The 57,390-nt window shown below is 59.6% G+C and carries 51 protein-coding genes and 3 pseudogenes (2 of these 54 running past the window's edge); 36 read left to right on the forward strand and 18 right to left on the reverse strand.

The window, feature by feature from the left end; translation table 11 throughout:
• Positions 1-330, reverse strand: the 5' end (the start) of a protein-coding gene (locus BI327_RS14345; protein WP_089025482.1) for an SIR2 family NAD-dependent protein deacylase. Its footprint begins 630 nt before the window's first position; only the first 330 of its 960 coding nucleotides appear in the window; its start codon is at positions 328-330; its stop codon lies beyond the left edge, outside the window.
• A gap of 112 nt (positions 331-442) precedes the next feature.
• On the opposite strand from BI327_RS14345, the gene BI327_RS14350 reads away from it, so the two are divergent.
• The 5 genes from BI327_RS14350 to BI327_RS14370 all read left to right on the forward strand — a co-directional run bounded on the left by BI327_RS14350 (position 443) and on the right by BI327_RS14370 (position 8,795).
• Complete coding sequence (locus BI327_RS14350) at positions 443-3,982, forward strand: AAA domain-containing protein (protein ID WP_143271601.1); 3,540 nt, start codon at positions 443-445, stop codon at positions 3,980-3,982.
• Positions 3,979-5,745, forward strand: coding sequence for a phospholipase D-like domain-containing protein (locus BI327_RS14355; protein WP_076860962.1), 1,767 nt, complete (start codon positions 3,979-3,981; stop codon positions 5,743-5,745). Before BI327_RS14350 ends, BI327_RS14355 begins: the two co-directional genes overlap by 4 nt.
• 179 nt (positions 5,746-5,924) lie before the next feature.
• The gene (locus BI327_RS14360) at positions 5,925-6,872 is read left to right on the forward strand and encodes a S1/P1 nuclease (protein WP_076860964.1); all 948 of its coding nucleotides are present in this window, start codon (positions 5,925-5,927) and stop codon (positions 6,870-6,872) included.
• 44 nt (positions 6,873-6,916) lie between these two features.
• On the forward strand, positions 6,917-7,462 hold the full coding sequence (locus BI327_RS14365) for a hypothetical protein (protein WP_143271602.1): 546 nt from the start codon (positions 6,917-6,919) through the stop codon (positions 7,460-7,462).
• A gap of 367 nt (positions 7,463-7,829) precedes the next feature.
• A complete protein-coding gene (locus tag BI327_RS14370; protein WP_076860967.1) occupies positions 7,830-8,795 on the forward strand; it encodes a hypothetical protein in 966 nt (321 codons plus the stop codon).
• Between the two features lie 61 nt (positions 8,796-8,856).
• Here BI327_RS14370 and BI327_RS43110 read toward each other — a convergent pair.
• From BI327_RS43110 to BI327_RS43115, 4 genes and pseudogenes are all read right to left on the reverse strand, one after another.
• Positions 8,857-8,979: pseudogene (locus tag BI327_RS43110) on the reverse strand (Y-family DNA polymerase); the annotation flags it as partial.
• Between the two features lie 61 nt (positions 8,980-9,040).
• Positions 9,041-9,766, reverse strand: coding sequence for an SOS response-associated peptidase (locus BI327_RS14380; RefSeq protein ID WP_076860970.1), 726 nt, complete (start codon positions 9,764-9,766; stop codon positions 9,041-9,043).
• A gap of 3 nt (positions 9,767-9,769) precedes the next feature.
• Entirely contained in the window at positions 9,770-10,219 is a 450-nt protein-coding gene (locus BI327_RS14385; protein WP_076860972.1) for a hypothetical protein, read from the reverse strand.
• Between the two features lie 45 nt (positions 10,220-10,264).
• A complete protein-coding gene (locus BI327_RS43115) occupies positions 10,265-10,660 on the reverse strand; it encodes a hypothetical protein (protein ID WP_245334806.1) in 396 nt (131 codons plus the stop codon).
• Positions 10,661-10,804: 144 nt separating this feature from the next.
• Between BI327_RS43115 and ku the strand changes: the two genes are divergently transcribed.
• Positions 10,805-11,737, forward strand: coding sequence for a non-homologous end joining protein Ku (ku, locus tag BI327_RS14395; protein ID WP_076860974.1), 933 nt, complete (start codon positions 10,805-10,807; stop codon positions 11,735-11,737).
• A gap of 57 nt (positions 11,738-11,794) precedes the next feature.
• Here ku and BI327_RS14400 read toward each other — a convergent pair whose 3' ends face one another.
• A complete protein-coding gene (locus BI327_RS14400) occupies positions 11,795-12,187 on the reverse strand; it encodes a hypothetical protein (protein ID WP_076860976.1) in 393 nt (130 codons plus the stop codon).
• A gap of 136 nt (positions 12,188-12,323) precedes the next feature.
• Between BI327_RS14400 and BI327_RS14405 the strand changes: the two are divergent.
• From BI327_RS14405 to BI327_RS14435, 7 genes and pseudogenes are all read left to right on the forward strand, one after another.
• A pseudogene (locus BI327_RS14405) lies at positions 12,324-13,001 on the forward strand (replication initiator protein A); the annotation flags it as partial.
• 289 nt (positions 13,002-13,290) lie between these two features.
• A complete protein-coding gene (locus BI327_RS14410) occupies positions 13,291-13,755 on the forward strand; it encodes a DUF2840 domain-containing protein (protein WP_076860978.1) in 465 nt (154 codons plus the stop codon).
• Complete coding sequence (locus BI327_RS14415) at positions 13,752-14,264, forward strand: S26 family signal peptidase (protein WP_076860980.1); 513 nt, start codon at positions 13,752-13,754, stop codon at positions 14,262-14,264. The genes BI327_RS14410 and BI327_RS14415 overlap by 4 nt, the downstream gene beginning before the upstream one ends.
• Positions 14,265-14,629: 365 nt before the next feature.
• Positions 14,630-15,151, forward strand: a complete 522-nt coding sequence (locus BI327_RS43740; RefSeq protein ID WP_245334858.1) for a lytic transglycosylase domain-containing protein — start codon at positions 14,630-14,632, stop codon at positions 15,149-15,151.
• Positions 15,152-15,401: 250 nt separating this feature from the next.
• Positions 15,402-17,162, forward strand: a complete 1,761-nt coding sequence (locus BI327_RS14425) for a relaxase/mobilization nuclease domain-containing protein (protein ID WP_076860984.1) — start codon at positions 15,402-15,404, stop codon at positions 17,160-17,162.
• A 36-nt stretch (positions 17,163-17,198) separates the two neighbouring features.
• Complete coding sequence (locus tag BI327_RS14430; protein ID WP_076860985.1) at positions 17,199-19,184, forward strand: conjugal transfer protein TraG; 1,986 nt, start codon at positions 17,199-17,201, stop codon at positions 19,182-19,184.
• A gap of 6 nt (positions 19,185-19,190) precedes the next feature.
• Positions 19,191-19,616, forward strand: coding sequence for a CopG family transcriptional regulator (locus BI327_RS14435; RefSeq protein WP_076860988.1), 426 nt, complete (start codon positions 19,191-19,193; stop codon positions 19,614-19,616).
• 67 nt (positions 19,617-19,683) lie between these two features.
• On the opposite strand, the gene BI327_RS14440 is transcribed toward BI327_RS14435, so the two are convergent.
• Complete coding sequence (locus tag BI327_RS14440; protein WP_076860990.1) at positions 19,684-19,980, reverse strand: HU family DNA-binding protein; 297 nt, start codon at positions 19,978-19,980, stop codon at positions 19,684-19,686.
• A 465-nt stretch (positions 19,981-20,445) separates the two neighbouring features.
• On the opposite strand from BI327_RS14440, the gene trbB reads away from it, so the two are divergent.
• The 8 genes and pseudogenes from trbB (at position 20,446) to BI327_RS14480 (ending at position 25,821) form a co-directional block, all read left to right on the forward strand.
• Positions 20,446-21,360 (forward strand): P-type conjugative transfer ATPase TrbB, encoded by a 915-nt coding sequence (gene trbB, locus BI327_RS14445; RefSeq protein ID WP_174683045.1) that lies wholly within the window; start codon positions 20,446-20,448, stop codon positions 21,358-21,360.
• Between the two features lies 1 nt (position 21,361).
• Positions 21,362-21,685, forward strand: a complete 324-nt coding sequence (locus tag BI327_RS14450) for a TrbC/VirB2 family protein (protein ID WP_076860994.1) — start codon at positions 21,362-21,364, stop codon at positions 21,683-21,685.
• A complete protein-coding gene (locus BI327_RS14455; protein WP_076860996.1) occupies positions 21,685-21,948 on the forward strand; it encodes a VirB3 family type IV secretion system protein in 264 nt (87 codons plus the stop codon). Before BI327_RS14450 ends, BI327_RS14455 begins: the two co-directional genes overlap by 1 nt.
• Positions 21,949-21,958: 10 nt before the next feature.
• Positions 21,959-22,222 (forward strand): annotated as a pseudogene (locus tag BI327_RS43125) (conjugal transfer protein TrbE); the annotation flags it as partial.
• A gap of 420 nt (positions 22,223-22,642) precedes the next feature.
• The gene (gene trbF / locus BI327_RS14465; protein ID WP_076860998.1) at positions 22,643-23,326 is read left to right on the forward strand and encodes a conjugal transfer protein TrbF; all 684 of its coding nucleotides are present in this window, start codon (positions 22,643-22,645) and stop codon (positions 23,324-23,326) included.
• Positions 23,323-24,357, forward strand: coding sequence for a P-type conjugative transfer protein TrbG (gene trbG, locus BI327_RS14470; RefSeq protein WP_076861000.1), 1,035 nt, complete (start codon positions 23,323-23,325; stop codon positions 24,355-24,357). Before trbF ends, trbG begins: the two co-directional genes overlap by 4 nt.
• Entirely contained in the window at positions 24,354-25,571 is a 1,218-nt protein-coding gene (locus BI327_RS14475) for a TrbI/VirB10 family protein (protein ID WP_076861002.1), read from the forward strand. The genes trbG and BI327_RS14475 overlap by 4 nt, the downstream gene beginning before the upstream one ends.
• Positions 25,572-25,578: 7 nt before the next feature.
• Complete coding sequence (locus BI327_RS14480; protein ID WP_076861004.1) at positions 25,579-25,821, forward strand: DUF2274 domain-containing protein; 243 nt, start codon at positions 25,579-25,581, stop codon at positions 25,819-25,821.
• Here BI327_RS14480 and BI327_RS14485 read toward each other — a convergent pair.
• The 4 genes from BI327_RS14485 to BI327_RS14500 form a co-directional block, all read right to left on the reverse strand.
• Complete coding sequence (locus BI327_RS14485) at positions 25,794-26,753, reverse strand: LysR family transcriptional regulator (RefSeq protein ID WP_076861006.1); 960 nt, start codon at positions 26,751-26,753, stop codon at positions 25,794-25,796. The two genes, BI327_RS14480 and BI327_RS14485, sit on opposite strands and share 28 nt — an antisense overlap.
• A gap of 72 nt (positions 26,754-26,825) precedes the next feature.
• Positions 26,826-27,458 carry an acyl-homoserine-lactone synthase gene (locus BI327_RS14490; protein ID WP_076862129.1) on the reverse strand — a complete coding sequence of 211 codons (633 nt, stop codon included), beginning with the start codon at positions 27,456-27,458 and terminating at the stop codon, positions 26,826-26,828.
• An 84-nt stretch (positions 27,459-27,542) separates the two neighbouring features.
• Positions 27,543-28,271 carry a LuxR family transcriptional regulator gene (locus BI327_RS14495; RefSeq protein ID WP_076861008.1) on the reverse strand — a complete coding sequence of 243 codons (729 nt, stop codon included), beginning with the start codon at positions 28,269-28,271 and terminating at the stop codon, positions 27,543-27,545.
• 120 nt (positions 28,272-28,391) lie between these two features.
• Positions 28,392-28,727, reverse strand: coding sequence for a hypothetical protein (locus BI327_RS14500; protein WP_076861010.1), 336 nt, complete (start codon positions 28,725-28,727; stop codon positions 28,392-28,394).
• 1,167 nt (positions 28,728-29,894) lie between these two features.
• Here BI327_RS14500 and BI327_RS14505 point away from each other — a divergent pair.
• The 8 genes from BI327_RS14505 (at position 29,895) to BI327_RS14545 (ending at position 40,153) form a co-directional block, all read left to right on the forward strand.
• Positions 29,895-30,890, forward strand: a complete 996-nt coding sequence (locus BI327_RS14505) for an AraC family transcriptional regulator (RefSeq protein WP_083742076.1) — start codon at positions 29,895-29,897, stop codon at positions 30,888-30,890.
• A gap of 449 nt (positions 30,891-31,339) precedes the next feature.
• Positions 31,340-33,154: a GGDEF domain-containing protein gene (locus tag BI327_RS14510; RefSeq protein WP_076862131.1), complete on the forward strand. Its 1,815-nt coding sequence runs from the start codon at positions 31,340-31,342 to the stop codon at positions 33,152-33,154.
• 812 nt (positions 33,155-33,966) lie between these two features.
• A complete protein-coding gene (locus BI327_RS14520; protein WP_076861013.1) occupies positions 33,967-34,287 on the forward strand; it encodes a UxaA family hydrolase in 321 nt (106 codons plus the stop codon).
• Between the two features lie 75 nt (positions 34,288-34,362).
• Positions 34,363-35,571 (forward strand): UxaA family hydrolase, encoded by a 1,209-nt coding sequence (locus BI327_RS14525; protein ID WP_076862132.1) that lies wholly within the window; start codon positions 34,363-34,365, stop codon positions 35,569-35,571.
• A gap of 93 nt (positions 35,572-35,664) precedes the next feature.
• Positions 35,665-36,591 (forward strand): hydroxyacid dehydrogenase, encoded by a 927-nt coding sequence (locus BI327_RS14530; RefSeq protein WP_076861015.1) that lies wholly within the window; start codon positions 35,665-35,667, stop codon positions 36,589-36,591.
• Positions 36,588-37,577 carry an Ldh family oxidoreductase gene (locus BI327_RS14535; protein ID WP_076861016.1) on the forward strand — a complete coding sequence of 330 codons (990 nt, stop codon included), beginning with the start codon at positions 36,588-36,590 and terminating at the stop codon, positions 37,575-37,577. The genes BI327_RS14530 and BI327_RS14535 overlap by 4 nt, the downstream gene beginning before the upstream one ends.
• 48 nt (positions 37,578-37,625) lie before the next feature.
• Positions 37,626-38,969, forward strand: a complete 1,344-nt coding sequence (locus BI327_RS14540; protein ID WP_076861018.1) for a cation:dicarboxylate symporter family transporter — start codon at positions 37,626-37,628, stop codon at positions 38,967-38,969.
• Positions 38,970-39,397: 428 nt separating this feature from the next.
• Positions 39,398-40,153 carry a GntR family transcriptional regulator gene (locus tag BI327_RS14545; RefSeq protein WP_245334807.1) on the forward strand — a complete coding sequence of 252 codons (756 nt, stop codon included), beginning with the start codon at positions 39,398-39,400 and terminating at the stop codon, positions 40,151-40,153.
• A 100-nt stretch (positions 40,154-40,253) separates the two neighbouring features.
• Here the strand turns inward: BI327_RS14545 and BI327_RS14550 are convergent, their stop codons facing one another.
• The 4 genes from BI327_RS14550 to BI327_RS14565 all read right to left on the reverse strand — a co-directional run bounded on the left by BI327_RS14550 (position 40,254) and on the right by BI327_RS14565 (position 43,920).
• On the reverse strand, positions 40,254-41,012 hold the full coding sequence (locus BI327_RS14550) for an ABC transporter permease (RefSeq protein ID WP_210191203.1): 759 nt from the start codon (positions 41,010-41,012) through the stop codon (positions 40,254-40,256).
• Positions 41,009-41,836 (reverse strand): ABC transporter ATP-binding protein, encoded by an 828-nt coding sequence (locus tag BI327_RS14555; RefSeq protein WP_245334808.1) that lies wholly within the window; start codon positions 41,834-41,836, stop codon positions 41,009-41,011. Before BI327_RS14555 ends, BI327_RS14550 begins: the two co-directional genes overlap by 4 nt.
• Positions 41,837-41,862: 26 nt before the next feature.
• Positions 41,863-42,849, reverse strand: coding sequence for a tripartite tricarboxylate transporter substrate binding protein (locus tag BI327_RS14560; protein ID WP_076862135.1), 987 nt, complete (start codon positions 42,847-42,849; stop codon positions 41,863-41,865).
• Between the two features lie 69 nt (positions 42,850-42,918).
• On the reverse strand, positions 42,919-43,920 hold the full coding sequence (locus tag BI327_RS14565) for an ABC transporter substrate-binding protein (RefSeq protein ID WP_076861022.1): 1,002 nt from the start codon (positions 43,918-43,920) through the stop codon (positions 42,919-42,921).
• A 301-nt stretch (positions 43,921-44,221) separates the two neighbouring features.
• On the opposite strand from BI327_RS14565, the gene BI327_RS14570 reads away from it, so the two are divergent.
• From BI327_RS14570 to BI327_RS14585, 4 genes are all read left to right on the forward strand, one after another.
• Positions 44,222-45,124 (forward strand): IclR family transcriptional regulator, encoded by a 903-nt coding sequence (locus BI327_RS14570; protein ID WP_083742080.1) that lies wholly within the window; start codon positions 44,222-44,224, stop codon positions 45,122-45,124.
• Positions 45,121-46,281, forward strand: coding sequence for an acyl-CoA dehydrogenase family protein (locus BI327_RS14575; protein ID WP_076861026.1), 1,161 nt, complete (start codon positions 45,121-45,123; stop codon positions 46,279-46,281). Before BI327_RS14570 ends, BI327_RS14575 begins: the two co-directional genes overlap by 4 nt.
• On the forward strand, positions 46,278-47,474 hold the full coding sequence (locus tag BI327_RS14580; protein ID WP_076861027.1) for a CaiB/BaiF CoA transferase family protein: 1,197 nt from the start codon (positions 46,278-46,280) through the stop codon (positions 47,472-47,474). Before BI327_RS14575 ends, BI327_RS14580 begins: the two co-directional genes overlap by 4 nt.
• A 109-nt stretch (positions 47,475-47,583) precedes the next feature.
• Positions 47,584-49,485: an alkyl/aryl-sulfatase gene (locus tag BI327_RS14585; protein ID WP_076861029.1), complete on the forward strand. Its 1,902-nt coding sequence runs from the start codon at positions 47,584-47,586 to the stop codon at positions 49,483-49,485.
• A gap of 3 nt (positions 49,486-49,488) precedes the next feature.
• Here BI327_RS14585 and BI327_RS14590 read toward each other — a convergent pair whose 3' ends face one another.
• Positions 49,489-49,959: a MarR family winged helix-turn-helix transcriptional regulator gene (locus tag BI327_RS14590; protein WP_076861031.1), complete on the reverse strand. Its 471-nt coding sequence runs from the start codon at positions 49,957-49,959 to the stop codon at positions 49,489-49,491.
• A gap of 639 nt (positions 49,960-50,598) precedes the next feature.
• On the opposite strand from BI327_RS14590, the gene BI327_RS14595 reads away from it, so the two are divergent.
• From BI327_RS14595 to BI327_RS14605, 3 genes are all read left to right on the forward strand, one after another.
• Positions 50,599-52,275 carry a methyl-accepting chemotaxis protein gene (locus tag BI327_RS14595; protein WP_076861033.1) on the forward strand — a complete coding sequence of 559 codons (1,677 nt, stop codon included), beginning with the start codon at positions 50,599-50,601 and terminating at the stop codon, positions 52,273-52,275.
• A gap of 176 nt (positions 52,276-52,451) precedes the next feature.
• Positions 52,452-53,132, forward strand: coding sequence for a TetR/AcrR family transcriptional regulator (locus tag BI327_RS14600; RefSeq protein ID WP_210191204.1), 681 nt, complete (start codon positions 52,452-52,454; stop codon positions 53,130-53,132).
• A gap of 32 nt (positions 53,133-53,164) precedes the next feature.
• Entirely contained in the window at positions 53,165-55,090 is a 1,926-nt protein-coding gene (locus BI327_RS14605) for an alkyl/aryl-sulfatase (RefSeq protein ID WP_076861037.1), read from the forward strand.
• A 509-nt stretch (positions 55,091-55,599) separates the two neighbouring features.
• Here BI327_RS14605 and BI327_RS14610 read toward each other — a convergent pair.
• Positions 55,600-57,018: an aldehyde dehydrogenase family protein gene (locus BI327_RS14610; protein WP_076862136.1), complete on the reverse strand. Its 1,419-nt coding sequence runs from the start codon at positions 57,016-57,018 to the stop codon at positions 55,600-55,602.
• Between the two features lie 83 nt (positions 57,019-57,101).
• A protein-coding gene (locus BI327_RS14615) for a chloride channel protein (RefSeq protein ID WP_245334811.1) crosses the window boundary here: on the reverse strand, positions 57,102-57,390 show its 3' end. The gene runs 1,508 nt beyond the window's last position; the window shows 289 of its 1,797 coding nt (coding positions 1,509-1,797); its start codon lies beyond the right edge, outside the window; it ends in the stop codon at positions 57,102-57,104.

A 57,390-nucleotide genomic window follows, 5' to 3' on the forward strand; every position in this document is an offset into this window, starting at 1 on the left:
TATAGCCCCTCGTCCGGCCCGCGCTTCGGCCAAGGCCGCAGCGTGCTCGAGTGACATCATCCCGAGCGTTTTCGGCCCAAACGCTCTCCTCTCTTCATCGTTGCACATGAATTCCAGCCAGATCTCATCCCGCAGCCGCAGTGCAGAAGGCAAGAGTTGACCTGCGCGGTTTTTGGCGCCGACCGACGCCCCGGCGCCTAGGAAGATCGTCAGTCGGGAGCTTACGCGCCCCCAGTTGCTGACAAGGTTATCGAAATTCCCGTCGGGTGGCAGTAACTGCCGCTCGTACGGGTCGATATCGTCGGGCTTCGGTCCGTGGTCCTTGGTCATCGAAAAAGTCCCATTTCCGCTTGGATAAATCGTGGAAACAAGCATCGGCGATTGTTTCCTTTCGATATAAGTCTCTATTGTCTTGCAACTTATCGTTTATAGGGTCCGATTCGTGAGTTCACCACAATATCTTGGCGACAAGTACCGGATCGTTCGCACGATTATCCGCGGCGACAGGACGGGTCGTTTTCCATTTCTTTACGAGGTGAGCGATGCCGGCATGTTCTTGTTCGCGCGCACCTGGTCGCGGGCCGGCGAGTCCGCTGATCTGAGAGCGCTCTGGAATCACGAGATTCGAAGCCTTCTCCGACTCGGAGGATATCCGAGAGCAGGACAGTATTTCGTTCAGCTGCAGGACCTCGGCGTTGAAGAGAAGAGGTTCTATGTGGTTCTCGATGCAGGCGATCGCCAGCCGCTCGCGCAAATGCTCGCCGATCGAGGACGGCGCCCTTGGCTAAGAGATGTCTCGACGCCGGCGCGTCGGAGAAAGGTTTGGGAAGGGTTGCGCCGAATCGCAACTGCGGTAAGCATGCTGCACGAGGAAGGTACGATACACCGGGCCATATCGCCGGCAGGGGTGTTCAGCGACGACCGCGGCGACTGCGATTTTCGCTTGAGTGGCTTCGAGTGGTCGCTCCGTGTCACATCGGCAACTCCCGTGGGGCGCGATGGCACTAACAAGGTCGATCGGTTGCGAGCACCGGAACTCGAGAAATCGGATGCGCGATATTCATTTGCGACCGATTGGTTTGATTTTGGCGTGCTCTGCACGGAGATTTTCGGGCTGAAGCCATCCGGTAGAGGTATCAAGACGGTCGAGCAACTGCGCGAGATTGTTTTGAACCTTACCTATCTCGGACCTCCCGAGCGGGCTCTTATCCTCGGTCTGCTCGAGCCCGACCCGGAGCGGCGATTTACCGACAGTGCCACCATCCTGCAGGGGCTTTCGGAGGCCCATGCCTCGGTACGCAACCGCACGATCGTCATCGGAAAGCCTTTGTATGTCGGCTTCAATCTGGGGGCGGGCTCCCGCGTTTCCGAAGCCATCGCCGACATCACGGCGAACGCCGCCAAGGGCGCCATTCGAACCGCAGACGTCGAGGCGCAGCTTGACTTCATCCAAAGAGACTTGACCGGTGACTTGCAGGTCCTCGTCCGCCAGACGCCCTTTCAGCACTACGTGCTCAACGGCCGTCTGCTTCAATACCGCGTCCAGCGATGGGAGAGGGATAACCCGACCTGGGACGTCGGATTTTGCCAGTCCGCCGACCCGCCTTCGCTCGATCCAACGGAAAAAGTGGCTTTACTCGATGGGCGCAAGATCGAGGTGCGGGCGGCGCCGAAGCTGTCACGAGACCTGAACCGGGCGCGCAGCATCGGTGCGGCCTGGGATGCCGTCTTCCCGTTCGAGACGAGCACGACCGACCTGGACGATTCTCAGTATCAGGTTCTGGAGTTCTTCAGGATTACGAACCAACTGGATGCATTGTTGACGGCGGCCCAGATATGGCCAGTTCGCGTCGTCGACGTGGAAGAGCAGACAGAAGGCGCGGTCGTCGACGTAACCCCGGTTCCCGATGGACAGCGCGATGAACTCGCGTTGAACCTGAAGCTCTCTCGTTCGGCAGATCAGATGAGAGACTTTTTCACGCGCGACGCTGTCTCTCTGCCCTTGGCGGAAGAGTCCGATTTCACGCTCGGCTATGAAGGCGTTCTGGGGCGCGGCGAACAGGAGACCAACATCCGCTGGCGGTTCGACCGCATGGTTTATCATCCGGGCGGGATCAGGTATCGCTTTTATCACGAAGATGCGGGCGTGCCGGCGCCTGCGCTGGATTCCCGGATGTATTTGATGCCGTCTGGTCTTGGCGGCACGATCGCACAGCTCAAGCGGCGCCAGCGTGCGATCGACGGCATGCGAAGTCATGCGGGTCTATTGACCGCGATTGCCGATCCCGATCGGGCGCGGCGGGACACGACCGATAGTCCAGGGAGCAGTGATGCGATCGAGAGCATGGATGAGTCGAAGCAACTCGCGCTTACCAGAATCTGGAAGACACAGCCCCTGTTCGCGCTGCAGGGGCCGCCGGGGACTGGAAAGACGCGGCTTCTCGAGACGTTGACGACCCGCTTGCTCGAGGTCGATGTCTCGACGCAAGCCCTGATCACCGCACACTCGCATGAAGCGGTCCGGCATGTTCGGCGCAAGCTCGCCGAACGCATAGCCACCTTGCCGCAGACAACGCGTCCGATCGTCGTCCGTCTCGACGACAAGGCAGACACCGACTACGTCTCCCGCACCACGGCGCGTTTGGCCAGAGCGATTTCCGACAGCCCGCTGGCAGCCTCTGCCCCCGCCCACATCCTGGAGCGGGCAAAGTCGATCGCTGCGGATATGGAACAAGGCAAGCCGGCAACCCGAGACATCCGCAGCCTGGAATCCCTGGTTCGCCAGGCGGCCAATGTCGTGTTCGCAACGTCGAACTCGGGAGAGCTCGCCCAGTTGCTGGAGGACAACCGCCGCTTTGACTGGTCGATTGTCGAGGAGGCTGGAAAAGCGCATGGCTTCGACCTCGCGCTCGCGCTTCAGGCAAGCTACCGGGTGCTATTGATCGGTGATCAGGAGCAGCTTCCCCCTTTCAATTTCGCGGCGCTTGAGGGTTTGTTTCGTGAGCCTCCTCGCATTCTGAACGCGTGGAAGAACGGAGCCGGATTTGCGCCTGGCCTCGTCGGCCGTGAGTATGTCGGATTGGACGATGAGGATCAGCAGAGGTTTGCCGAAAGTTGCACCGTCTGGCTCGACATGGTGCAGTTCTTTGCGGAAATGTTTCGACGCTGCCAGAGAAGCGTGGTCGCGGAGGCACCGATTGCCATGCAACTCGAATTGCAGCATCGGATGCATCCGGACATCTGCGATATGATCTCGCATTGCTTCTACCAGGAGAGGCTGCGGACGCATGAAGACGCTATCGCGCGATTTGCGAACGAAGGTCCGCCGTTTGGCATCGTGGCCAACGGATGGATGCCGGAGCAGCGCATCGTCTTCGTCGACTTGCCCTGGATGCAGGAGGTCAAGCACGCGACAGGCGAGGTGGGAGGAGCCGACGGCAAGCGCCGATATACCAACGCCGCGGAGATCGATGCCGTCCTTCAGGTATTGACGCAGTTCGTTCCCAAGCCGGGGCAGGATTGCCATATTCAGATCCTGTCGCCTTACCGCGCGCAGGTTCGCGAGATCGCGTCGGCGGTTTCCGACAGGACAACTTCAGGAAAGCTGAAGAACCTGCTCCATTCTGAAATCGACATCCGCTCGGCGAAGCGGATGGGCGCCACGGTGGACGAATTCCAGGGAAGTGAAGCGGACGTCGTGGTTGCCTCGCTCGTGCGCAACAATGACGAGAAAGTCGGCAAGGGCCTGGGCTTCCTCGCCGATCGGCGCCGTTTCAATGTTCTGCTAAGCCGGGCAAGGCAAAAACTTGTGCTGGTGGGCAGCTGGAACTTTCTGGCGAGCCGGGTGGATGTCTCCTCCGAGCCGAATGAGGAGGACGAGCTTGCCCACATCACGCGGCTGATGCGCTGGTTGATCGCGGAGGAGAAGCGCGGCCGGGTGAAGCGAGTACAGCCCAAGGACTTCGGAGGAGTTACCAAGTGACGGCCCGGGTGACAGTCTACGTTCCGATCTACAAGGTCCGGGCGGATTATATCGTCAAGCAGGGCCGCACCTGGAGCGCATTCGAGCACATGGTGCTGTGGAAGCTCGCCCAGGAACGGGCAACTTCCGTCGAACTTGCTGAACTTTCCGGTGTCCCGCTCCGCCTCGTTGTGGAATGCCTGATCGAGCTGATCGGTGTCGGATGGGTCGACATTCACGCAAGCTCCGGCCGTGTCGCGTTTGAAGCGACGGCAAGCGGCAAGAAGGCAGCGGCGCTAAAAAAATTGCCCGAAGATACCCGCAACCTGCGCAGGCGCGATACCTTGTGCATGGAGCGGATCACGATGAGCTTTTTCCAGCCCGAGGATCTTACACTCATCCACAAGGACAAGCTTCCCGAGAATGCTTTCGTTCTAAGACCGAGGGTCTTCAAGTTGACGATGTCGCCGACAGGCAGTGTCGATCGATTGTACATGAAGGAAGACGAGACCTTCGAGGAGTGGGTCGACCACCGGATCACGGCTCAGCGTCTTTTCGCGTCAGTGCAGATCTCGGGTGACCAGGTCGAGGGACTGCCGCAATACACCTCTCCCGAATTCCGCCAGGCGATCGTGGAAGCAGTAATTGTCGCGCCGAATGCGGGCGACGATGCAGCAGCTGACGAAGTGATCGCTCGTGCCGAAACCCGACTGGAAACAGAGGACGGCTATAGCTATGCCGAGGTGACAACGGATGATCTCATCGTCGGCGGCCCTGCTCATCTGTCGGAGCTGAAACGTGTCCTGTCGGATGCGAAATCGTTTGTGGTGGTCCATACCTGCTTCGTCGGAACGGAAGCCGTGCGCCGCCTGCTGCCTGATCTCGAGGCCGCGGCAAAGCGCAAGGTGAGAGTTGATCTCCTGTGGGGGCAACGAAACGAGGAACTGAACGAGGAGGCGCTGAAGGATTTCCGAGCGGCGAAGGCCATGTTCGACAAGCTGTCTCCGCACACCAAGTCATATCTGCGTTTCGCCGAGACCGACACCGGATCTCACGCCAAGATCGTGCTCGCGGATTCGGGACCTCACGGATCCTATGAAGCTTACGTCGGCTCCTGCAATTGGCTTTCCTCTCTGTACAAATCCGTTGAAGTGTCGATCAGGCTGCGGGAACCGCATGTCGTGGCCACGCTTGCCTCCGCGCTGGCGTTTCTCCGGATCCCATCATCGACCAAATGGACAAAGGACGTCTATCGCCTGGCGGAGCTCCGCAATGAATGCCGCCGCGCGAACGCGCGAAGCGATGGGCCACATCGCGTGGCGGTGCTGCGAGATCATGAGCACCTGGCTGCCGTTCGCGAAGCTCGTGATGGCGCAAACGCCAGCATCGTCGCCGTCTGCGATCTGCTGGGGCCGGCAGGAGAGACCTCGGTCTTCGTGCCGATGCGTGCAACCGATAGAAATCAGGTCGCCGTTACGCTGATCCATAACAAGCTTGCCAAAAGCGTCTCACAAGAAGAGCGGGACCGCGCCGCGGCCGCGCTCGCCGAAGTCGGCATAAAGCTTTTTGCCGTCGATCAGGTCCACGGCAAGTTCATGACCTGGGACGATGACGCTTTGCTGATCACTAGCTTCAACTGGCTTGCGACAACCTCCAATCCATGGAAGCCGCGCGGGGCAGAAATTGGCGTCATCGTCAAGGGACCGGGATTGGTTGGCCATCTCAAGAATAAATTCAGCGAAATCGCCGGAATAGGCAGCGATATTCTCGGCTGCCAGGCTTGAGAGCTGGCGCGAGTTGCCGTGAGCCCGCCAGCTTCGGCGGGTTACCGAACGCATTCCTCTAAAGCCGGCGAGAAGCTGGTACGGAGCTCCACGTCGACCATCCATCGGCGCCTCACAGGGCTCTGGCAAAGTCAATCGAATTGGTGCAACCTCAGGTAACAATGGGCGGAGACTCCCATATGCGTCGTGTGGTTTCTATCAGCCTTTTGACCCTGACCCTTGGCATCGCGGCGTCCCCGGCCTGCACATGGTGGGACGAAGGGCACATGCAAATTGCCTATTTGGCGTACAAGCGCCTCTCAGATCCCGTCCGCGACAAGGCCGACTCCTTGCTGAAGCTTAACAAGGACTACGCCAAGTGGACCGCAGGCGCCACCGACGACAAAACCGCGAAGATGTACGCTTTCGTCCATGCCGCGACGTGGGCCGACGACATCAAGACCAAGGAGTACGGCTACACGCGTGATGCGGTCACCAGCCCGACGGCCGGCCAGAACGTCGGCTATTCGGATCACAACCAACATGCCTACTGGCATTTCAAGGACATCGACTTCACGCCCGACGGCACACCTCTGCCGGCCGCGGATCGGGTCGACTTCGTCACGCAGCTCAAACTGATGACCACTGCGCTGCCGGCATCTTCTGGCGCATCCGACGACGTTCGCTCGTACGACCTCGTCTGGATCCTTCATCTCGTCGGCGACGCGCATCAGCCGCTGCATGCCGCGGCCCGATACACGCTGCAGATTCCGGACGGGGATGCCGGTGGGAACGCGGAATCCGTGATACCAGCGAACGGATCGAACATGGCACTGCACGCCTACTGGGACGCGATCTTCGGCGGTTACTCCTCGCCCTATGGTGCCATCTTCGACGCCGACGATAAGGATGGGCTATCCAGTGTTGGCGTCAGCCCGGCCGAGGCACAGATCGCCGATCCAGCTATCTGGGCTCAGGAAGGCGCGGATCTCGCCAAGCAATACGCTTACGCATCGCCGATAAGCACGGGAAAGAATCCCGTCCTTCTGACGCGCGATTACGAAACAAGCGTCAAGAACGTGGCCCGCGCCCGCGCGGCGCTTGCCGCCGCCCGACTGGCCAACCTGATCGAGACGGCGCTTAAGTAGATTTTCGCCGGCTCCCGGCAGACGATGATTTGGAGGACCTGACCATGTTGAGACTGTTCGCGGCCATCGCCTTGTCCGTTGCGTCGCTCCTTTCCGCGCCTGCTTTCGCTGGATCCCCTTTGGCGCAGTTGACGCCGACTTCTGGCGCTCCCGTGTTCTTCGACGCCAAGCGAATCACGGCGGTCACTTCACTGCCGCCGATCAATGAATTCAGCGTGAATGCCGAGACGTTCCGCCTTTCGCCGCAGATATTCTTCCCGACGGCCGCTCAGATCGAATCGACTGCACCGAAGGCGCCGGTCACGCAGGTGCTAGGCGTCTTCGCGAACCTGATGGCGGTGAGGGAGTCCGTAGATGACGTTCTGAAGCTCGCCGGCCGCGACCAGTTCGCCCAGTTCACCCTGATGGACGGTTCGAAGGTGTGGATGCGGGCCTCCGCGATCGGGTGGGTTTCCCACGAATTCCCGGCCGCGGGGATCCCCAATGCTGGCAGCTTCGTCGGCCTCGGGCTCGCGCCCGGCCGGGCGACCGCATTGAAGGAAGACGTGGATACCGTACGCAAGGCCATCGAACAGATCCCCTCCAACTAGCGAATGATGTTTCGCGCTTTCGGTTACGAAGCGGGCGCTGTCATCGATTATCATGCGCGACGGGCATCGAGGCTGAAGCTAAGCCCGTCGTCCAATCGGTCGCTGAGAAAAAGGAGAAGCTGAAATCCATGGCCGATCGGCTCAACGCTCTCGCCTCGAGAATTGGTGCCCTGCAGCAGGCCGCCGCTGTCCCTGCCTCGGCTCCTCCGGCGCCACCAGTTGCCGCAGCGAGCCAGCCGCTGCCGACCGCAGCGCGGGTTCTTCCTAAGGTAAGAAGGCGCTGGCCGCAGGTTCTGAAGCCGGCCGGTCCCGCGTGCGTCGGCGGCACTGCATTGCGCGTGGCGCCGGGCACCGGAGACCGTTGACCATGGCGGCGCCGGACGCGAAAACGTTTGATTTCCTGACCGGTGCCGAGGGCGACTACATGGGAGTCGTCATGAGCCAACTCGCGGATGTTCCGTGGGCTAAGCCGCTGATTGGCGACATCGAAGCGGCCGGCGGCTTGAAGGGCGAAAACAAGGCTAAGCTATTCGAGCTGCGCTTTGGGAACGAACTCCACGCAGCGGGCATCCAACCGCAATACGAGGTCCCTGGCGAGGCGAAGTCCACGATCGATTACGGCTTCTCGGCCGGAGGCACCGACTTCCTGGTCGAGATGATGCGGCTCGAAGAGACCGACGCTGTCAAGGCGGCGACAACGACCGAAGAATTCGAGGACGGTGCCGTTATGTTTGCAAGGCATCTCCACTCGAACGCCGAAGATCCCCGCCAAACGCCCGAGGGTGAAACGCTCAAAGCCGTGGAGCGGATTTGTCAGAAGCTCGAGGATGGCGGCAAGCCTCATAAGTTTCCGCCTCCAGCGGGCAAGACCCACGTTCTCCTCGTCGATTTTCGAGCGTTCAAGAACGGCGGCGACATTTGGGACCGACTGCATGTCGCTCTTGCCGGAGACAAGGTGCCCCCGTTCTTCCGCCACTATTACAAGGGCCGCCTGATCACGGGCGTCTTCGATCCCAAGACTTCCTTGAAAGGCGCGGCTGAGGCCCGCGAACGGCTGCATTTCGTGGGTTTTGTGAATGAGAAGGCTTACCAAGATGGCTCCTTCGGACCCGCGATCCAGTTCGTGGCCAATCCCAATCTCTTCAAGACCGATGAAGAAGCTCAGGCGGCGTTGGCCGGATGGCCGCTCGGTACTCCCGACATCATCAATGCGAGGCCGAAGAAGACGCCCGAGCATCTTCAAGAGATAGCCGATGCGATGTCGGGCATGACCGTTGGGGAAGGAGCGGAGCTTTCCCAGATGCTCAAGCACAAATGGGGCCTCCGGTCGTGACGACGACGCGGCCGAAATAGCTGGCACCTCGCGTGCCGTTGATTCGAAAAGCCGCGAGGTTCTTGCGCGCTTCGTAGCTGGCTGTCGCCACGACGCCACGCTCCCGGACTCCGCCTACGGCGCCTGGCTTACCGCTGAGATCAGGATTGTCTCGTCACCCAACGGACGCGTAGATGGCGTCCATGTCGACGTGGATGATCTTGCGCTGCGGGGCGAGGGCTCAGCCTGGCCGTCGTCCTCGTCGGTCACGCTGTCTGCCCGGCTGGGTCTTCCTTGACGCCGCGAGCGACGACCCGGAGCGATCCGTCCCGTAGAGGCCGCTGCAGCTTCAAGGCGTCGTCCAGAGGGGCCGTCATCCAGGTCTCGACTTCCTCCGGCGTCGTCAGGATCACCGGCATGGCCTTCGGGTGGATGGCGGCGACTTCGGCGTTCGGCTCCGTCGTCAGGAATGCGTAGAGGTCGTTCGTGGTCTCGCCTTCCTTGATCTTCCGGACCGATGTCCAATTGGTCCAGATGCCGGCGAAGCAGGCGAGGGGACGAGCCTCATCGAGCGCGAACCAGATGTCGCCGCCCTCGGCCTTGTTGAACTCGCTGAACGAGTTGAACGGCACCACGCAGCGGTTTTCGGTCCCTAGCCATCGCGTCCAGTGTTTGCTCTTCACATTGCGGATGTTGGTCGTGCCGCTGTCCGGCTCCATTCTGAGCAATTCCTTGAAATCGACCGTCTTGCCCTTGGCTTGCAGCTTCTCGGCTCGCTTCTTGGTGGCGTCCATGAGTGCCTTCGATGAAGATGGCATCCCCCAGCGCGCCGTGGCGAGCTCGCGGCCCTCGGCTCCGTTGCGCACGATCGGTGCCTGGTAGTCCGGAAACACACCGGGCATGGGTGCCAGATTGCCCACGTATCGGTTCACGACGCGAAACAGCGCACTAATGGCAGCCTGGTTGGTCGTGATCGAGTAGAGATTGCACATCGGTCAAGGTTCGGTTCTGAGGTGGCGAGGCTGTGAGGCCAATTGTAACAGAGTTGCGGATGGACGCCGGCCCGCCTTGGCACATTTGCGACAGCGCAGCCGGCTGGCGAGATCGTGCACGAAGGTGGTCGGCGGATGCTTGATCGCCCCAAGGTCGACGTCGCTCGGCGTCTTGCAGCGCGCGCACATGATCTCGAGCCAGGGAAAGCCTCCATTCACAGCCTGATCGATGGTGGGGGACGGATCGATCGGTTCGCCGTCGCTCCACATGCGCTCGTTCCAGCTTTCGCAAAGCAGCCTGTCCGCTTGCTGGATCATGGCTTGGCCCTTGGCCCGCATCTCCGTTGACTGAGCAGCCAGGATGCTGGCCATCGCGCGTGCCTTGCCGAGCTCTTTCGCCAGAGCCTTGCGATCACCGCCCGACAGGGGCGTGGGGTGATATTTCGGGGCCATCCGGACATCCAGGCGCTAACAGATCGGATCGGCATCCGGAGCGGTTTACGCCGTCTCGAACGCCGGCCAACACCCGTCTTCTTCATGCCTGCCAGTGCGTTGCTGGCAGGTGTTGTCGAGCAAGCGCTGCGCCACGTCCTTCCAGACCGCGTTGCGGCCATACAGTCGGACGGCATCGGCGGTCTGGATTTCCACGATCCGCTCGCAGCGGCGGCAGGAAACGCGCAGCACGTGGCGTTGAATCTCGCAAAGACGTCGCTGCCGCCTCTCGGCTCCGGTATCGTCGGCGCGAGGGTCTTTCAGGATCGATTCCCAATATTCCGAGGGAAGTGGCGCATCCGGAGGCGCAGAGGAGGGGGCCAGCCTGCGGACGGTTTCAGCGGCCAGTTTTTCCATCTGCTTCGGGGGCGGCATGCGCCAGCTCGCGGGTCGATCGGTCATTCCGAATTAGAACATAACAAGAACAAATGTCGAGTCCGCGCGGACCCTCATCTTGAAAAAATCGTCCTTTCTGGAGGGGCGCGATGTCGGAACCAGGCCGCGCCGTTCGTCTTGAATCCAGCACAGTACTGGAGTTCCCCCGCGATGGCTCCCCGCGCCAACTGGAAAGGCTTCCTGCGTCTTTCCCTCGTCACCTGCCCGGTCGCGCTCTATCCGGCCACGTCGGAATCCGAAAAAGTCTCGTTCAATCAGGTCAACCGGAAGACCGGCCACCGCATCAAATACGCGAAGGTCGACGCCGATACCGGGGAAGAGGTTGCCAACGAGGACATCGTCAAAGGCTACAAGGTCGACACCGACACCTTCATCGAGGTGACCAAGGATGAGCTCGACAACGTCGCGCTGGAATCGACGCGAACCATCGAGATCGACGAGTTCGTCGACCGCCGCGAGATCGATCCGCGTTATCTGATCCGTCCCTATTACCTGAGTCCCGATGGCAAAGTCGGCCATGATGCCTTCGCCGTGATCCGCGAAACCATCCGCGAGATGAACATGGTCGCGATCGGCCGTGTCGTGCTCACCAATCGTGAGCACATCATCGCGCTGGAGCCGTTCGAGAAGGGGCTGATGGGAACGCTGCTGCGCTATCCCTACGAGGTCCGTTCCGCGGAGGAATATTTCGACGATATTCAGGACGTCAAAGTCACCAAGGACATGCTCGATCTGGCGAGGCACATCGTCAATCAGAAGTCGGGCCATTTCGAGCCGGACAAGTTCGAAGACCAGTACGAAACCGCCCTCATCGATTTGATCAACCAGAAGCGCGCCGGCAAGCCCATCACGGCGAAGGCGCGCCCTCGAGGCGAGAACGTCGTCGACCTGATGGACGCGCTGCGCAAGAGCATTGGAAGGGATGCGGCGGCCGCGCCGGAAGCACCCAGGAAGGCAGGCAAGAAGCCACGCAAGGCCGCGGCCGGGCAGAAGGAAATGCTGATGCCGATTGCAGGCAAGAAGCCGGCGAAGGAGGCAGCCGCGAAGAAGCCGGCGGCCAAACCGCAACGGAAGTCAGCTTAGGTCTCGTGACGCCACCGTCAGGTGGTGTCTCAAGTTCTGCGCAATCGCCAAGCCTGGCTAACCTTGAGGCCTCATCCCCAAGCGTTGGCCGCAGATGCTGCCGTACATGCCCACAACCCCACCGAGGCCATATCCTGCGTTCGAATCCTCAGTGTTGAGTTGCTGCACAACGCCGGTTGGCGAGGTGATCACGCTCACCTTGCAATAGCGTGTGCTCGCTGTGCCCCAGCCTCGATCAGTCTCAATGTCAGTCACAGCGGAGAGCTGCCAGACATAGGACGACTGCCCGCTGTTCATCTTGAACATGCTTGTCGGTGGACCGAACTTCACGACCAGGGTGTCTATGTTCTGACCGATGTACTGGTCTCCGAGGCGTGCGACTACTTCTTGCTTTGACGCCGCGCAGCCAGCCAGCACTGCGCAGGCGGCAGCGATAACCAAAAGTCTCATTCCAAATTTCCCCCCAGCAATGGGGACATTAAGCGTAACCAGCGCGCGAGATCAACTGTGGGTAGAACTAAAGTTTGAGACTTGCTTCAACGGTCTCCCGGTCTATCGAAGACGGTTCGTGGCCGATGTCTTGTTTATCTGGGATGCGGACGTTCTGATCTGGGCCGCTTCCCAGATCGTCGAAGCCCGCGACGCCGGCTTGAAGACGTCGCGCCTGATGGCTGCAACGCCTTACGAGATCCTGACGTTTGTCGGCCGCGGCACCAGCGCGCGCGACTATGACCGGCTGAAGGCGAGTCTCGACAGACTTCAGTCAACGACCGTGCTGACATCGATCCGTCAGCCGGCAGAGCGGCGACGGCATCGTTTCTCCTGGATCAACGAGTGGAAGGAGACAGCGGATGCAAATGGTCGCCCATTTGGACTCGAACTGATCCTGCCTGATTGGTTTTATGCCGGCGTCATCGATGACGCGCTCGTGCTTACGATCGACCGCGCCTATTTCGCGCTGACAGGAGGACTTGAGCGGTGGCTCTACCGGCTCGTTCGCAAGCACGGTGGTCGACAGAACGGCGGCTGGAGTTTTGATCTTGTGCATCTCCATGCCAAGTCCGGCATCCTCTCGCCGCTCAAGCATTTCGCTTACGATGTTCGTCAGATCGTCAAGCGCCAGACATTGCCCGGCTATCAGCTCGTGCTCACGCGCGATCCGAACGGCGCCGAGCGACTGAACTTCGCGCCTACGCCTGTTGATCCCTTAACGGCACGCCTGCGCCGGCGCGGTCTCATTTCAACTTCGGAGGACAATCTGTGAATCAGCTCGTGCTATCGGGGACCGCGACCCTCGTGCTATCGGGGACCCAATCCTCGTGCTATCGGGGACCAAAATCGGGCCTAAGCGGTTGTTTCTCGGCACTTTCCGGCCACCGTAACTTTACTAACCAGAAATCCTTCGGATTTCTTCTAACGGACCAGGCCGAGAGACGCGTTGGAGGCGACCGGCAACGACGGGCCGCCAGTTCTGCTTGCCTTCAGAAGCCATACGGGCACTTCCCCGACCCCAAAGCTCACTGCTCCCAGTTCGAGCTTCAGGGAGCGGCGGCATGAGCGATCTCACCGAAGTAGAAGTGCTGTGGCTCGAGAAGCGTATCGAAAACCGTGTTCGCTTCGGGCGCATCGCGGCGGAGAGGAAGATCGATCGTCACCGGCGCGTCGTTTCATTCGCGCCAGGCAGCATCTTTGCCTTCGTCCGTTGGACCTCCAGCGACTTTGGCACGATTGTCTCGCGGATCGACATCTTGCGCGCGGTCGCCCCGGGACAGCGCTGTGTAACAGTTCCTTACGTGAAGCCCGGTGGAGAGACGCTGCTACGGCTCTCCGGTTGGCCGAAGGTTGAACGCGTACTGCAGATGATTGATGCCATCGAGACGCTCGGCATCGATCCGTCCGATGTCGCGCCCGATCATTGGCATCACGTTCATAACCGTCTATCGGTCAACGAAGACCCGCGGCCCTACACGAAGGCGCGCCACCAGGCTTGGCTCCATCGTCAGAGGACGATGCGATGACGGGCCGCATGACGACGCTGACCGCAACCAGTGTGGTCGCCGTTGCACTCATAGCGACATTGGTGTTGGAGCCGTTGCCGCTTTACATCTGGAATGCGTCCGAAAGTGTGCCGATCGGTCTCTATCGTTTGCTCCCAGACGAAAGCTTACGCGTCACCGAGCTGGTCGCCGTGCGGCCGCCGGAGCCGCTCGCGACCTTCCTCGACTTCAATGGCTATCTGCCGGCCGGTGTCCCAATGCTCAAGCGGGTCCTTGCACTGCCCGGGCAGACCGTCTGCAGGAGCGGGCTCGCGATTTCGGTCGATACCATCGCGGTGGGCGAGGCGCGGGATCGCGACGGACGCGGCCGGCCGCTGCCGAAATGGCAGGGCTGCCGCGTCGTCGCGGAGGGCGAGCTGTTTCTCATGAATTGGCAGTCGGACGACTCTCTTGATGGTCGATATTTTGGAGTTCTGCCTGCGTCAGCCGTGATCGGCCGTGCGCTCCAGGTGTGGACGTGGGAGGAGTGATCGTGCGCATTTCACGAGTTCGCCTCACGATTCCTCTGTTCGATCGATTGCGGGACCATTCCTCCGTCCCGACCAGGTTTTGCAAGGCTGGCGCGCGCAGCGCCGGTCCAGGGCGGTCGAAAGGCCGGCGCGAAGCAGCTTCACCCTGGACGGGCGCGAGCACGACGGCATGCTTGGCTCAGTCGGGCGCGCGTGTTTGGGTAGTAGTATCGCTGCTTCTTGGCACACATTGTGCTGTTCTGGCCCAGCACGAGTCGGCCGCGCTTCCAGCGACCTGTCATGCGCCTGACTCGTCGTCGGGATTCATCGACGAAGCTTCACAACGCTTCGCGATCCCGACGCAGTGGATATGCTCAGTTCTTAGCATTGAAAGCGCTGGAGACGTGCACGCCAGATCACCCAAAGGCGCAATGGGCTTGATGCAAATCATGCCAGCGACCTGGGCAGAACTTCGCGATCGCCATAATCTCGGTAGCGATCCCTACGATCCGCTCGACAACATTCTGGCAGGCGCAGCCTATCTGCGTGAACTATTTGATCGCTACGGCTCGCCTGGTGTGTTTGTCGCCTACAACGCGGGACCGTCTCGCTATGAAGAGCATCTCGCGGGCGGCCCTTTGCCGGACGAGACGCAAGCGTATGTGGCAAAGCTTGCAAATCTGCTGGGTATCGAATTGCCGCGGACCTGGACCGCCGGCCGGCAGTCATCGGCAGCCGCAACGCTGTTCGTCTCGCGATCTGATCCGATGAAAATGCGCGATCGGTTGCCGGCGCTCATGTATTCGAGCAGCGCCGCAACCGCAGTTTCAGTGCGCGGTGTTTCGCCCATGGTCCCTCGGCCCATTGGCGTGTTCGCCCGTCGATCGAATTCGGAAGCATCCCGATGACCAGTTCCTCAGGTTCGCTGGCCACGGCGTGCTTCAGCGGGCAATTGGCGGAACGGCAAGAACGGTGGGCAAACACGACATCAGGACGGCGAGATAAAAGAGGCTCGCCGGTCGAACCGCAAGCCATTGACATGGCTTGGGTTCCGGCGTGCCGGTCGGTCGGGGCGCGTGCCGCGCCTTGCATTTTGACGAATGCACACAAGGGCTTCTTCGGCACCGTGTGCACTTTTGATCGTTGGGAGCCCGGTCCATGACGGTGGGCGACAGCGATCTGCGTATTCGGCCCGGGCGCATCCGCAGCACCCGCGCGCCGAAACCAAAGAGCTTCATCAACCAGGTGCTACGTGCAGCGAAGAAAGCCGGACACACCTCGGGGCAGGCTGCAGCTGGCAGACGCCCTGCCTATGGACGCTCGACGTTTGGCCGCGGCCGGCTCGCCTTTGGTCGCAGCCGGTTGTTCAGCCCGACACGGCGCGTCGTGGTGAAGGCGCGCGTTGTCCGACACAAGGGACGAGCGTTCCGTTCGGCACCACTGACCGCCCACCTCTCATATCTGAAACGCGACGGCGTGACCCGGAGCGGCGATAGAGCCGAGATGTTCGATGCCGACAGCGACCGTGCTGACGGTACGGCCTTCACTGAACGCGGCAAGGACGATCGCCACCATTTCCGGTTTATCGTCTCGCCCGAGGACGCCGGGGACATGACCGACCTGAAGGCCTTCACCCGCGACCTCACCAAAGAAATGGAGATCGACCTCGGTACGCGGCTCGATTGGGTGGCCGTCGACCACTGGAACACGGACAATCCTCACGTCCACCTTCTCGTTCGGGGAGTCGATGGGGAAGGGGCCGATCTCGTCATCTCCCGCGACTACATCAGCCGAGGTCTGCGCTCGCGCGCCGAGGAACTGGTCGGGATTGAACTTGGCCCTAAGCCGGAGCACGAAATCCGCAATTCGCTGGAGAGGGAAGTCACGGCAGAGCGATGGACGCGGCTCGATCAGGAGATCCGGCTGGCAGCCGATGAAACCGGCTATATCGATCTTCGCTCCGAACATCCCGGCAGCTCCGATCCCGAGATCCAACGCCTGATGGTTGGCCGGCTCCAGCATCTGGGGAAGATGGGCCTCGCTGCATCCGCTGCGCCAGGGGAGTGGATGGTCGGGCTCGAGGCCGAGCGCAGCTTGCGCGACCTCGGTATGCGCGGCGACATCATCAAGACCATGCACCGCGCCTTTACCGAGCGCGGGGAAGCGCGCGGCGTTGCCGATTACGTCATTGAAGGTGGAGAGCCGACGTCCCAGATCGCCGGACGACTGGTTGATCGAGGGTTGCACGACGAACTGACGGGCGAGGCCTATGCGCTGATCGACGGCACAGACGGACGCGCTCACCACGTGCGCTTCCGAGGGATTGAGGCCTTCGAGCACGCACCGCCGATCGGCGGAATCGTCGAAGTCCGCCGCTTCGGTCATGCCGACGATACACGGCCGACCGTGGTGCTCGCGATCCGCTCCGATCTCGATCTTGGTGAACAGATCGTCGCAAAAGGAGCAACCTGGCTCGACCACCGGCTTGTCGAACGGGATCCGATCCCGCTCGCCATAGGCGGATTCGGTCGCGAGACACGTGACGCCATGGAAGCCCGTGCCGAGCATCTGATTCAGGAAGGGCTGGCACGGCGGCAGGGCCAACGCGTCATCCTGCAGCGCGACCTCCTGAACACGTTGCGCCGACGCGAACTGGACGAGGTGGCAGCTAAAATCTCGGCCGACACCGGCATGCCTCAGGTGAACGGCGCCTCCGGGGAGCATGTGGCAGGCACATATCGCCAGCGACTGACGCTTACCTCGGGACGCTTCGCCATGCTCGACAGCGGTCTTGGCTTCCAGCTCGTGCCGTGGTCGCGCGAGCTCGAAAAGAGGCTCGGCCAGCACGTCACCGGCGTCGTGAAGGACGGGGGTGGCATCGAATGGGGGCTTGGTCGGAAACGCGACCTCGGCCTTTAGCTATCTAGCCAACGCAGTTGCGGAAAGGCGCATGTGATGACTGGAACCAAGATCCTCTGGGGACAAGCAATCGTTGTCGGCCTGATCGTTTTGCTCGCTATCTGGGGAGCAACCGAATGGACGGCCTGGCGGCTTGCCTACCAGCCCGAGCTTGGGCAGCCCTGGTTCGAACTGTTGGGCTTCAAGGTCTACTACCCGCCTGTATTCTTCTGGTGGTGGTTTGTCTACGACGCCTATGCACCTCAGGTCTTTGTCGAGGGTGCTTTCATCGCGGCATCGGGGACCTTCATTTCGATCGCGGCGGCGATCGGCATGTCGGTCTGGCGGGCGCGTGAGGCCAAGAACGTCGAAACCTATGGCTCGGCGCGTTGGGCCGATGCTCGGGACGTCAGAGTGGCCGGGCTTCTCGGTTCGGATGGTGTGGTGCTGGGCAAACTCGACCACGACTACCTTCGCCATGACGGACCGGAGCACGTGTTGTGTTTTGCACCGACCCGATCGGGCAAAGGTGTCGGCCTCGTCGTCCCCTCGTTGCTGGTCTGGCCCGGCTCGGCCATCGTGCACGACATCAAGGGTGAGAACTGGCAACTTACCGCCGGCTTCCGCTCGTGTCATGGCCGCGTCCTGTTGTTCGACCCGACTAATGCAAAGTCCTCCGCCTACAATCCGCTTCTCGAAGTCCGGCGCGGGGAATGGGAGGTTCGCGACGTTCAGAACGTCGCCGACGTTTTGGTCGACCCTGAAGGCTCCCTCGACAAGCGGAACCATTGGGAGAAGACTAGTCATTCGCTCCTGGTCGGCGCCATTCTCCACGTCCTTTATGCACAAGCGGACAAGACCCTGGCTGGCGTGGCCGCTTTCCTGTCCGACCCGAAGCGTCCGATCGAGGCAACGCTGAAGGCGATGATGACCACGGCGCATCTTGGCGAGCAGGGCGCTCATCCCGTCGTCGCCTCGACCGCGCGCGAGCTTCTCAACAAGTCCGAGAATGAACGCTCGGGCGTGCTGTCCACCGCGATGTCGTTCTTGGGACTCTACCGCGATCCCGTCGTGGCTCAGGTGACCCGCCGCTGCGACTGGCGGATCGCCGACCTGATCGCAGATAGCCGCCCGACGACGCTGTACCTCGTGGTGCCGCCCTCGGACATCTCGCGGACCAAGCCCCTAATTCGCCTGGTGCTGAATCAAATCGGCCGGCGCCTGACTGAGGACTTGCACGCCCGCGACCGCCGGCATCGAGTCCTGATGCTGCTCGACGAGTTTCCAGCACTCGGGCGTCTCGACTTCTTCGAGTCCGCGCTCGCCTTCATGGCAGGATACGGCATCAAGAGTTTCCTGATCGCGCAATCGCTCAATCAGATCGAGAAGGCCTACGGACCAAACAACGCGATCCTCGATAACTGCCACGTCAGAGTCAGCTTTGCGACCAATGATGAGCGGACAGCCAAGCGGGTATCTGACGCAATGGGAACCGCGACCGAAATGAGGGCGATGAAGAACTATGCCGGGCACAGGTTGAATCCCTGGCTGGGGCACCTCATGGTCTCACGTCAGGAGACGGCGAGGCCGCTTTTGACTCCTGGCGAGGTCATGCAGCTTCCGCCGACGGACGAGGTCGTGATGGTGGCGGGCACGCCGCCGATCCGGGCGAAAAAGGTGCGCTACTATGAGGATGGCCGGTTTATGGAACGGGTCTTGCCGCCGCCAGATCCTGCGGCCTGCGGTCGATCATCACGGACGGACGGATGGTCAACGCTCGGAACGCTGAAGCCGACGCCGCTTTCAACCGACAGGGGGCAACTAGACGAGGACATGGCGAACAGCGGTCTCCGTCGCGAGCCCGAACTGCCCGAACACGTCGCAATCGCTAAGGAGACAACTGAACCGACGCCCGCAGAGGAATTTGCGGCCGTTCTTGACGATGACGAGGACGCGGTCCGTCAGTCTCGGCTCATACGCCAACAGATGCGCGGTGTTGCCCGGCAGGTCGCCATGGATCCGAATGACGGTATGGACCTGTAAGACAACATGCGCGACCGGATGAACGTGTATTTTCCGCCAGAACTTCTGAAACAGATATCGGATCTTGCCGATCGGAAGAACATTTCCCGGTCTGCGATCGTGGAAGCTGCAGTCGCTTCATTTCTGTCACCGGATGGAGCGGACCGGCGGGAGGCAGCGTTCACCCGTCGCCTGGATCGGCTGTCACGTCAGATGCAGAGGTTAGAGCGCGACGTTGGTTTGACGGCCGAGACCTTGGCCCTTTTCATCCGCTTCTGGCTAACGATCACGCCGCCGTTGCCCAACGACGCGCAGGCGGCCGCGCAGATGAAGGGCAGAGAGCGCTTTGAGGGATTTGTCGAGGCGCTCGGACGCCGCCTGCAAAAGGGGCAGAGCTTTCTGCGCGAGGTTCCAGAAGATATCCACCGTCAGAAGCCGGGCGGCGAGACCTGATTGATTGGGTGAAAACCCTGTCGCGCCGGTCTCTTCGTTTCCAACGTGAGCCTACGATCGTCACTGATCAAACAGCGTCTTTAGCAACCTTCAGCGGTGATGCTTTGACCGACTTGCTGGCCGGCTTGGCCGCGAATTCCATAGGCTCTTTCGTAAATGGATTCACGCCGCTGCGAGCCTCGGTAGCGGGCTTGTTCACGACTGACATTTTGACGAATCCCGGAATGACAAACTCTCCAGATTCATTCAACTCCTTGTATCCCACCGTCGCCATCTGCTCGATAACGGACTTTACATCTCCCTTAGAGAGCTGCGTCCCCTCTGCAATTGCGTCAATCAGCTGGTTCTTGGTCATCTTTGCCATGATAGGTCCCCTTTTAGAGAAGCCGCTCGAGCCACACTGGATGCGTCAAGCTGTTCGAAGAGCCCGTCGATCACACCGGTGGTCCTGAAGTTACCGGGCTTAAAACCTATCGAGCTTCAAAATGCAAGGAGGGTTCGACGTCTGATTCGAACGGAGCCTCGAATGCAGAACGGCTCGGTGCGATTGCATCGAGGGTGGATTCTTGGCGCAATCGTCCTTCTCGTCGGCATCGATCTCGACCCAGTCAATCACGCTGCGGCAGCGCGTTGATGATTCCTGGGTCAAAGTCCCAGCCTTTCTTTTTCTACGCCGATCTACGATCGCCGAAGGCGCTTGTTGCGCTGAGTCGATTGGTGGCTTCTCTAATCATCCCCATCTGAGGGCGCTCTTTAACCGTCCTCACTCGGTGGGGCGACGGTGGCTATCCAATCCTTTCAATCGGAGGCAAATTCTCGCGGTGCGCGAATGCTGCGTAGCGCGCTTGGCACGGCGATTGCGGGCTACCTCGAAGATGAAGCCATCATTGAGGTCATGCTCAATCCGGATGGGCGGCTGTGGATCGACAGGCTGTCCAGTGGCCTGATTGACACTGGCGAAATTCTGTCAGCGGCGGACGGCGAACGCATCGTTCGCCTTGTGGCGCACCACGTCGGCGCGGAGGTGCATGCTGGCTCGCCACGGGTCTCGGCCGAACTGCCTGGCACCGGCGAGCGCTTCGAAGGTCTCTTGCCGCCGGTCGTTGCTGCTCCGGCCTTCGCTATCCGCAAGCCTGCGGTCGCTGTGTTTACGCTCGACGACTACGTCGCCAAGGGCGTCATGAGTTCGACGCAGGCCGAGTTCCTGAAGGCCGCGGTCGCCGCACGGCGGAACATCCTCGTCGCCGGCGGGACATCGACCGGCAAGACGACCTTGACGAACGCGCTCTTGGCCGAGGTAGCAAAGACTTCCGATCGGGTCGTGCTGATCGAAGATACACGTGAACTACAGTGCAAAGCGCGAAATCTTGTGGCTTTGCGGACCAAAGATGGCGTGGCCACGCTGTCAGATCTTGTCCGCTCCTCGTTGCGACTGCGCCCGGATCGAATCCCGATCGGCGAGGTCCGCGGCGCCGAGGCGTTGGACTTGCTCAAGGCCTGGGGCACCGGCCATCCGGGCGGCATCGGGACCATCCATGCGGGCACCGCGATCGGCGCACTGCGGCGGCTCGAGCAACTCATCCAGGAAGCCGTCATCACGGTTCCGCGCGCCTTGATCGCCGACACCATCAATCTCGTTGCTGTGCTTGCGGGACGCGGCGCCGACCGTCGCCTCGCTGAGCTCGCCCTCGTCATGGGGCTTGGTGCCGTCGGCGATTACGACCTTTCACCAGCGGGAGACTGACATGCGTTCGCAATTTTGTTTTCTTTGGAAAGCCGCCTTACTGGCTGCTTCCGGTTCAGTTCTCTTGACGGCGCCGGCATGGGCGGCTGGGTCGAATATGCCGTGGGAGCAGCCGCTCAATCAGATCCTGCAGTCGGTCGAGGGGCCAGTCGCCAAGATCATCGCCGTCATCATCATCATCGTGACCGGGCTCACGCTCGCGTTCGGGGATTCGTCGGGTGGTTTCCGCCGGCTGATCCAGATCGTGTTCGGTCTGTCGATCGCGTTTGCCGCCTCCAGCTTCTTCCTGTCGTTCTTCTCCTTTGGCGGCGGCGTGGTGATCTGATGAATGAGTACGTCGCAGGCTTTGTCGTGCCCGTCCACCGCGCGCTTACTGAGCCGATCTTGATGGGCGGCGCGCCGCGGTCGGTTGCGATTGTCAACGGCACGCTTGCCGCGGCTCTTGGGCTTGGACTGCGGCTGTGGATCGCGGCTCTCGTCCTCTGGTTCATCGGTCACATGGCTGCCGTCTGGGCCGCCAAGCGCGATTCCGCTTTTGTCGACGTGGTGCGCCGACATCTGCGCATTCCCGGGCATCTGGACACCTGAGCTCTCCGTCATGATGAACCTTGCTGAATATCGCCATTCCAACGCGCGTCTTGCCGACTTCCTGCCCTGGGCAGCCCTCGTCGACGACGGCATCATCCTGAACAAGGACGGTTCGTTTCAGCGCACTGCAAGGTTCCGGGGCCCCGACCTCGACAGCGCAGTGCCGGCCGAACTTGTCGCCGTCACCGGTCGTTTGAACAACGCCTTGCGCCGCTTGGGATCAGGCTGGGCCGTGTTCGTGGAGGCGCAGCGTCATTCTGCGGGCACCTACCCGAACGCTCAGATCTTTGCGTTCGATTTTGGCGGTTCGATCCGCGCGGCCGCCTATCGAAGCGGCGGCCTTGCTGGCGTCGCGGAGGCTAGCGCCTCGGCCGCCATGAGTCCGTTGCGTCGCGCAGCGGCTGCGCTCGGCAGCGCTGGGCAAGCCGGTGCGCAGGCCGTGAGCACGTCGGCTGAAGGACAACCCGATTGGGCGCGCCGCATGAAGGGTGGCCAGACCATTCGGCATGGTGCATCGGCAGCAAGCCACGCGGTCCGCTCCGGCGATCACGGGGGCAGCGGCTCCTCCGTCGATTTGTCCGAGGGAGAGCGCTGACACGCGGCAATGCGCCTTTGCCACACGGCACGGGCGCGCCGTGGACACGGACACCACACGATTTGAAACCGATCACTTGATCTCAGGGGGCGATTATCGATGTTCAAGCGACCATCCGTTCACTACGGGCGATTGCCCGAGCCGATTACGCCTTATCAAAAGGCAGCGCAGGTTTGGGACGAACGAATTGGCTCGGCCCGCGTGCAAGCCAGGAACTGGCGCCTGATGGCCTTCGGCTGCTTGATGTTGTCTGCCGGCCTCGCCGGGGGACTTGTCTGGAATTCCAGCCAAGGCTCGATCACGCCTTGGGTGGTAGAAGTCGATCATCTCGGTCAAGCCCAGAGAGTTGGGCCGGCCAACATCGACTATCAGCCCACTGACCCGCAGATCGCCTACCATCTGGCGCGCTTTATCGAGGATGTCAGAGGCCTGCCCGCCGACGGCATTGTTCTGCGCCAAAACTGGCTCCGGGCCTACGATTTTACGACCGATCGTGGAGCCGCAGCACTCAACGACTATGCGCGGAACAATGACCCTTTTGCCAAGCTGGGTAAGGCGCAGATCTCCGTCGATGTCTCGAGCGTCATTCGTGCCTCACCCGATAGCTTCCGGATCGCATGGATCCAGCGTGCCTACGACAACGGCTCGCTAAGTTCGACGGAGCGTTGGACTGCCATTCTCACGATCGTGATCGAGACGCCGCGGGATTCTGAGCGCCTCCGGAAGAATCCGCTTGGCGTCTACGTCCGCGCCATCAATTGGTCGAAGGAGTTGAGTCAATGACCAAGACGCCGTCTAACGTTTATTCGAAGCGGACCATCCCGCACAGCGGGATACATTCGACTTGGTCCCAGTTCGTGACCTCCAAGCGAGCACTTCTCTCCGTTCTTCTGCTTTGTTCGTCGATGCTCGGGGGGTGCGCGACCTACATTCCGCCGGAGATTAGCTATGACGCGGAAGTCCCTCCGTTGCCGGCGTCTCCGGTCGCTCTCGACGACAGATCGCGACCGCTTCATGTTCCCCCGCTCTGGAAGCCGGCTCTCGGCGGCAAGTCGGGAGGGAAGGAAGAGCCTGAACCCGTGAGCCGGGTTGAGGCGGCAAACGGTGCGGCCCGAGTCGAACCGCGCAAGCGGGGGTATTTCAACGCAGCGCAAATCTACGCCTACAGTCCTGGGGCGCTCTATCAGGTTTACGCCGCGCCGGGGCAGATCACGGATATCGCGCTCGAGGAAGGAGAGCAGTTGACGGGATCAGGACCGATCGCGGCCGGTGACACTGTGCGCTGGGTCGTAGGTGACACCGAGAGTGGGAGTGGCGACACGCGACGCGTCCATATCCTGGTCAAGCCGACCCGTGCATCGATCGAGACCAATCTTGTCGTCAATACCGACCGGCGCACCTATTTGATCGAGCTCCGCTCGCGCAAGCGGCCATACATGCCGTCCGTTGCCTGGTACTATCCGGAAACAGTGCGTGAACGATCACGTTCGGTCGCTCTGACACCCGTGCTTCCGGATCCGACGCAGCGCATCTCTCGTTACGCGATCGAAGGGGACAGCCCACCTTGGCGGCCGCTTGCTGTCTATGACGATGGCCGCAAGGTCTACGTCGAATTTCCGAAAGGGATCGTGCAGGGTGAGATGCCGCCGCTCTTCATCATCGGCCCTGACGGCAAGACCGAGCTCGTCAACTATCGCACCTACGGCAACGTGTTGATCGTCGATCGGCTGTTTGCAGCCGCAGAACTGCGTCTCGGAAGTGAGCACCAGCAAAAAGTCAGGATTGTTCGGACCGACGGGAGACCGTCGACATGAATACCTCGAGTGGAAACGACCGCGAGTCGGCGATTCCGCCGCAAGCGCAGGACGAACTGTCCAAGAGCTTCCGCTTAAGAGCGGAGCATCCGCGCGTAACACGGTTGTCGCGGAAAGTCCTGGCCGGAGGGAGTGCTATTGCATTGCTTGTCATCGGCGGGGGTGTGTTGTGGTCGCTGCAGGACAATCGTTCCCGAAACCAGGCGGCTGACGAGCTTTACAGCACCAACCATCATAGTGTTGCCGACGGCATTACGACGCTGCCGAAGGACTATGCAGGCGTTGCGCGCCAGGCAATCCCGCAGCTTGGTCCGCCCCTTCCTGGGGACCTCGGTCGGCCGATCCTTGCTGCTCAGGGTCAATTGCCGACGATTGGCAATACGGCCCTTGATCCGGAACAACAGCGCCGGGATCAAGAGATCGAAGCGGCCCGTATCAGCCATTTGTTTGCTTCGACCAATGGAAGACAAATGCGTCCGGCTGCCGCGACGGCTCAGGGGAGCGACCGGATGCAACCCGGTTCGACGAGCACCAGCGACGACGGATTTGCGCAGAACGGTCAAGACAGGAAGCTTGCCTTCGTGAACGCATCCGTGGATCGCCGCACGGTCAATCCTGACCGCGTTACCAAGCCGGCTTCACCGTATGTCGTGCAGGCCGGAACCGTTATTCCGGGTGCCCTCATCACCGGAATCCGATCGGACCTTCCCGGTCAGGTCACAGCGCAGGTGACTGAGAACGTATACGACACGCCGACCGGTCGTTTCCTGGTCGTACCGCAGGGTGCTCGTTTGATCGGCATCTACGACAGCCAGGTTACCTTCGGCCAGTCACGTGTGCTGCTTGTCTGGATTCGGTTGATCATGCCGAATGGTAGCTCGATCGTACTCGAACGACAGCCCGGTGCGGACACCGCTGGCTATTCGGGCTTGGAAGACCAAGTCGACAATCACTGGGGAGAACTATTCAAGGCCGCAGCGCTATCAACGTTCTTGGCCGTTGGCACGGAACTCGGTTCTGGTTCGGACGCAAACAGCAACGACAGCGCCATCATCCAGGCATTGCGTCATGGTGCCGCTGACTCCCTGAATCGGACTGGGCAGCAGGTGGTTCGGCGCAGTCTCAACATCCAGCCTACCCTGACCGTACGACCTGGTTTTCCGGTTCGCGTTATTGTCAATCGGGATCTCGTTCTGCAGCCATACCGGAGTTAGCGTCACTATGGCAAAACTCAAAATTCAGGCACTTCCAGACGATAAGCCCGTCAAGATTACGCTGGAACTACCGGCTTCCGTGCATCGCGATCTGGTCGCCTACGCGGCGGCCCTCGCGCGGGAAAGCGGTCAGCCGATTAGTCATCCGGCCAAGCTGGTCGGACCAATGCTGGCGCGGTTCATGGCCGCAGATCGTGGGTTCTCGAAACTCAGGCGGACCGGTCACTCAACGGATGCGGGCGAAGGATAGCGTTCCGATAAGAGCTGGAGAAAGCCGTGCAGGGCCGGGTTTTCGTTGTCCGGGCGCCAGTGCGCGGAAAAGTCTATCCGGCTCGATCCTGTCCCGTCGCGCAGTTCGCGATACACGAGCCCGGCGAATTTCGCTCCCATGTCAGATTCCATGACGAGGCTGATACCGAGGCCCATGCTGATGAGGCTCTTGACCATTCCGCGGCTTACGTCGTGTCGATCAATTCTGGGCCGATCGTCCGCGGACCCAATCTTGGATATGATCAGGTCTTCGAACTCTCGGCTGGGGTCATGATGACTGAGCAAGACGGTCTCGTTGCGGAGGTCAGTCCACCGGACGACGTCATGCTCCGCCAACGAATGATCCTCGCGGAACGCGACAAGTACGCGTTCGCTCCATAACCTGAGGGTCTTGTTGTCCGATTGTGGCGGCTCTCCGGTGACGACGAGCGCATCTAGAGTCCCGCTCCTGAGCGCGTTCATGAGAAGGGCGCGCGGCCTCTCAGTCGTGGCAATTTCGATATGAGGAAATCGCTTCTTGAAGTCAAGCAGGGTACTCCGGAGGTTGCCCGCCGAGATAGACGTACAGAAGCCGATAGAGAGGCGGCCGGCTTCGCCGCGACCAATGGATCTTCCGGTTGCAACCAGCGCGTCGATCTGTTCCAGGACCATTCTTGCAATCCTTACGATGCTTCTTCCGGCAAGGGTCGGTCGAATCCCTGCGCTGGAGCGCTCAAAGAGTGTGGCTCCGATCAGATGTTCAAGCTGACCGATAGAGCGGCTCATCACGGAGTGTCGAACGGAGAGCATGTCAGCCGCTCGTCGAAGGCTTCCGCAATCGCTAGCGGTGACCGCAAATCGAAGGTGCTGCAGGTCGATTGCAGGTGCTCTCCGTGAGTGTGGTTGGTTACTGATGTTGCAGATTTCCGGCATGTCCAAGGGCTCGCTAGCAAGTCGAAGAGCGACATCTCCGCGTTCAGCGGCGGCGTGTTTACGCTTATCGTCCTAGGCGGCCGTGAGCATCACTGGCGTCCAGAGAACCGGCTCGCGAAGGTTACCTGCCTTCCGAAGTCTCTCGAGCACTTCAATCGAGACAGCAAGGTAACCTGCAACGGCGAGGGTATTCCCGATCTTCTGGGGATTGCCGATCCTTCGCAACTGCCAGCCGGCCCGCCGCAGGACCCTTTCCATTCGGACGTCCGTGACGGTAACAATGTCGGTAAGCTGCCGCGATAGCCCGAATTCGATCATTCCCGCAAACAGCTCGTAGGTGGCTTTGGCTATGCTATGCTCGCCCTTTGGCGCGTCTGGCCCAGCTTCGATCGCAAACCTGCTGCTCTCCCAGATCAGGGGGCTTACGGGCGCGGCCTGCCCGTCCAGGAGTGCGGGGAACGTGTCACGAAGCATATAGGGGCCGAGACTGGGCAGGAGCCGGACGGATCCTTGTACCCGGCCATCGTCTGAAACCTGCGTCAGGTATACGGGATGCAGCGCGTCGAAATCATCGATCTCCATGTCGCCGCTATGTTGGACGTCCCAATCCATTCGGATTTTGAAGACCCGATATCGCAACTGATGCATTGCCACAAGTGTGCTGGAGAATTCTCCGTACCAGGTCTCTGTGATCAATTGAATCATGACTTCCTCCAACTCCAGGGAATCATGACTATGGAAAATGAATGCTGCTGAACGCATCACCTTCAGCTGCAGGGGATGACTGTCCTAATTTTGCTTACTTTTCTTAGCAGCAGCCAAGCGCATCGCAGCTTGTACCACCGTGCGCACGCCGAGCTTTTCCTTCACAGTGTCTAGGTATGAGGCTGCAGTATTGCGTGAAATTCCGAGTATCTGCCCTATTTCCCAAGAGCTCTTGCCTTGAGAGGCCCATTCCAGGCATTCGAGTTCGCGAGGAGATAGGAGAACTCCATCAATGGGGACTTCTTGTGAGAGTTTGCGACGAACGTGCGCATGAAAACACATCGCAATGAGCTGAAGGACTCGCGCATGCGTGTCGATGCAATTTTCGAACCGCGGTCGCTTTTGGTCAGCTGCAAAGGTCAGTGCCGCGACCGGTCCGTGACCATCGTGAATGGGCACGGTAAAGCCTAGCCGAATTCCAAACTCGGATGCGTGATTGATGAACTCCTTCTGTTGCGGAGAAAGCCGTCTCAAGGGAATGTCCATACCCCATTTGAAGGGTTCGGGGGTCGCCAGCGCCTGCATGACGACGGGATCAAGTCGCTCGTAGTGGTTACGTACATAGTGCGCGACCCAGTTCGAAGGGTAAGTCGACATTATCATGGGTTTTTTCCCAAGCTGACGCGGTAGCGCTAGATATGCAAAGCAATGCAAGTCGAGCGCGGTCGCGACGACCGCCATGGTCTCCGTGAAAGAGTCGACATCACCGGACGTCGAAAGATGGTCGATGAATCTCTGAAAGATGCGATGCATAATCTCCAAAATCAGTCATCATGTGAGCAGATCTACATGGCCCGTAGGCCAAGCGACGGCGCGCGTAATCTCATGGTTTCGTCGTTATCCGAGCTGTTCGACACAAGTGTCAGCGACTTCTCAGGCGCTTTGATCTGGAGACCCAAATGCGGCATCTGTCGATGTCTCACCCGCCCCGCTGGCGGCCAGATGAATCGTCTCCGCGGCTTCTGCCCAGGCGCGCAGACAGGCCCGCAGTCGTTGCCCAAGGAGGTGCCATGACGCGTCGTCGGGATATTCCGACTCGATTGCGTCGATGATCCGATCTGCTTCATCGATTTTCTTGCGGATCGACGCGAGCAGTTGGTCACGATTGGATGCAAGGTTCGAGAAGTCGACGTCCGTGCCTTGGAGCCGTCTAACTGCTGCTCCGATCGTTGCGTGAGGCATCAAGAGGATATTTTGATATCTGGTCACTATGCGGCCATCGCGACTTGGAGGAATCCCTGAGCTTCTATCTGTAGAGCCGTCGCTTGCGCAAATGCCGAGCGCAGACTGCATAGAACCGAGCGCGTGGGCCCGAAAACGTGAATTCGACGAAAGACGTTGAGTGCTGACATTGCGGACCTTCTATTGGAGAACGTGCTCCTTGGTCGAACGCGTAACGATGAAGCGGCCTCGCATGATGTGAACGAAGCCACGCGACATTCAACCGTTGGTCACTAACGTAAACTTAATTGCGCTGATCGCACGCGCGGAGGCTCGGAATAATACTGCGTGTATCGTCTATCCGTTGCCGGGCTTGTCCTTCAATGAAATGCTGGGATGGACAGCGTGTGTGAGCGCAGCCTTGACATAGAAAGACGCAAGCCATGCATGCATGCAGCGTCGAGATCAGCCTTTGCAATCGGTTATAAGATGCGCGCTCCGCCCCTACGTGAGAGCCTTGAGCACGCTCCGATCGTGGTTCGCCTTGGAGCCGAGCTGCATCGACCTAGACCGTTAACGCTTCTGAGAAATGGTGGTTCGGGTATGCTTGCGGGGTGCGACAAATGTTCGCGCGCCTCGGTGGACAGTTTGCGCGCCTCTAGACAGAACGTGCAAAAATGAATGAAGCCAAGGCAGCCAGACGTTCTCCGAGTTTGGTACGCTCTGGCGGAAGGCGCGAGTCGAAGCAATGGCGCGGTACGGCCGTGTGAAACGGCGCGACCTTGCTGGAGCGAGCCCGACTGCAATGATTGTACAAGGACCCGGAGCGCGGAGCCGTGAAGAGGGAGATAAATTCGTAGGACCGAGATCGGACGGTGAATCGCTTTGAACCAACTAAGCGCAGGTTTGCGATCGCGGAAGCATGCACGGTCGCGACGTTGAAACCGGAGCAGCTACTGTCGACCAGATTTCCACCGAGATGACCGCCCGCATAGCGGGGATGGTCACGCAAGAAACTAGGGCAAGTGTTTGCTACCGGGCGCGTTGTAGATGCGAAATGTGCCGGACCTTGGGTAACGGGAGAGGACATGCCACCGGGCCATCATCCGCTCTGCAAGAGCGCTACGGAATGTACGTGCATGGTAGCGGGGTGGACTGCAGGACAGTCCGCCGGATGATCACTTGTTCGCGCGCTCTCTGCGTTAAACTCCGCGCATGAAGAAAATGTTGCCGGAACGGGTGCTTGCCCGATCGTCGCAAACGGTTGTGAGTTTCGAGCTGCAAGACGCGGATGGGTTCGCGGATCTCATAGGCAAGCGGTTTTCCACGGTGACCATCGAGCCGGCCCGGGCGGCCGATCGGTTCAGCATGTCAGGAACCTATGGTGCGGTTGCCGGAATTGATTTCAGTCGGAGCCGCGTCACGGGAGAGTTTAGATTGATCCCGGAGCAGCACTATGACGGCGTGTTCTTTTTCTTTCCGACGGCAGGGAGCCTGACTTTCCATCAAGATCGGGAAAGCTTCACCAGTTCAGCTTCGAACGCCGTGGCAGCAGAGGGCGCAGCATGCCGATCGATGGATTTCCTGTCCAACCATGAATCGTTCTGCGTAGTGATCAGTCGGCCCATTCTGGCCGAGAGACTATCGATTCTACTCGGCCATCCGGTGGTCGAGAAACTCACTTTCCTGCAATCGATCGAGATGGCATCGGGCGGCGCCACCGCCTTGAAGACTCTTGTGATGTGCATCACGAGCCCGGAATTCGGACCGCAGCTTAACCGAGCAACGTTGACCGCTGAACGGGTCCGTGAGACCCTGGTTGACCTGGTGCTCGAGACGTGGCCAAACAGCTATTCCGAACTGCTGCACCGGCCGCCGCCGACGATTGCGCCGCGGCATGTGAAGCTCGCCGTCGATTTCATTCACGACCAAGCGAAATTGCTTCCGAGCGGGACGGAGCTCGCCGTTTTGTCGGGCGTTAGTCTTCGCTCGCTCCAAGCTGGCTTTCGACGCTTCGTCGGTGTGTCGATCGCGGCCTACCAGCGGCAAATTCGCTTGGAGCGAGCGCACGCTGACCTCTTGCGAGATCCAGCAGCTTCGGTAGAGGAAATTGCCCTGCGCTGGGGTTTCACCAATGCCGGACGATTCAGTCGATATTTCAGGGCGGCCTACGGCGTCCTGCCAACGGAACTGATCCGCCGGAAGCTGTAATGCGGCGAAAGGGATCAACGCGATCGCAGCACTGTGCCGCGTCAAACGCTCATTCCAGAAGCTGTGTTTATCCATAAGAGCCAGGCCCGGCGATCGATGGCCAACCTGCGCCAATTGCGTAGCAGCGCGTCGGCGGCGGCGATCCTGACCCGTCGTGCGACTGCGCATGAGGTCGCTATTTCGCGCAAATTTGTCCAAGGCCCTTCCGCTGTGGCTGGCAGAAGCTGAACGCGGGGGTCGCTGCAGCAACAAACTCCTAACCAAGTGTATTCACGCAAATGAAGGCCGAAGGAGCTATTCCTGGTGCTAGAGGCAGCGCGGCAGTTCGAAAAATCCATATAGAAGATTACCCGCGCCGAAATAAGCACATGTCAAACTGGAATTTCGCATTCCTACAATTGAAACGTAGGGAGACGGCCAAGGCAGACGGTCTGAACGGGGACGCGGGCATGCTGCACACGCTCGATGGCGCGCGTGGCAGCTTTGACAGGAAGCTGTCGCTCCGGTTTGCTCTCGTGATCGTATGCACCGCGTTTCTGGCCGTCGTCATCGTCGCGCCGACGTTCAGGGACTACACCCTCGCGCGCCACAATCTCTTTGATATGCAGCGTTTTCGGCTGATGCTCGATACCGCCACCCTTCTGGCGGCCGAGCGGGGACCGGCCAACAATGCGATGTCGACCGGTTCCTCGCCTGACGGTGAGAAGGCGCGTCGCCTGGCCGAGTTCCGAGCGCGCAGCGATGCGGCGCTTGCGCAGCTGACCAACGCGGCCGACGTGCCGCTTGGGCTGCACGACGACGAACTCCCGTTGGAACTGCTGCAAAACGTACGTGAACAGCTCGCGATTGCGAGAGCCGATGTCGACCGTGCTGTGGCTCGCTCCGGGTCCGGACTATCCAGGGAAGAGTTTCAGCGCGCCATCGACAGCATGTTCGAGGTTTCGAACCGGTTTCGTGCCATTGTCGCCTGGAAGGCTAATCACCTTGTGGAGCAGGACAGCGGCCTTGCTGCACCCGCTCTCGTCGGGCCGATGTTGAGTGACCTTCGGGACTATGGCGGCAGGATCGCCTCGCAAATCATAGCATCTATTGCTGTGGGAGAGCGGCTGCCGCTCGACAACGTGATCGAAGCGAGACGCATCGAGGGGCGCCTGCTCGAGCTCTGGCAGGTGAGCAATAACCACGCCGGGTTGTTCAACAATCCCGCCCTCCGTACGAGCCGCGCCGAAATTCAGCATCGCTTTTTTGGCGAAGGTCTCGGGCTGGTCGACAGTTTGATACGGGAAGGACGGCGGGATGCGCGCTATTCGCTGACATCCACTGAACTCACCGAGCGTTTCGTTCCGACGATGCGCCCAATCGAAGCCTATCGTCGGGCGTTTCTCGATGCCGCGGTCGATCACTATGTAAGGGCACGTGACAAGGCCCTCGCGATACTGGCGACAGTAGCTCTGTTCGCGACCTGCGCGCTGGGACTACTGGCTGGTCTGATGGTCTCCATCCGCAAGAACATCTTTCAGCCGCTTATCCTCGTGCATGACGAAGTCATTCGGCTCGCGGAAGACAGGCCGGCAGAGCCACTGTCACTCACCGGCAAGGCAGGGGAAATTCGCAGCCTGTTCAGAGCCATCGAGGTATTGCAGGACAAGCTGCAGGAGCGCGCCTCGATCGCGGCGTCAATCACCAGTGAGCTGCAGGCCCAGGCCGACACTGACGGACTGACTGCGCTTCTCAATCGTCGCGCTCTGGATCGCCACGCCCAGCGCGTAGCTGAAGCGGAGCCCGCGGTCGATGCGGCCTGTTTGATCCTCTTGGATATTGATCATTTCAAATCGGTCAATGACACCTATGGGCATCCGACAGGTGATCGCGTGCTCGTTCAGACCGCTGAACTCCTGCGATCGCTCCTGCGTGCCAGCGACCTGGTTGCACGTTTCGGCGGAGAGGAATTCGCGATCCTCGTTCCAGGGGATGACCTCCCGGGGACCGTCGCCATCGCAAGGAAGCTTCGGCTCGCGATCCAGACGGAGCGCTTCACGACGCCGAACGGAACGTCGATTCATGTCACGGCGAGTTTCGGTGTGGCGCGCGGTCGGCGCGGCGAGCGCACGTGGCCGGAGATTGTCAAGCGTGCAGATGAAGCCCTCTACCGGGCCAAATCAGACGGTCGCAATCGTGTCCGTTGTGCGCAAAGCATTGCGGCCCCCGATCTCTGCGCGTCCGATGGAGATTCTCGTGCTCTGGTTGGGTCCAATCGAGTCTGACGCGGTCGATATGTCTCTCGGCCACGGTACCGAAATAAGTCGGCTTGGAGGTCGTGCGATTGTTCACATCACGACCGTTGGGCCTGCGCTTCCTGGCAAGCGGGCCGTCAATTCTGGAACCGACAGACTGTATTCTCCATCCGCTCGTTCCGGACGGGATCGCGACGATTGTAGCTTCAAGCGCGCAAATTAAACACGATCGATGAACAAACTGAAGCCGCTCCGAATTTCTAAGGGCGACCAGCTGCCATTCCGTGTTGCGATTGCCGCCAAAGACTTGTCCGGACGTCTATCCCGACGAGGACCTGCGTGCCAGCTGGGATTGTCCTCGCTGCGGAAGAATAGTCACACAACGACCGCTCTCTGGTGAGGCGGATGCGCGTCACGGTGCTCGGGCCGGTCGTCGTCAGCCTCACGTTGCTCGCCCGCGTTCGCATAGCAGAACACGCTGCCTTTCTCGGTTCGTGCATTGGTCCATCCTCGGCCTTCGCGCTTGTCGCCCTGCGTTCGCTCCATGTCCTACCCGCAATCGTGGTCAGCCAGCTGACGGGATCTCTGGCTTTCTGACGGTCGTTTCCAAGTCCGTACTCGGCCTCCGCATCAACGTTCGAGCCCTCGCCAACGTTGGAGGCAGGGTGAAATCGGTGGTGACGCTGTCGCTCATGCTTCTGCCCGCGATCGGTACCGGCCCAACTTTTTAGTTAGACGCCCTCGGCGCTCATACGAGGCTGAAGTGACAACTCGTCAAACAATCGCCTTGCGCTAATATCAAATATCTTATATAAGACACAAGAATTGGAGAGGAGATTGTCATGGCAGTTTCAGATAGCGCGTCAGTCCACAGGACCGGCGTCCCGCATATTTTGGCCCACAGCCCGAAAGACAACGTCGCTGTAGTGGTGGTGGAGGGCCTCAAAGCCGGCACCACGGCATTGGGTGTCGTCACCGAGAACAATTCGAGTTTCACCGTTGAAGTGAAGGATGACGTGCCGATCGGTCACAAGGTGGCCCTCGTCGATCTTTCCGAAACGACGACGGTGATCAAGTACGGGCAGGACGTCGGCCGGATGACCGGCGGGGCGGAAAAAGGGCGCCACGTCCACACGCACAACATGAAGACCAAGCGCTGGTGAGGAAGAGCCATGACCGGATTAATTATCATGAATGAGCAGCCGTCACCGTTCGTCGGAGGAGCTTCCGACCAACTCATGACCCCAGCGCTTTCGGGTAAGCGCGCCTCGATCGACTTCAAGGAGGCGACCTTCAGGGGGTGGCGTCGCGAGAATGGGCGCGTGGGCGTTCGTAACCACGTAGTCATTCTTCCCCTGGACGATCTGTCCAACGCCGTCTGCGAGGCGGTCGCTAACAACGTCAAGGGCACGTTGGCAATTCCGCATGCCTACGGACGACTGCAGTTCGGAGCTGATCTCGAACTCCACTTCCGCACGCTGATCGGGGCCGGTTCAAATCCGAACGTTGCCGCGGTCGTGGTCGTCGGCATCGAGGACGGTTGGACCAAGCGCGTGGTCGATGGCATCGCGAAGACTGGGAAGCCCGTGATTGGCTTCGGCATCGAAGGGCATGGCGATATCGCGACCATTTCACGAGCGAGCTATCAGGCCAAGCGGTTCGTGCAATGGGCGTCCGAGCTCGCGCGCGAGGAGTGCCCGATCGCAGATCTCTGGGTTTCGACCAAATGCGGCGAATCCGACACCACGACTGGTCTGTCGTCGTGCCCGACCGTGGGCAATATGTACGACAAGCTGATCCCGCTTGGCGTTTACGGTGTGTTTGGCGAGACTTCGGAAATCACGGGCGCCGAGCATCTCTGCAAGGAGCGGGCGGCGGACCCCGACATTGCCGAGAAGTGGTACAAGATGTGGAATGCCTATCAGCGCGATGTTATTGAGGCACACAAGACTGATGACCTCTCCGACTCCCAACCGACCAAAGGCAACATTGCGGGCGGCTTGACGACAATCGAAGAGAAGGCGCTCGGAAATCTGGAAAAGATCGGTCGGAATTCCCGATATATCGATGTGCTCGAACCGGCGGAGGCACCGGCCAAGGGGCCGGGACTTTACTACATGGACACGTCGTCCGCCGCCGCGGAGTGCGTAACGCTGATGGCCGCCGGCGGTTATGTGGTCCATACGTTTCCCACCGGGCAGGGTAACGTAATCGGGAATCCCATCGTCCCCGTGATCAAAATCAGCGGCAATCCGAAGACGTTGCGGACGATGGGCGAGCACATCGACGTGGACGTGACTGGCGTTCTTCGCCGCGACATGACGTTGGATCAGGCGGGAGATGCATTGATCGACATGATTGTCCGGACCGCAAATGGTCGATTGACTGCCGCGGAATCGCTCGGGCACCGCGAGTTCTCGATGACGAAGCTCTATCGGAGCGCTTAAGCACAGCGCAAGGTGCGGGACCGCCCGCGCTCTCGGCAAGTCAACTTCAATCTCTGCGGCCCCGGCATATCGCCGGGGCAAGGGCTGGATCGTATGCCAGATATCGTCATCAGCGAGTTCATGGACGAGGAAGCGGTGCGCCAGGGGCTTTCGGGCTTCGACGTGCTGTACGATCCGGGCTTAGTGGATCAACCGGCGCGCCTGATCGGGCTCGTTGCCGCGGCGCGCGCCCTCGTCGTGCGCAACAGGACGCAGGTTCGAGGCGCACTGCTCGACGCGGCAGGAAGGCTTCGTGTTGTCGGGCGTCTTGGCGTCGGCTTGGACAATATCGACGTCGACGCGTGCAAGGCTCGAAAGATCGCCGTCCTTCCGGCTTCTGGCGCAAACGATCTTTCGGTCGCCGAATATGTGATCTGTACCGCAATGATGTTGCTACGACGGGCCTACGGCGCGACGTCGAGCGTCGCCGAAGGGGCATGGCCACGGAGCGCGTTGATCGGGCGCGAGGCGTTCGGGAAGGTTCTCGGTCTAGTCGGATTCGGGGCAATCGCCCAGCGCACAGCGCAAATTGCGGTCGGTCTAGGGATGCGAGTCGCTGCGCACGATCCCTTCGCGCCGGAGAGTGTCTTCGCAGAACAGAGAGTTGAACGCCGCGAACTCAGCGAACTCTTCGCGGTGGCTGACGTGGTTAGCCTTCACGTCCCGCTTACAGCAGATACCAGAGGGCTCATTAATGCCGAGGCGCTGACGCGGATGCGAATCGGCGCAATCCTAATCAACGCTGCCCGAGGTGGAGTCGTGGACGAGGCGGCCGTCGTTGCCGCGCTTCGGGTCGGCAAGCTGGGGGGGGCGGCTCTCGACGTATTCGCGCAAGAGCCCATGGACTCCGCGCAGGGGTCGGCATTTGCCGATGTCCCAGGTCTGATCTTGACACCTCATATTGCTGGCGTCACCGAGGAATCGAATACACGCGTCTCATGGACCACAGTCGATAATGTGAAGAAGGCGCTATCAACATGAGCGCTATGTCGCTCGACGAGGCCACGGCCTGGGTTACGGCGGTTTTTATGCGTCACGGCTGTAGCGCACAGAATGCGCTATCAGTCGCACGAGCGCTTGTTGCAGCCGAGGCGGATGGCCTCAAGGGGCATGGTCTCTCGCGAATTCCGACTTACTTGCAGATGTTGCGCTCCGGGAAGATCAGTGGTGTGGCTCGGCCGGTAAGCGCGCGCCCGCGGCCTGGCGTGCTCGCGATCGACGCCGCCTTCGGTTTCGCCTACCCTGCGATTGATCTTGCGGTCGCGGAAATGCCCGGGCTCGTATCCGAGCAGGGCATCGCCGTTGCTTCGATTTATCGTTCGAATCATTGCGGGGCCGCTGGTCTGCCATGCGAAGCTCTGGCGCGGCGTGGTTTTGTAGTTTTGCTGTTCGCCAACACGCCGGGCGCAATGGCTCCATGGGGCGGACGAGAGCCGGTTTTCGGAACAAACCCGATCGCCTTTGCGGCTCCGATCGACGGTCGCGATCCGGTGGTGGTTGATCTCGCATTATCGAAAGTGGCGCGCGGCCTAATAGCGGCAGCGAAGCAGCGCGGAGAGACGATACCTGAAGGCTGGGCGCTGGACACCGACGGGAAGCCGACGACTGACCCCGCAAGTGCCCTGCGCGGCACGATGATTCCGTTGGGCGACGGTAAGGGCGCGGCGCTCGCGTTTATGGTCGAAATTCTTGCCGCGTGCCTTCCGGGCGCAAATCTCGCATTTGAAGCGTCATCGTTCCTGGATGGCGAGGGGAGTCCCCCTGCGACGGGCCAACTGATGCTTGCCATTGATCCTGCTGCTCTCGGTCGTGGGCGGTTCAACGAGCGCATTGCGACGTTGGCGGCCGCAGTGGAGCGACAGTCAGGGGCGCGTTTGCCGGGAGCGCGACGAGTTGTTAGCCGGGCTCGTGCGGGGCAAGGCGGAATTGCTATCCCGCCTGAGATCAGAGCGCTCGGTATCGCCTAAGACTCAAGAAAGCAAAAAAATTGGCGGAACGAATGTTGGGAGGAAGGGATGGAGTCGCGGACATTCAAAGTACTCGCTCATGTCTATGTGCAGGTTCTGATCGGTGTTGTCGCTGGTCTGGCGCTCGGCGTTATAGACCCGAAGCTTGCGGTAGAACTGAAGCCGCTCGCCGACGCCTTCGTGAAACTGATCAAGATGTGCGTCGGGCCCGTGGTATTCTTCGCCGTGGTTCACGGTATTAACTCCGCCGGGAATCTCCAAACCGCGGGGCGCGTCGGATTGAAGGCCCTTATCTATTTCGAGGTCATGACGACTTTCGCAATGTTAATCGGCTGGGGAGTTGGGGAGCTGCTTCAACCCGGAGCCGGATTGAACATTCATCCAAGCGATCTCGATCCAGCCGGCATTAGCGCATTCACAGGTTCAAGAGCGGCGGCGCCCACGGCCGGTCCTACCTGGATGGCATTCATTCCGGTTTCATTGTTTGATCCATTCGTACACAACGACATCATTCAATTGCTGGTCATGGCGGTCTTTGGTGGCATCGCGCTGCTTGCGGTGAAGGAGCAAGTTCCGCAGCTGAATGCGATTCTCGATCAGGTGATGCAGTGGTTGTTCGGAATCATGCGGATGGTTACTCGCCTTGCACCGTTGGCCGCATTTGGCGCAATCGGCTTTACCGTCGGCAAATTCGGCATCGCATCGCTTCTTCCTCTCATGAAGCTCGTTCTTGCTTACTATGTCGGCGTGGCAGTGTTCATCGTCGCAGTGCTCTGGACCGTCCTCCGCTGGTGTCGGGTAGGGTTGGTCGAGTTTCTGCGCTACATCAGGGAGGAAATCGTCATAGTGTTCGGTACGATCACCTCTGAGGCGGTAATGCCGAGGCTTATCACCAAGCTCGAATATCTGGGATGCAAGCCTGATGTTGTGCGTATCGTATTGCCAACCGCCTACTCCTTCAATCTGGACGGCACGGCGCTCTATCTGGTCCTCGCACCCCTGTTCATTGCGCAGGCCCTGAACCTCGATCTTTCGTGGGCCGACAAGCTATCGCTCTTTGTCCTGCTCATGCTCACTTCTAAGGGCGCGGCCGGCGTCACCGGCGGCGTTCTGGTCACGCTGGTTTCAACAATGCTAGCCCATCCGATTGTTCCGGCCGCGGGTCTGGCCATCACGCTGGGCGTTGATCGTTTTCTGAACGAAGGACGCGCCGTGGTCAATCTCGTGGGCAATGCAGTTGCCACGGTTGCCATCGCGCGTTGGGATGGTTCGCTGAACACTGCGCGGGTGCGCGCGGTGCTAGAAGGCAGAGTGCCAGAATATGACGAAAATGCGCTGGACGAACCGTCAGTCAAGGCGTCGATTGTCCGGCGTTCGCAGACGATGGCGTGAGGCTGTTTGGACACGTGACTGAGAAATAGGGTTGGTGACCATTTCTGACGCCAACATTTTTAGATTGTACGCTACCGCCTGGAGCGTGAACTGGAGCGCGCTGTTGACTGACATGCCGGCGTGACGGCGCCATGCATTGTAGGACAGCCGGCCTCGGAATAAGTCGGATCGCCTTCGCGGCTTCCGATCGAAGGTTGGTGATCGGTCTTGCGCGATCGGACACGGTGCGGTCCGATTGCGGCAGCGAAGGAGCGTCGTGAATCGACGGCTGATGGCTATCGAAGTGGACCATGTGAGCCCTATCGATCCCGGTCGATGGTGCCTTTTTAACTTCTAGTTGTCGCGTGGCCGGGATACAGCCTGCAAGCCCTTTATTGCGTCTCCGAGACCATTATCTTATATATGATCTCTGTCCAGCACGGACAGTGATGTACGGTATAGCTGAAATGGCATCTTCACCAGTCGGGCAGACTGAATACCAACCGCTCTATGCGCAGGTGAAATCCTTGCTGCTCAAGCGCATTGGATCTGGAGGCTGGAAGCCCGGCGAGATGTTGCCGAATGAAAACGAGCTGGCCGCCGAATACAAGGTCAGCCAGGGAACAGTGCGCAAGGCACTCATGGCCCTTGAGGCGGATAAGATGCTAGTCCGCCGGCAGGGCGTTGGCACCTTCGTCGCTCGACACTCCCGCGATCAGGCGCTCTTTCAATTCTTCCGGATCGTGGGACTGGATGATCGACGCCTGACCCCGACAAGCAAGGTTCTCACTCAGCGTACCTCGCGCGCCAAGAATGATCAGGCGGTGCGATTGGGAATCGAGCCGGGCACCGCACTGCACACGATCATCCGAATACGATCCTTCAACGGTGTCCCGGCCATATTCGAAAGAATTTTCGTACCAGTTCCTCTCATGTCTGATCTCGTCGTGGCAGAAGGCGGCGACATGAAGGACGAGATGTATGTGATCTACCAGGAGCGCTTTGGTATCAGTATTGCCCGTGTCGCCGAGCGACTTGCTGCCGTTGCAGCGACCGCAGAGGAGGGGCACCATCTCAAGCTTGAAGCCGGTGCGCCGTTACTCGAGATCTCACGCGTTGCCTTCGACGTCAACGGTAGGGCTGTGGAGGTGCGTATCAGCCGCTGCGACACCACAAGAACGCGCTACGCTGCCGACATACAGTAATTTGCAGGAAGCAGCGGCCTGGGTTTATCGATACGACACCTAGTTCGCCACGAGACGACCCATCCAAGGGTTGCATGCATTTGCTCCGCTTCCATCGCTGCTATTGCCAGACGAGCAGCGCGCGTTCGAGCCGGTTCATGAGGGTAGTCACACCGAGGCCGAGGCCAGCCAGAAGCAGGAGTATCGCCATAACGCCGTCCATGCTGAACGTAGACTGCAGGTACGCAAGCGTCTGTCCAAGACCGTGCTCGGCTGCGATCAACTCGGCGCCGACAACTCCAAGAAGCGAATAGACGAGGCCGAGCCTCAATCCCGAAAAGACGACTGGTATGGCCGACGGTAGCGTCACTTTGAAGAATATCTGTCGTTGGGTGGCGCCTAGAGCTTTCGACAAGGTCAGGTGATCGCTGTTCACTCCGCGAATTCCCGCCACGGTCGCCGAAAGAACGATGAAGAATGAGAGACTTGCCCCCACCGCGATCTTGGAGCCAATACCTAGGCCGAACCATAAGAGGAACAGCGGGGCAAGCGCGATACGCGGCATGGCGTTGAGCAAGGTGAGGTACGGTTCTGCAGCCCGATGGAGACGCGGAAGCACGGAAAACAAGAGACCAGTGACCACGGCAGCGATGCTGCCTCCGAGAAACGAAATCGCCGCGGCCAAAAGCGTATAGCCAAGCTCGTTCCACAGCGTTCTATCAACGATGAGTCCCTTCCACAAATAAGACAGGATGCCGGATGGCCGTCCAAAGAAAGTCGGATCAAGCAAGCTTGACCTGCTCGCGGCCTCCCAGATACCGAGGAAGAAGACGATAAAGAGGAGGTGACCGAGGACGGAGAGTGTCCATCTGATTCTCATTTGTCCGTCGCTCCGTATTCCAGAAGAGCCCAGAGTTGGGCATAGAGTTCGTGAAAGTGTGGGTCCTTCTGCAGGGCTCTGACGTCCCTGGGTCTTGGCAGCGGGATTGGAACGTCCCTAACGATGCGCCCGGGGCGGGCGCTCATCACGATCACGCGGTCCGACAGAGCGATCGCTTCGGCAAGGTCGTGCGTGACGAATACGACGGTCTTTCGATGGGACGACCACAACCTCATCAGCACGTCTTCGAGGGTCAATTTTGTCTGCGCATCGAGAGCTCCGAACGGCTCGTCCATCAGGAAGACGGAGCTCTCCAGCGCAAAGGTGCGCGCCAGCGCGCAGCGTTGGCGCATGCCGTGCGACAGCGCCTTGGGGTAGGCATTGGCGAAGTCGCCGAGCCCGACCTCTCTAAGAAGCTCCATTGCACGCTGCTCGCGGACGCTCTTGGGAACGTCGCGAATCTCCATGCCGTATTCGACGTTGCCAAGCGCGGTCCTCCATGGAAGGAGGCTATCGCGGGCGAGCATATAGGCGATGTCTGGGTTGCCCGCTTTTGGAGGCTTGCCAAGCACGGTCATGTCGCCACTGACCTCTGCTTGTAACAGGCCCGTCAGCAGGTTGAGGATCGTCGTCTTGCCGCAACCGCTTGGGCCCACCAGCGATACGAATTCCCCCTGCGCTATGGAGAAAGCAACGCGATCCACCGCAAGAAGCGAGGAGCCCGATGCCGGCCCAAAGCGAACCTCGAGCTCTCGTATATCGATGACGGCAGGAGGTCGGTCCTCTATTGCGGGCGTGCTGCGTATTGCTGTCATAGTCACCATCGAACAACTCATGAAATCTGGTCGGATCAGTCGATTCTTATGTGTGCCTTCTTGATCGAGTCCGCCCACCGATCCCGATCTTTTGCGACGAAACGCCTAAGGTCTTCGGCGGTACCGGCTCGGATCGTCAGGCCAATGGTCTCGAGCCGGCTCAGGATTTCCGGCTTTGCAAGGATTTGGCGAAGGTCGTGATTAAGGCGCTGAACGATATCCGGAGCGATCTTCGCTGGTGCAAATAGCCCAAACCATGCGACGACGTCGAAGTCGGGAAGGCCGGCTTCGTCTGCCGTGGGAACATCTGGCAATAGCGTTGCTCGTTCGGTGTTCGTGATCGCAAGCGCACGCAATTGACCGGACTGAATGTACTGCTGCACGAGCGCGATGCTGGTCGCCATGAACTGGACGCGGTCCGCGAGTAGGTCCCGAATGGCGTCTGGTTGCCCTTTGTAGGGCACGTGGACCATATCAATTCCGGTCCGGCTCTTCAGGAGTTCCACAGTGAGATGATTGGACGATCCGGCGCCGGCTGATGCGTAGGAGAATTCTCCAGGCTTTGCTTTGGCAAGCGCAATGAACTCGGCGAGCGTGTTTGCCTGGACGGACGGATGCAGGACCAGCACGTTTGGTACCACGCCAATCATGATGATTGGCTCGAAGCTTCTAATCGGGTCCCACGTTAGATTTGGGTAGAGCGACGGATTGATCGTATGGGACGGGCTACCCAGGAGAAGTGTGTAGCCGTCCGGGGCAGCATTGCTGACTGCGCTTGTGCCGATATTGCCGCCTGCGCCGGCCTTGTTGTCGACGATGACGGGTTGTCCGAGCGTGATCCTGAGTCTATCGGCGATGAGGCGGGCAATGACGTCGACGATCCCGCCGGGAGAGTAGGGAACGACGATTGTCGTAGTGTGAGACGGATAGGTCTGGGCTTGGGTGCAGCCGATGTTCGTCCATACGATTATCGCAACGATCGACAAGATCCATTGCGAGAGTCGAGATGTGCCTTCCGCCATGAACCATCCCCTCATCGTCTTATCGAATTGGCCGGTTTTCCGAGTTTTGTTATCGCAAGGCTCGCAGGCTCACGGCGCGTCTGCGTAGAGGAGCGATGAGGTCTGAAATGGGGCCTCGATCTGCTTCATCGTGAGCATGTTGTCGGCAAACTGTTGCAACGCAGACCGAGAAATCGCGACTCTATAGGCCGGCATGGAAAAGCGCAGGGAGGCCTCTATGATCTTGTCGCCCATTGGCAGATCGAGCTTGAAATAGCCCGTTACAATCTTGAACACCTCGTCGAAGTTAGCGGGATCTTGGACGAATGCTTCGGCATCCTTCGCTGCCGCGATCAGGGCGCTGACAAGTCCAGGCTTGTCGATTGTCTCCTGCGTGACCACCAGGTTTGCGCAGGCTCCGTTTGTCTTGAAGATCTCTTGAGGCTCGGTTGCCGTGGCGGCAACGTAGAGAGTTCTGCATGTCTTGAGCACGTCGCACATGGAGGAGGATGGTTCAAACGTCATGCTCGCATCGACCTGTTTTGATATCAGCGAACCGTACGATGTATTCGGTGAGCCAACGGCAACGAAGGTGAAGTCTTCCGGACTGAGACCCGCTTTCGCGGCAAGAAACTTGAAGAGCTGCTCGGCAGCCGAGCCGCGCGCCGGCACTCCGATCTTCTTGCCCTTCAAGTCGCTCATGAATGCAGGAAAACCGTTGCCCGCGTTAGGAGTGGGGAGATCGTTACGGATCACAAGCTGGAATGGATTTCGCTGCGTTATGCTCATGATCGCCTTCGTGACAGCGCCTTTCAGAGCTGTATTGATTTGCACGTCCGGCGGCACAAAGGCTGCGTCGATACTCTTCGCGAGCAGTGCTTGTCCGCCGAGTGGCCCTGAGGGAACCATCTGGAGCTGGCATTTCAATCCGTGCTTTTCACAGTATCCCTTGGCGGCGGCGACCCGGAACAAGACGTTCCCGACTCCAGGATAGTCCTGAATTTTTACAAGCGTTTCGCTGCCTTCGGCCGTACCGACGGATGCCGTGATGCTCACGAGCGTGACAACAAATATCAAACGCATCACTTTCATCGCTTTCCCTCCTCATCGGCAGATTTCCTTCCACGCGTGCTCTTTCGGCACGTCTTGGCCGACCAAGTATCGAAATCAGATGGCCGCGCCACAATAAAAGGCGCTCCGCTGATGAAATGTCAATACAGCAGTCACCGTTCGTCAAAAGTGTCCATTATGTTGACAGAACTGGTCGCGATGGTCAAGTATGACAGTTTTCGTCAATATAGTGGTCGAATTTGCGCATTCATATAAAATCTATTGACACAAGTGGGGTGAATGCGAAGAATTGACGCATGACTCGCCGGCGAAATGGAACTCCATGAATTCGAACGGACGGAAAAACAAGCCCGAGCCGCGCTCCAGGTCAAAGTCGTGGACTGCGCCGCGGCAGTCCGATGCGGCATTTGCAACCACTCTCGCAAAAGGGCTTGCCGTGCTCGAGGCCTTCGCGCCTGAGAGTGCACATCTCGGAAATACGGAGGTCGCTCAGCGTACGGGGCTCTCGCGTCCCACGGTGGCGCGGCTAACTCATACGCTCGCCGAACTCGGTTATCTCGCCTACGAGCAGCAACGCGCCAAGTATCGTTTGTGGGCGCGCGCGCTCACGGTCGCGCACCCCTTGTTGGCCAGCATGAAGGTACGACAGGTTGCCCGCCCACTTATGCAGGAACTTGCGAACAGCGTGCGGGGTACGGTATCGATTGGGCTCCTTGATGGGGTCAACCTCGTGTATGTCGAGAGTGCGCGCGCCGCGGAGCCCGCCGCGCACACTCCGGATATCGGGTCGACGATCCCTCTGCCTCGTGCGGCGATGGGGCGGGCGCTGCTGTCGATGCTGAGTGCGGCAGAATTGGCGGCCATTGAAGCGCGCTTTGCCACGGATCTGGCCGCGATCTGGGATACCTACCGTGACCGGGTGCGCGAAGGCGTCCGTCAATCCGCTCAGCGCGGATACTGCGTGTCGTACGGTGATTGGGTCACCGAAATCCACGCTGCGGCAGTGCCGTTGTTTCGCGATCCGGAATTCGGGCGAGCGTGTTTCGCGATCAACTGCGGCATTCCGGCATTTCGGTTGCGTTCGGGAGAGCTGGAAGCCGAAATCGCGCCTCGCCTTGTCTTGCTCGCCAATTCCATTCGCAATGCCGTCGGCCGGGGCCATGACGACGTGACGGCCCCCGTCGATCTACGGCAATCCAGGCGCTTGATGAAAGCAGATCGATGATCCGCAACGCAATTCAGTTCGAGTGCTTGCTCGCGGACATTCGCGATTTCGTCCGGACAGTAGCTATTCCCAATGAGGAACGGGTCGAGCGGGAGGACCGTATTCCCGAGGAAATCGTCAACGAGATGCGGCGGCGCGGTTACTTCGGCTGGTCGATTCCGGAGGCATATGGTGGTGCCGGACTGACGACAGAAGAATTGGCGCTTGCCAACATCGAGCTGTCGCAGTGTTCCGTTGCGTATCGAGCCCGCGTCGGCATGAACACGGGGGTCGGTGCGGAAGCTCTCGTGCAGGACGGCAGTGAAGAGCTCAAGCAAAAGTATCTACCCCGGATGGCCGCCGGCGAACTTACCGGAGCCTTGGCGCTTACCGAGGTCGAGGCCGGGTCCGAGGCCACCGCCCTGAAGTCGAGCGGAGCCGAATTGCCGGACGGCTACTTTCGCCTCAACGGCCACAAGCGATATATCACGCTCGCTCCAATCGCCGACGTTTTCACTGTGTTCGTGCGCACCGAGCCGGACAGCAAGAAGTCGAACGGCATCACCGCTTTCCAAATCGAACGAGGCACCAAAGGACTCGGTATTTCCGAACCGACGCCGAAAATGGGGCAGGACGGTGCGCCGATCGGAGAGGTTTTCCTGGATGACTGCATCGTGCACGAGCGAGCAATCGTCGGCGCACGCGGGCAAGGTTTTCGAACGATGCTCAAGGCCCTGAACAAGCAGCGCATCAACCTCGCGGCTTTATCGACGGGACCGGCAATTCGCCTGCTCAACGAAGCAGTCGCTTATGCCAAGGAGCGGCGGCAGTTCGGAAGCGCGATTGGTGAATTTCAGCTCGTTCAGGCCATGCTTGCGGATTGCAAGGTGGAAGTCGAGGCAGCGCGGGCGCTGATCACTGAGACGGCGCGCAAGCGCGATCGCGGCGAAGACGTCACCATGGACGTCTCCCTGTGCAAGTATTTCGCTACCGAAATGTGCGGTCGCGTGGCCGATCGGGTGGTGCAGATCTTCGGCGGTCAGGGCTACGTCAAGCAGCGCGGCATCGAGCGATTCTATCGCGATGTCCGGGCGTTCCGCATCTACGAAGGGACGAGCCAGATTCATCAACTGAACATTGCCCGGCTCCTGCTGCGAGAGCCGCAGGAGGTATCATGAGCGGCCCTCTTGAAGGACTTCGCGTTCTCGACCTCGCGACAATTGTCGCCGGTCCTTTTGCGGCGACATTGCTGGCGGACTACGGTGCGGAGGTCTTGAAGGTCGAGCTTCCCGGCGCCGGCGACGGTGCCCGCGGGTTCGGGCCCTTCAAGGACGGCAAGTCGCTGTGGTGGAAGGTAATCAATCGCAACAAGGACTTCCTCAGCCTTGATCTGCGCAAGCCCGAAGGCGCAGAGATCCTGAAACGCCTCTTGCCGCGTTTCGATGTGCTGATCGAGAATTTCCGGCCCGGGACCCTCGACCGTTGGGGTCTGACCAAGGACGTCCTCTGGCGGATCCAGCCGCGTCTCGTCATTCTACGGACCACGGGGTACGGGCAAAACGGTCCCTACCGCGACCGTCCGGCATTTGCGCGGGTGTTTGAGGCGATGGCAGGGCTCACCTATATCACCGGTGAAACCGACGGGCAGCCAATGCACGCCGGCTACCCGATCGGGGACGCCGTTGGCGGACTTTTCGGAGCGATCGGGGTATTGGCGGCCTGCTGGAAACGCGCGCGTGATCCGGCAGCGGACGGCGAAGAAATCGATCTGTCGCTGACCGAAGCGACGCTCAGGATTCTCGAATTTCTACCGATTGAGTTCGATCAGCTCGGCGCGGTACGGCAACGCTCGGGCAATCGCAACCAGTATTCGGCGCCCTCGGCCGTGTTTCGCAGCCAGGACGGACATTGGGTGACGCTGGCAGGCTCGACCAACGCGGTGTTTGCAAATAACTGCCGGGCGATTGGACGGTCAGACCTGATCGACGATCCCCGCTTTGCGACCAACGCCCTGCGTTGCGAACACGCGGGCGAATTGAACGCAATCTTCTTGGGCTGGTGTGGCAACCACGATCTCGCCGTCATTCTCGATGCCTTCGCTCAGGCGCAGGGAACACTTGCCCCGATCAACTCCATCGATCAGATTTTCTCCGATCCGCAGATGATCGCGCGCGACGCCATCACGTCGGTCGCCGACGACGATTTCGGCAGCGTCCGAATGCAGAATGTCGTGCCTCGCTTTGTTCGGGACAGAGGCAAGTTGAAGCATTCTGCGCGCAGTCTCGGCTACGACACGGAAAGAATCCTGGGCGAGTGGCTCGGCATGTCTTCCGCCGAGCAGGATCAATTGAGACGTCTCAAGGTGATCTAGTCTTTCCTTCGCCGGCCCAGGCAGTCGTGGATGGCGCGATGATGGATGGATGACGTGCCCGCGACCAGCGTGAGACCGGCTGTGCAACCAACGACAGCGAGAAGCGTCCATGATCTCCGCCACCGACCCGACCCCGGCCGAGCCCGCCGTCGTCGCCCGCAACAAGGCCGTCGTCGACCAACTGCCCTTTTCTGATCGCGAGGATTTCGCGAACGCCGAGCGCGGCTTCATTGCTACGGTGCCCGACGCGACCATCCTCAACGCCGGTGGCAAGGTGGCGTGGAGTCTGAAGCCGTATTACTTCATCGAAGACGGCCTGGCGCCGGATAGCGTCAATCCGAGCCTGTGGCGCATCGCTCAGCTCAATTGCCGGCATGGCCTGTTCGAGGTGACCGATGGTGTCTACCAGGTCCGCGGCCTCGATCTCGCCAACATGACGATCATGGAGGGCGAGAGCGGGATCGTTGTCGTCGACACGCTGACCTGTGTGGAAGCGGCACGCGCAGCGCTTGCGCTCTATCGCGAACATCGCGGCGATCGGCCGGTGAAAGCAGTGATCTATACCCATACGCATGCCGACCATTTCGGCGGTGTGAAGGGCGTCGTCGACGAAGCTGACGTGCTGTCGGGCAAAGTTCCGTTGATTGCGCCGAACCTGTTCATGGAGCACGTCGTCTCCGAAACCGTCATCGCCGGCCCCGCCATGTTCCGGCGCGGGACCTATCAGTTCGGACCTCTGCTGCCAACCGGCCCGCGAGGACAGGTCGACGCCGGCCTCGGCAAGACAACCGCGCGTGGTACCCTGTCGCTGATCGCGCCGACCGACCTCATCATGGCGACCGGAGATCGCCGCACGCTCGACGGGCTCGAGTTCATCTTCCAGATGGCGCCGAACAGCGAGGCACCGGCTGAGATGCACATGTACGTTCCGGCCCGCAAGGTGCTGAACATGGCCGAGAACGCCACGCATCTCTTCCACAACCTGCTTCCGTTCCGCGGTGCCGAGGTTCGCGATTCGCTAGCCTGGTCGGGATATATCAACGAGGCGATCGAACTGTTCGGCGAGGCGGAGGTTCTCGTCGGCCAGCACCACTGGCCGACCTGGGGCCGCGACAGGATCAGGGATTATTTGGCCAAGCAGCGCGATCTCTACAAATACGTGCACGATCAAACGCTGCGGCTGATGAACCACGGATACACTGCGCCGGAGATCGCCGAGCATATCGAACTGCCAAAAGCGCTGGCGCAGCAATGGCAGAACCGGGACTATTATGGCGCGGTGCGCCACAACATCAAGGCAATCTACCAGCGCTATCTCGGATGGTATGACGCCAACCCCGCCAATCTCGACGGGCTGCCGCCGGTCGATGCCGCGAGGAAATACGTGGAGTACATGGGCGGCGCGGCTGCCGCGCTCGCGCGAGCGCACGAGGACTTCGCCAAAGGCGAGTTCCGCTGGGTCGCGGAAGTAGCGAACCGCATCGTCTTCGTCGATCCGCAAAACCGAGAAGCGCGTAAGCTATGCGCCGCGGCGTTCGATCAGCTCGGCTATCTCGCCGAAGCATCGACTTGGCGCAACGCTTATCTGTACGGAGCGCACGAACTGCGCAACGGGTCTGCAGCGCCCGCGCGTGCGGCGCTCGCGCCCGATGTCGCCTCGGCGTTGTCCGTCGGCATGTTTTTTGATGTGCTCGGCGTGCGACTCAACGGGCCGAAGGCTGACGGTAAGAAGATCGTTTTGAATTGGGAGTTTAGCGACACCGGCGAGCGTTACGTTCTGAACCTCGACAATTCGGCGCTTACTCATGTCGCCGGCCGCAAAGCGAAGGAAGCCGATGCCAGCCTCACGCTCGATCGGGCGACCATGATCGAGGTCATGCAGCAGAAGATGAAGATGCCCGAGGCAGTGGACGCCGGTCACGTAAGAGTCGACGGCAATTCAGCAAAGCTGCTCGAGCTTTTCGAGCTGTTCGACGAGTTTGATATGAAGTTCAATATTGTTGAGCCATAGCGGCTAACCGCGCCCCCGCGCATCTATTGGGTCAGGATAGAGAAGAGAGGGATTTCTCTTGGCTTGGACGTAGCGTGTTGTCGCCAAGGCAAGCAATCGATCAAGGCAATCAGAGAATAGCCGGAGCTCGTCATCGGATAGTATTGTCAGCGCCGCTGTATTCAACTCGCGACCATATTTTAGTCCCTGTCCCAGCAGTTCGGTCCCCTTACGGGTCAATTGCAATGCTCCGCCCCTGCTCGCTCGTTTGCCGTCCGCGGCAGAGCGGCTCAAGTATCCGGCGTCGACGAGTTTGATAACCGTTCGACTAACCTGTGCCTTGTCCAGAAAGCATTCATCGGCGAGTTTCAGAACGGTGGTTGGCTGGGTGTACCCGACAACTCCAATCAATCGATATTCCCTCAGCGAAATCTTGAACCGTCGCTGAAAGAACATTTGGCCAGTTCGGTCAGCAACCGTCGTAAATAGTGCCATGCGAAATATCACATGGCTTCTGATGTCGTCGGAGGGACGACGCTTGGGAGGCGCCGAGTTCTTTCGCTTCGAGGAATCTGCCATCCGATCAAATCCTGGGATCGTTTTGCCTTCGGGGGTTATAGCCGCCGTAGGGCGCCACTCGAACATCAGCGTCTACCACGATCCGCCGATTCGCGATCGTAGGACCAACCGCGAATCGGCAAGGCTTGAACCATTGTGCGGCGGACTACGTGTGGCTTTCAATCAGTCCACGAATGGAGGCGAGACCCAATAAGGTTGAGCGCAAGACGCCCGCCGATCCGATTGTCCGGTCGGATTTGCATTTGGCTGACGGCAGCGGGCCCGGAGGGCAGGCCAGTATATTTCGCAAGAAGACACGTGCGCCGGAAGCGGCGCCGCTTACTCCAAGTTTACGTTTTTGTTGCAAGTTGACAAAGTCTACTTGCCGGAACGTCCTCGCACAACTGAGATGTTGAGGTCTAAGTGTGGACATCAAGCGGCCGCATTCCCGGGCGGGTCTGGCAGTGCGCCTCAAGCTAGTCTTATCGGTGTCACGCTTATCGGGCTGTGCGGGGCGCCCGATTAGTCGTTGCTCGTTAGCGATCGAACAAGATTGAGAAATGGGATGTGACGAAAATGTCGATTCGACATAAGATGTTTGCTGTCATCGTGTTTTTGCTCGTCGCAATGACCGGAATTGGCGTGGTCGCTGTGATGAGTATGCAGGCGATCTATTCCTACACCGATCAGATCGCGAACAATTGGCTTCAGAGAGTTCGTATCTTGGGAGAGGTCAGGTCAGCGGCGTACCTTAATCGTGCAGGTACTCGAGCTTACATGGCAGCCGATAATGCCGAGGAAGAGGCACTTGTCGATCGTGGCCTGAAAGCCACGGTGGCTACCATAGAGGAAGCGCGTCGTTCTTACATCAGGCTAGTTTCTTCGGAGGAAGATCGCGCACTTTTTGAGGCTTGGTCCCGCCACTGGGTTGAGTACACCAAAGCTACGGATGCCGTGTTAGAGCTGATACGCCGCGGCTCGCATTCAAAGCAGGAAGTCAATGGCCTTTTTAACGGAACTGTCCGGCTCGCCGGAAAACAGCTGGAAGATGCCCTACAGAAAGAGATTGCGTTCAACGACAGAGGCACAGATGCTGAAACAAAAAACGCGGCTGAAAGTTATTCGCGAGCTTTTACTATTGTATGCCTCGTGATTTTCATCGCGATAATCTTGGGAGCAGCCATCGGCGTATGGCTCGTGAAGGACATCTCTCTCGGTATTTCGTCGATCGTTCAGCCAATGCAGTCGCTTGGCCGGGGCGATCTGAGTGCAGACATTCCGCATCGTCGCGAGAGAACAGAAGTCGGCATGATGGCAGACGCACTGCAAGTATTCAAAGATGCGCTCATAGCCAAGCGATCCGCTGACGAAGAAATTGCGCGCGATGCCGGGGTGAAAATCGAACGCGGTAAGCGAATCGAGGATGCGACGAATTCATTCGAAACAGCGATAACCGAAATAGTTCAGACCGTTTCCACCGCGTCCACAGGCCTGGAGAGCTACGCAGTGAGCCTGAGCAACACGGCTGCGCGATCGCAGCAATTGGCCACTGCCGTGACCACAGCTTCCGGCGAAGCCTCGAACAATGTGCAGTCCGTCGCAGCAGCCACCGAAGAGCTCTCCTCCTCAGTCAATGAAATCAGCCGGCAAGTCCAGCAGTCTGCGCGCATAGCCAACGAAGCCGTAGAACAGGCTCGAAGCACTAATCACCAAGTCGGCGAACTGTCAAAAGCCGCGGCGCGAATCGGGGATGTCGTTGATCTGATCAACACGATCGCAGGTCAAACCAACTTACTTGCGCTGAATGCAACGATCGAAGCGGCGCGAGCCGGAGAGGCCGGTCGTGGGTTTGCTGTCGTCGCGTCCGAGGTTAAGGCGCTCGCTGAGCAAACCTCCAAAGCGACAGGCGAGATTGGTCAACAGATCTCGGAAATCCAGACAGCGACAGGGACGGCAGTTCTGGCCATCGGACAGATCAGCGCCACTATTGAGACCTTGTCCGAGATATCTTCGGCAATTGCAGCGGCTGTGGAGGAGCAGGGCTCAGCTACCAAGGAGATCTCACGGAACGTTCAGCAAGCGTCCGAGGGAACTCGTATGGTCGCTTCAAATGTTACGGAGGTGGAGCGTGGCGCCGTCGCGACGGGATCCGCATCATCGGAGGTGCTTTCTTCGGCAAAGACCTTGGCGAGGGACAGTAGCCGGCTCGAATCGGAAGTGAAGAGATTTATCCAGGCGGTGAGAGTCGCGTAGGTCAAAGGGGGCGTTACGCTTGCGAGGAGCTTGGCGGTTGTATGTGTCGGCAAAGGTGGCCTTGGCCTAATTTCCTGTTGCTCCCAAACATAAACAGGAATAATCAGAATTAGAACTCTTAATCTGATATGGTCCGCCGCATGGCTTCGCACCCGAAGAGATTCATAAACGAGCTAATGCTCGATGGCTTTGAGGCTGATGGGATGCGACCTGCGCAGCAGCTGCGTAGCCGCAAGCTGATTGTCGAGTTCTTCAACGAGGCGCTTGCTCTGCTCAAGGACGTTGATTTTGACGGTCTTTCGATCGACACGCTCTGCGAGCGAACCTCATCAACAATCGGTGCCTTCTACAGTCGGTTCGAGAACAAGGAAGCGTTCGTAGATGCATTGCAACTAATACTCGTCCGCGCCACCCGTCAGCGAATCGAAGCTGACTACGCCACCAACGCGGCGCCGACGGACAGTCTGGAGAGTTTCATTGGTTGGATCGTGAAGGGTGCCATCTCATGGTATCGACGCAACGAAGGCGTCATCCGCGCGTCGCTTCGCCGAACAAACAAGGAAGCCGACACATGGATTCCGATGCGTGACCTCGTTGGCGTGCAGGCAGCTCACGCTCTTCCCTACATTATGAGGCTGTTGCCATCGGATGCGGCAGCCAATGGGGCGGAAGAACGAGTTCGCTTCGCTTTTCAAATGCTGTTCGGCACCATGAACAATATGGTGCTGATAAATCCTGGCCCCTTCGGGATTCACGACCCAGAGACACCTCGAATGCTCGCATCGTCGATCGCGCAATTCATTCGGTCTACGCCGAGCGATGCTAAGCGTCGAGTGCCCCCAAGTCGCGCTCGCTAGCGAAAGCTTTGATCCGATTGGAGGACTCTCCCATGAGCATTGAGACCGTTAAGGCGCAAGCAAAGGACGCCTCCGCTGCCGTCCGGAACATGCACGCGGAATTGCAAGCACGATTGCCCTTCTCGGACAGAGCTGACTACGACGATGCCGCTCGAGGTTTCATTGCAACCATCGAAAACGCCCACATCGTGAATGAGATGGGGCGGCCGGTTTGGTCGTTGCGGCCTTACGCGTTTCTCAAAGAGGAGATACCGCCGCATACGATAAATCCGAGCCTTTGGAGACAGGCTCAGTTGAACATGTATCACGGGCTGTTTGAGGTCACTGCTGGCGTTTATCAGATCCGTGGGTTTGACATCGCTAATATGACCCTTGTCGAAGGTGAACGGGGCGTCATAATCGTCGACTGCCTTACCTCAATCGAGGGCGCGCGGGCCGGTTTGGAGCTCTATTTCAAGCATCGCGACAGAAAGCCTGTTACGGGTGTTCTGTTCACGCATACCCATGGCGACCACTGGGGCGGTGCACGCGGCGTTCTCTCGGAATCCGATATCAAGGGCGGCACCGTGCCGATCGTCGCACCAGATCAATTCATGGAGTACGTCGCTTCGGAGAACATTATCGCAGGTCCTGCGATGCATCGGCGTGCGATGTACCAGTTTGGTCATTCGCTTCCCAGAAGCGCCCGTGGTCAAATCGACTGCGGCCTAGGGAAAGCCATGGCTTGGGGCTCCATGGCACTGGTGCGTCCCAACGACCTAATCAAGACAACGGGAGATACGCGCAAGATCGATGGCGTGGAATTTGAGTTCCAGATGGCGCCGCACAGCGAAGCGCCCGCTGAAATGCATCTATATTTGCCGGAGACCAAGGTCTTGAACCTTGCCGAGAATTGCACGCACAATTTTCACAATCTCCTCCCGTTCCGAGGTGCGGAGGTGCGAGACCCGCTCGCCTGGTCAAAGTATCTGGCGGAGGCCTTGCACTTGTGGGGAGGAAGGGCGGAAGTACTTTGCGGCCAGCATCATTGGCCAGTGTGGGGTGTTGAACGCGTCGCCAAGATGATCAGCCAACAGCGCGATCTCTATAAGTTCGCCCATGATCAGACCGTACGTCTCATGAACCACGGGCTCACGCCCACCGAAATTGTGGACGTTCTTGAAATGCCGACCAACCTGGAAGCCGCTTGGCATACGAGGGGTTACTACGGTCATATTCGGCACAACGCCAAGGCGATCTATCAGAAGTATCTCGGCTGGTACGATGCAAATCCGGCCAATCTGGACCCGCTACCGCGAGTGGCAACGGGAAAGAAATTCGTCGAATACATGGGCGGCGCTGACGCTGCCCTCGAACGCGCTCAACATGATTTTGAGAGAGGCGAATTTCGATTTGTGGCCCAAGTCTTGAGCCATGTGGTCTTTGCGGATCCAAGCAATGACCGCGCTCGAGAGATGCTTGCCGATACGTTCGAGCAGATGGGTTATGCTACCGAGAGCGCCAATTGGCGAAACGCATATCTGCTTGGGGCGCAAGAGTTGCGTCAGGGGATCACAGCTATGCCCGCCCGGGACCGTCTGCCTCCCGAAACAATCGCGGCACTTCGGACCGATCAGCTTTGGGACGTGTTGGGTGTAAGAGTGATCGCTCGAAAGGCAGAAGGCCTGGTTATCGTGCTGAACTGGAACTTCACGGATACCGGTGAAACTTTCCTTCTTACTTTAGAGAATTGCGCCCTAACATATCTCTCCGGCGTTCAGTCCGAGGCGCCGGACGCGACGTGCGTGCTACGCCGAGACGCGCTTGATGGGATCATTGGGAAGCAGGTGACTTTGCTTGACTCAATCAGATCTGGGGCAGTGACGGTCACCGGAGACGTCCAGAAGCTGGAAACGCTTATGTCCGTAATGGACAGTTTCTCGGGAACGTTCGAGCTAGTTGAACCAATCCGGGACTGAAGCTCGGAGGTTCGCTGCCTCGACCCAAGGCAGGCGGGCTGCGGCGGACACCAGACGCTTCGATCGACTCAGTGTGGCAACGAGGTTTTCGCTGTTTATGCGATTACCGTCGATCCCTTAGTTCGACTCCCGAGAGGCGGCAGCGTTCACGAGCTGGCCCAATCGAGGAAGGGTGAACGGTCGGCGCGTTTCGTTGCTCTCCGTCGGCAGCGGCCGATTTTCGAGAGCACGGACGATCTGCTCGCCAGTCTGCGCCACGATCAAAGCGGGGCGCAGCGTGCGTCGACGGGCGTGCCGACCTGTCTTGCGCGAATTGGCTGGCGTCCAAGTGTCGGCACCAGTTGTTCGACGATAGCGCTGAAATGATCGGGCGAGACGAACATCATGAGAGTTCGTGGCCGCCGATGGGATGAGAGCACCCAGAACGCCGGCCACGCATCGTCGGCGATCTTTCATTGCGCCGCACTCGCCTTACAGCGGTCTCCCGGGAGCGACCTGCGAATCCGCGACTAGGCTCGAGCGATATAGATCGTCTGTGGGGCCATGTACTCCAACAGCCCCTCGATACCGTTCTCGACACCGAAGCCGCTTTGTTTGTGACCGCTGAACGGAGTATCTGGTCTAAGATTGAGATTCTGATTTACCCAGACGGTTCCGGTTTCGATTCGTCGAGCTACTTCAACGCCCTTCTCGATGTCCTTGGACCAGACCGCGCCAGCCAACCCATAGTCGCTCGCGTTCGCACGCTCGATGACGTCGTCGATGTCATTGAAACGCAGCATGGGAAGGATCGGTCCGAATGCCTCCTCTTGAACGACCCGCGAGTTCTCGGGAGGATTATCAACGATAGTAATGGGAACGAAATAACCACCGTTCGTTGGGACGTCGGCGCCCTGGAGTATTGTGAGGTTATTCGTTCGCGCATCCTCCAAAAGGCCAAGCACACGTTCGTATTGGCGCTTGTTCTGGATCGGCCCCAACACAGTGCCCTGATTCGCACCATCGCCGACCTTTACCGTCTTCGCCAATTTCAGAAGACGATCTCGCAGCCCTTCGTATACCTGCTCGTGCACGTATAGCCGTTTCGTCGCAACGCAAATTTGGGCAGTGTTATAAAATGCGCCGAAGAATATCTTCTGAGCGACCGCGTCAAGGTCCACGTCGGGCATCACGATCGCAGCGTCATTCCCTCCTAGCTCCAGCGTAACGCGCTTCAAATCTCGGGCGGCAGCTGCGAGGACGCTCTTCCCGGTGGCCGTCGAGCCCGTGAAGGAGATTTTGGCGAAGCCGGGATGGGTTGTCATCAAAGGCCCCAATTGATCCCCTCCAGATACGACATTTAGGACCCCAGCCGGGAAAATATCACGGAACATTTCGCCAAGCTTGAGTGTACACAGCGGAGTATAGGGGGAGGGCTTTAGGACGATCGTATTGCCCGCCAAAAGAGCCGGCGCCATCTTCCAAACCGCCATGGCAATCGGAAAATTCCACGGCGCGACTGCGCAAACCACACCGAGCGGAACATAGCGCGTCTCGACCCGCTGAGCGTCTGAATCTTCGGACACGTGTACGGGCGGCGTCATCTGCGATACTGCTCTCAACCAGTCCACGGCGCCCCTGATTTCTACAAGAGCACCCTGCACCGGACGCCCTTGTTCACGCGTAAATGTCCGCGCGAGAGCTTCCGCATTTTCGGCCAAAACCTTGCTTGCCCGAATGAGCATGTCCCGCCGCTCATCGAGCGGACGGCTGCGCCAAGAAAGATAGGCCTTCTTCGCACCGCTCACTGCCTTATCGAGCTGGTCCGGCGAGCAGTCTGGCGCCATGGCGAAGACCTGACCCGTGGCCGGATTGATTACATCGATGAAATCGGACCCAGCAACACTTCTCCCGTCGATCGTCATCTCGAAACCGTCGTCCATCCTCATACTGTCCTCCCAATCACGCATGCGCGGGACGCGCAATGCAAACCATAACCACAACTGCCTCGTTTCCAGTCTGCGCTCGACTATTAGGTGATCGCGCCGAGCACGCCGCGGGTTGCCTGATCGATCTCTTCGACGTAGCGACGGCGCGCAAACGTTTCGCTTAACAGGCCGATAACCTTACGGCTGTCGGCCGATTCCAGCACGGCCAGCACCTCGGCCTCGGCGTCGTCGAACAGCTTCATGGCGGTCTTGATATTCATCTCAGGTAGGCATGCCACATCGGCATAGCGTGCGAGCTCCACGACCTGGATGTCGTCGGCGATGGTGTCGAGCTCGCCTGAAAACAGTTCCGGCAATGGTACCAGCCCGCAA

The sequence above is a fragment of the Bradyrhizobium mercantei genome (assembly GCF_001982635.1).
Taxonomy (GTDB): domain Bacteria; phylum Pseudomonadota; class Alphaproteobacteria; order Rhizobiales; family Xanthobacteraceae; genus Bradyrhizobium; species Bradyrhizobium mercantei.

Coding starts and splice junctions, on each gene's coding strand:
- ku (WP_076860974.1), top strand. CDS start 10,805: ATGGCTCCCCGCGCCAACTGGAAAGGCTTCCTGCGTCTTTCCCTCGTC.
- BI327_RS14585 (WP_076861029.1), top strand. CDS start 47,584: ATGATCTCCGCCACCGACCCGACCCCGGCCGAGCCCGCCGTCGTCGCC.
- BI327_RS14450 (WP_076860994.1), top strand. CDS start 21,362: ATGCGTTCGCAATTTTGTTTTCTTTGGAAAGCCGCCTTACTGGCTGCT.
- BI327_RS14510 (WP_076862131.1), top strand. CDS start 31,340: ATGCTGCACACGCTCGATGGCGCGCGTGGCAGCTTTGACAGGAAGCTG.
- BI327_RS14385 (WP_076860972.1), bottom strand. CDS start 10,219: ATGGCCCCGAAATATCACCCCACGCCCCTGTCGGGCGGTGATCGCAAG.
- BI327_RS14400 (WP_076860976.1), bottom strand. CDS start 12,187: ATGAGACTTTTGGTTATCGCTGCCGCCTGCGCAGTGCTGGCTGGCTGC.
- BI327_RS14365 (WP_143271602.1), top strand. CDS start 6,917: ATGTTGAGACTGTTCGCGGCCATCGCCTTGTCCGTTGCGTCGCTCCTT.
- BI327_RS14610 (WP_076862136.1), bottom strand. CDS start 57,018: ATGAGGATGGACGACGGTTTCGAGATGACGATCGACGGGAGAAGTGTT.
- BI327_RS14565 (WP_076861022.1), bottom strand. CDS start 43,920: ATGAAAGTGATGCGTTTGATATTTGTTGTCACGCTCGTGAGCATCACG.
- BI327_RS14530 (WP_076861015.1), top strand. CDS start 35,665: ATGCCAGATATCGTCATCAGCGAGTTCATGGACGAGGAAGCGGTGCGC.
- BI327_RS14370 (WP_076860967.1), top strand. CDS start 7,830: ATGGCGGCGCCGGACGCGAAAACGTTTGATTTCCTGACCGGTGCCGAG.
- BI327_RS14550 (WP_210191203.1), bottom strand. CDS start 41,012: ATGAGAATCAGATGGACACTCTCCGTCCTCGGTCACCTCCTCTTTATC.
- BI327_RS14455 (WP_076860996.1), top strand. CDS start 21,685: ATGAATGAGTACGTCGCAGGCTTTGTCGTGCCCGTCCACCGCGCGCTT.
- trbB (WP_174683045.1), top strand. CDS start 20,446: ATGCTGCGTAGCGCGCTTGGCACGGCGATTGCGGGCTACCTCGAAGAT.
- BI327_RS14490 (WP_076862129.1), bottom strand. CDS start 27,458: ATGATTCAATTGATCACAGAGACCTGGTACGGAGAATTCTCCAGCACA.
- BI327_RS14495 (WP_076861008.1), bottom strand. CDS start 28,271: ATGCATCGCATCTTTCAGAGATTCATCGACCATCTTTCGACGTCCGGT.
- BI327_RS14570 (WP_083742080.1), top strand. CDS start 44,222: ATGAATTCGAACGGACGGAAAAACAAGCCCGAGCCGCGCTCCAGGTCA.
- BI327_RS14600 (WP_210191204.1), top strand. CDS start 52,452: ATGCTCGATGGCTTTGAGGCTGATGGGATGCGACCTGCGCAGCAGCTG.
- BI327_RS14525 (WP_076862132.1), top strand. CDS start 34,363: ATGACCCCAGCGCTTTCGGGTAAGCGCGCCTCGATCGACTTCAAGGAG.
- BI327_RS14425 (WP_076860984.1), top strand. CDS start 15,402: ATGACGGTGGGCGACAGCGATCTGCGTATTCGGCCCGGGCGCATCCGC.
- BI327_RS14430 (WP_076860985.1), top strand. CDS start 17,199: ATGACTGGAACCAAGATCCTCTGGGGACAAGCAATCGTTGTCGGCCTG.
- BI327_RS14555 (WP_245334808.1), bottom strand. CDS start 41,836: ATGGTGACTATGACAGCAATACGCAGCACGCCCGCAATAGAGGACCGA.
- BI327_RS14360 (WP_076860964.1), top strand. CDS start 5,925: ATGCGTCGTGTGGTTTCTATCAGCCTTTTGACCCTGACCCTTGGCATC.
- BI327_RS14485 (WP_076861006.1), bottom strand. CDS start 26,753: ATGCCGGAAATCTGCAACATCAGTAACCAACCACACTCACGGAGAGCA.
- BI327_RS14380 (WP_076860970.1), bottom strand. CDS start 9,766: ATGTGCAATCTCTACTCGATCACGACCAACCAGGCTGCCATTAGTGCG.
- BI327_RS43115 (WP_245334806.1), bottom strand. CDS start 10,660: ATGACCGATCGACCCGCGAGCTGGCGCATGCCGCCCCCGAAGCAGATG.
- BI327_RS14415 (WP_076860980.1), top strand. CDS start 13,752: ATGACGGGCCGCATGACGACGCTGACCGCAACCAGTGTGGTCGCCGTT.
- BI327_RS14540 (WP_076861018.1), top strand. CDS start 37,626: ATGGAGTCGCGGACATTCAAAGTACTCGCTCATGTCTATGTGCAGGTT.
- BI327_RS14575 (WP_076861026.1), top strand. CDS start 45,121: ATGATCCGCAACGCAATTCAGTTCGAGTGCTTGCTCGCGGACATTCGC.
- trbF (WP_076860998.1), top strand. CDS start 22,643: ATGTTCAAGCGACCATCCGTTCACTACGGGCGATTGCCCGAGCCGATT.
- BI327_RS14410 (WP_076860978.1), top strand. CDS start 13,291: ATGAGCGATCTCACCGAAGTAGAAGTGCTGTGGCTCGAGAAGCGTATC.
- BI327_RS14590 (WP_076861031.1), bottom strand. CDS start 49,959: ATGGCACTATTTACGACGGTTGCTGACCGAACTGGCCAAATGTTCTTT.
- BI327_RS14605 (WP_076861037.1), top strand. CDS start 53,165: ATGAGCATTGAGACCGTTAAGGCGCAAGCAAAGGACGCCTCCGCTGCC.
- BI327_RS14560 (WP_076862135.1), bottom strand. CDS start 42,849: ATGGCGGAAGGCACATCTCGACTCTCGCAATGGATCTTGTCGATCGTT.
- BI327_RS14595 (WP_076861033.1), top strand. CDS start 50,599: ATGTCGATTCGACATAAGATGTTTGCTGTCATCGTGTTTTTGCTCGTC.
- BI327_RS14480 (WP_076861004.1), top strand. CDS start 25,579: ATGGCAAAACTCAAAATTCAGGCACTTCCAGACGATAAGCCCGTCAAG.
- BI327_RS14545 (WP_245334807.1), top strand. CDS start 39,398: ATGTACGGTATAGCTGAAATGGCATCTTCACCAGTCGGGCAGACTGAA.
- BI327_RS14435 (WP_076860988.1), top strand. CDS start 19,191: ATGCGCGACCGGATGAACGTGTATTTTCCGCCAGAACTTCTGAAACAG.
- BI327_RS14520 (WP_076861013.1), top strand. CDS start 33,967: ATGGCAGTTTCAGATAGCGCGTCAGTCCACAGGACCGGCGTCCCGCAT.
- BI327_RS14535 (WP_076861016.1), top strand. CDS start 36,588: ATGAGCGCTATGTCGCTCGACGAGGCCACGGCCTGGGTTACGGCGGTT.
- BI327_RS14505 (WP_083742076.1), top strand. CDS start 29,895: ATGAAGAAAATGTTGCCGGAACGGGTGCTTGCCCGATCGTCGCAAACG.
- BI327_RS14580 (WP_076861027.1), top strand. CDS start 46,278: ATGAGCGGCCCTCTTGAAGGACTTCGCGTTCTCGACCTCGCGACAATT.
- trbG (WP_076861000.1), top strand. CDS start 23,323: ATGACCAAGACGCCGTCTAACGTTTATTCGAAGCGGACCATCCCGCAC.
- BI327_RS14440 (WP_076860990.1), bottom strand. CDS start 19,980: ATGGCAAAGATGACCAAGAACCAGCTGATTGACGCAATTGCAGAGGGG.
- BI327_RS14475 (WP_076861002.1), top strand. CDS start 24,354: ATGAATACCTCGAGTGGAAACGACCGCGAGTCGGCGATTCCGCCGCAA.